The organism is Micromonospora sp. H61 (assembly GCF_018070325.1).
Classification (GTDB): Bacteria; Actinomycetota; Actinomycetes; order Mycobacteriales; family Micromonosporaceae; genus Micromonospora; species Micromonospora salmantinae.
Genome location: NZ_JAGPXY010000012.1, coordinates 57,672 through 115,342 on the forward strand (window position 1 = coordinate 57,672; position 57,671 = coordinate 115,342).

Annotated in this window: 51 protein-coding genes and 1 pseudogene (2 of these 52 cut by a window edge); 26 read left to right on the forward strand and 26 right to left on the reverse strand. The window is 71.6% G+C overall.

Translation table 11 applies throughout. From position 1 onward, the window contains the following. A protein-coding gene (locus KBX08_RS08920; protein ID WP_210782290.1) for an ATP-binding protein crosses the window boundary here: on the forward strand, positions 1–1,362 show its 3' portion. It extends 72 nt beyond the left edge of the window; 1,362 of the gene's 1,434 nt are visible here — the last part of the coding sequence; its start codon lies off the left edge, out of view; it ends in the stop codon at positions 1,360–1,362. 107 nt (positions 1,363–1,469) lie between these two features. Here the strand turns inward: KBX08_RS08920 and KBX08_RS08925 are convergent, their stop codons facing one another. The 6 genes from KBX08_RS08925 to KBX08_RS08950 form a co-directional block, all read right to left on the reverse strand. Then, positions 1,470–1,985 carry an NUDIX domain-containing protein gene (locus KBX08_RS08925; protein ID WP_210782292.1) on the reverse strand — a complete coding sequence of 172 codons (516 nt, stop codon included), beginning with the start codon at positions 1,983–1,985 and terminating at the stop codon, positions 1,470–1,472. 110 nt (positions 1,986–2,095) lie between these two features. Continuing rightward, a complete protein-coding gene (locus tag KBX08_RS08930) occupies positions 2,096–2,737 on the reverse strand; it encodes an SRPBCC family protein (RefSeq protein ID WP_210782294.1) in 642 nt (213 codons plus the stop codon). After that, a complete protein-coding gene (locus KBX08_RS08935) occupies positions 2,737–3,102 on the reverse strand; it encodes a helix-turn-helix transcriptional regulator (protein WP_210782296.1) in 366 nt (121 codons plus the stop codon). The genes KBX08_RS08930 and KBX08_RS08935 overlap by 1 nt, the downstream gene beginning before the upstream one ends. Positions 3,103–3,130: 28 nt before the next feature. Continuing rightward, entirely contained in the window at positions 3,131–5,221 is a 2,091-nt protein-coding gene (locus KBX08_RS08940; RefSeq protein WP_210782298.1) for a xanthine dehydrogenase family protein molybdopterin-binding subunit, read from the reverse strand. Continuing rightward, on the reverse strand, positions 5,218–6,201 hold the full coding sequence (locus KBX08_RS08945; RefSeq protein ID WP_210782300.1) for a xanthine dehydrogenase family protein subunit M: 984 nt from the start codon (positions 6,199–6,201) through the stop codon (positions 5,218–5,220). The genes KBX08_RS08940 and KBX08_RS08945 overlap by 4 nt, the downstream gene beginning before the upstream one ends. Beyond that, on the reverse strand, positions 6,198–6,695 hold the full coding sequence (locus KBX08_RS08950; RefSeq protein WP_210782386.1) for a 2Fe-2S iron-sulfur cluster-binding protein: 498 nt from the start codon (positions 6,693–6,695) through the stop codon (positions 6,198–6,200). The genes KBX08_RS08945 and KBX08_RS08950 overlap by 4 nt, the downstream gene beginning before the upstream one ends. Positions 6,696–6,821: 126 nt before the next feature. Between KBX08_RS08950 and KBX08_RS08955 the strand changes: the two genes are divergently transcribed. Beyond that, positions 6,822–7,430: a nucleotidyltransferase family protein gene (locus KBX08_RS08955; protein ID WP_307850487.1), complete on the forward strand. Its 609-nt coding sequence runs from the start codon at positions 6,822–6,824 to the stop codon at positions 7,428–7,430. Here the strand turns inward: KBX08_RS08955 and KBX08_RS08960 are convergent. From KBX08_RS08960 to KBX08_RS08980, 5 genes are all read right to left on the reverse strand, one after another. Beyond that, complete coding sequence (locus tag KBX08_RS08960) at positions 7,390–8,058, reverse strand: TMEM175 family protein (RefSeq protein WP_210782302.1); 669 nt, start codon at positions 8,056–8,058, stop codon at positions 7,390–7,392. The genes KBX08_RS08955 and KBX08_RS08960 overlap by 41 nt on opposite strands. 109 nt (positions 8,059–8,167) lie before the next feature. Beyond that, positions 8,168–9,544 carry a GH1 family beta-glucosidase gene (locus tag KBX08_RS08965; protein ID WP_210782304.1) on the reverse strand — a complete coding sequence of 459 codons (1,377 nt, stop codon included), beginning with the start codon at positions 9,542–9,544 and terminating at the stop codon, positions 8,168–8,170. A 29-nt stretch (positions 9,545–9,573) separates the two neighbouring features. Further along, entirely contained in the window at positions 9,574–10,413 is an 840-nt protein-coding gene (locus KBX08_RS08970; RefSeq protein ID WP_210782306.1) for a carbohydrate ABC transporter permease, read from the reverse strand. Then, the gene (locus tag KBX08_RS08975; protein ID WP_210782308.1) at positions 10,406–11,398 is read right to left on the reverse strand and encodes a carbohydrate ABC transporter permease; all 993 of its coding nucleotides are present in this window, start codon (positions 11,396–11,398) and stop codon (positions 10,406–10,408) included. The genes KBX08_RS08970 and KBX08_RS08975 overlap by 8 nt, the downstream gene beginning before the upstream one ends. 70 nt (positions 11,399–11,468) lie before the next feature. Further along, positions 11,469–12,767, reverse strand: a complete 1,299-nt coding sequence (locus KBX08_RS08980) for a sugar ABC transporter substrate-binding protein (protein WP_210782310.1) — start codon at positions 12,765–12,767, stop codon at positions 11,469–11,471. Between the two features lie 235 nt (positions 12,768–13,002). Between KBX08_RS08980 and KBX08_RS08985 the strand changes: the two genes are divergently transcribed. Together KBX08_RS08985 and KBX08_RS08990 are read left to right on the forward strand one after the other, a co-directional pair. Beyond that, positions 13,003–14,202, forward strand: coding sequence for an ROK family transcriptional regulator (locus KBX08_RS08985; protein ID WP_210782312.1), 1,200 nt, complete (start codon positions 13,003–13,005; stop codon positions 14,200–14,202). A 229-nt stretch (positions 14,203–14,431) separates the two neighbouring features. Beyond that, positions 14,432–17,068 carry a discoidin domain-containing protein gene (locus tag KBX08_RS08990; protein ID WP_210782313.1) on the forward strand — a complete coding sequence of 879 codons (2,637 nt, stop codon included), beginning with the start codon at positions 14,432–14,434 and terminating at the stop codon, positions 17,066–17,068. 111 nt (positions 17,069–17,179) lie between these two features. Here KBX08_RS08990 and KBX08_RS08995 read toward each other — a convergent pair whose 3' ends face one another. Beyond that, a complete protein-coding gene (locus KBX08_RS08995; RefSeq protein WP_307850490.1) occupies positions 17,180–18,484 on the reverse strand; it encodes an FAD-dependent oxidoreductase in 1,305 nt (434 codons plus the stop codon). Positions 18,485–18,776: 292 nt separating this feature from the next. Here KBX08_RS08995 and KBX08_RS09000 point away from each other — a divergent pair, with 292 nt between their 5' ends. Further along, a complete protein-coding gene (locus KBX08_RS09000) occupies positions 18,777–19,133 on the forward strand; it encodes a YciI family protein (protein ID WP_210782317.1) in 357 nt (118 codons plus the stop codon). Positions 19,134–19,135: 2 nt separating this feature from the next. Beyond that, positions 19,136–20,356 carry an RNA polymerase sigma factor gene (locus KBX08_RS09005; RefSeq protein ID WP_210782319.1) on the forward strand — a complete coding sequence of 407 codons (1,221 nt, stop codon included), beginning with the start codon at positions 19,136–19,138 and terminating at the stop codon, positions 20,354–20,356. On the opposite strand, the gene KBX08_RS09010 is transcribed toward KBX08_RS09005, so the two are convergent. Next, on the reverse strand, positions 20,310–21,971 hold the full coding sequence (locus KBX08_RS09010) for a DUF885 domain-containing protein (RefSeq protein WP_210782321.1): 1,662 nt from the start codon (positions 21,969–21,971) through the stop codon (positions 20,310–20,312). The two genes, KBX08_RS09005 and KBX08_RS09010, sit on opposite strands and share 47 nt — an antisense overlap. A gap of 233 nt (positions 21,972–22,204) precedes the next feature. On the opposite strand from KBX08_RS09010, the gene KBX08_RS09015 reads away from it, so the two are divergent. Then, a complete protein-coding gene (locus KBX08_RS09015; protein WP_210782323.1) occupies positions 22,205–23,338 on the forward strand; it encodes a glutamate--cysteine ligase in 1,134 nt (377 codons plus the stop codon). 22 nt (positions 23,339–23,360) lie between these two features. On the opposite strand, the gene KBX08_RS09020 is transcribed toward KBX08_RS09015, so the two are convergent. Both KBX08_RS09020 and KBX08_RS09025 read right to left on the reverse strand, forming a co-directional pair. Then, the gene (locus tag KBX08_RS09020; RefSeq protein WP_210782325.1) at positions 23,361–25,145 is read right to left on the reverse strand and encodes an N-acetylglutaminylglutamine amidotransferase; all 1,785 of its coding nucleotides are present in this window, start codon (positions 25,143–25,145) and stop codon (positions 23,361–23,363) included. 97 nt (positions 25,146–25,242) lie between these two features. Further along, positions 25,243–25,674, reverse strand: a complete 432-nt coding sequence (locus tag KBX08_RS09025) for a MarR family winged helix-turn-helix transcriptional regulator (protein ID WP_210782327.1) — start codon at positions 25,672–25,674, stop codon at positions 25,243–25,245. An 83-nt stretch (positions 25,675–25,757) separates the two neighbouring features. On the opposite strand from KBX08_RS09025, the gene KBX08_RS09030 reads away from it, so the two are divergent. Then, on the forward strand, positions 25,758–27,551 hold the full coding sequence (locus KBX08_RS09030) for an ABC transporter ATP-binding protein (RefSeq protein ID WP_210782329.1): 1,794 nt from the start codon (positions 25,758–25,760) through the stop codon (positions 27,549–27,551). A gap of 44 nt (positions 27,552–27,595) precedes the next feature. Here the strand turns inward: KBX08_RS09030 and KBX08_RS09035 are convergent, their stop codons facing one another. Continuing rightward, positions 27,596–28,561, reverse strand: coding sequence for a TetR family transcriptional regulator (locus KBX08_RS09035; RefSeq protein ID WP_210782331.1), 966 nt, complete (start codon positions 28,559–28,561; stop codon positions 27,596–27,598). 109 nt (positions 28,562–28,670) lie between these two features. On the opposite strand from KBX08_RS09035, the gene KBX08_RS09040 reads away from it, so the two are divergent. From KBX08_RS09040 to KBX08_RS09065, 6 genes are all read left to right on the forward strand, one after another. Next, positions 28,671–29,663 (forward strand): ABC transporter ATP-binding protein, encoded by a 993-nt coding sequence (locus tag KBX08_RS09040; RefSeq protein WP_210782333.1) that lies wholly within the window; start codon positions 28,671–28,673, stop codon positions 29,661–29,663. Continuing rightward, a complete protein-coding gene (locus KBX08_RS09045; protein ID WP_210782335.1) occupies positions 29,660–31,285 on the forward strand; it encodes an ABC transporter permease in 1,626 nt (541 codons plus the stop codon). The genes KBX08_RS09040 and KBX08_RS09045 overlap by 4 nt, the downstream gene beginning before the upstream one ends. A 114-nt stretch (positions 31,286–31,399) precedes the next feature. Then, positions 31,400–31,972 (forward strand): hypothetical protein, encoded by a 573-nt coding sequence (locus KBX08_RS09050; RefSeq protein WP_210782337.1) that lies wholly within the window; start codon positions 31,400–31,402, stop codon positions 31,970–31,972. 332 nt (positions 31,973–32,304) lie between these two features. Next, positions 32,305–32,856, forward strand: a complete 552-nt coding sequence (locus tag KBX08_RS09055) for a restriction endonuclease (RefSeq protein ID WP_210782339.1) — start codon at positions 32,305–32,307, stop codon at positions 32,854–32,856. A 57-nt stretch (positions 32,857–32,913) separates the two neighbouring features. Beyond that, positions 32,914–33,060, forward strand: a complete 147-nt coding sequence (locus tag KBX08_RS09060; protein WP_210782341.1) for a hypothetical protein — start codon at positions 32,914–32,916, stop codon at positions 33,058–33,060. Positions 33,061–33,086: 26 nt separating this feature from the next. Further along, positions 33,087–34,019, forward strand: coding sequence for an HNH endonuclease (locus KBX08_RS09065; protein ID WP_210782343.1), 933 nt, complete (start codon positions 33,087–33,089; stop codon positions 34,017–34,019). A 119-nt stretch (positions 34,020–34,138) separates the two neighbouring features. Here KBX08_RS09065 and KBX08_RS34865 read toward each other — a convergent pair whose 3' ends face one another. After that, a complete protein-coding gene (locus KBX08_RS34865) occupies positions 34,139–34,519 on the reverse strand; it encodes a hypothetical protein (RefSeq protein WP_374101933.1) in 381 nt (126 codons plus the stop codon). 212 nt (positions 34,520–34,731) lie between these two features. Between KBX08_RS34865 and KBX08_RS09080 the strand changes: the two genes are divergently transcribed. The 3 genes from KBX08_RS09080 to KBX08_RS09090 all read left to right on the forward strand — a co-directional run bounded on the left by KBX08_RS09080 (position 34,732) and on the right by KBX08_RS09090 (position 37,347). Next, positions 34,732–34,989 (forward strand): hypothetical protein, encoded by a 258-nt coding sequence (locus tag KBX08_RS09080; protein ID WP_210782345.1) that lies wholly within the window; start codon positions 34,732–34,734, stop codon positions 34,987–34,989. A gap of 470 nt (positions 34,990–35,459) precedes the next feature. After that, on the forward strand, positions 35,460–36,029 hold the full coding sequence (locus KBX08_RS09085) for a carboxymuconolactone decarboxylase family protein (RefSeq protein WP_247669102.1): 570 nt from the start codon (positions 35,460–35,462) through the stop codon (positions 36,027–36,029). Between the two features lie 358 nt (positions 36,030–36,387). Then, entirely contained in the window at positions 36,388–37,347 is a 960-nt protein-coding gene (locus tag KBX08_RS09090; RefSeq protein ID WP_210782347.1) for a hypothetical protein, read from the forward strand. A gap of 69 nt (positions 37,348–37,416) precedes the next feature. Here KBX08_RS09090 and KBX08_RS09095 read toward each other — a convergent pair whose 3' ends face one another. Next, positions 37,417–38,253, reverse strand: coding sequence for a hypothetical protein (locus KBX08_RS09095; RefSeq protein WP_210782349.1), 837 nt, complete (start codon positions 38,251–38,253; stop codon positions 37,417–37,419). Between the two features lie 214 nt (positions 38,254–38,467). Between KBX08_RS09095 and mptB the strand changes: the two genes are divergently transcribed. The 4 genes from mptB (at position 38,468) to KBX08_RS09115 (ending at position 42,045) form a co-directional block, all read left to right on the forward strand. After that, entirely contained in the window at positions 38,468–39,871 is a 1,404-nt protein-coding gene (gene mptB, locus KBX08_RS09100; RefSeq protein ID WP_210782351.1) for a polyprenol phosphomannose-dependent alpha 1,6 mannosyltransferase MptB, read from the forward strand. Next, positions 39,868–41,091, forward strand: coding sequence for a glycosyltransferase 87 family protein (locus tag KBX08_RS09105; protein WP_210782353.1), 1,224 nt, complete (start codon positions 39,868–39,870; stop codon positions 41,089–41,091). The genes mptB and KBX08_RS09105 overlap by 4 nt, the downstream gene beginning before the upstream one ends. Positions 41,092–41,132: 41 nt before the next feature. Next, positions 41,133–41,600 carry a ribonuclease domain-containing protein gene (locus tag KBX08_RS09110; protein WP_247669103.1) on the forward strand — a complete coding sequence of 156 codons (468 nt, stop codon included), beginning with the start codon at positions 41,133–41,135 and terminating at the stop codon, positions 41,598–41,600. A gap of 79 nt (positions 41,601–41,679) precedes the next feature. After that, positions 41,680–42,045 (forward strand): barstar family protein, encoded by a 366-nt coding sequence (locus tag KBX08_RS09115; RefSeq protein ID WP_210782355.1) that lies wholly within the window; start codon positions 41,680–41,682, stop codon positions 42,043–42,045. A 77-nt stretch (positions 42,046–42,122) separates the two neighbouring features. Here the strand turns inward: KBX08_RS09115 and KBX08_RS09120 are convergent, their stop codons facing one another. From KBX08_RS09120 to KBX08_RS09155, 8 genes are all read right to left on the reverse strand, one after another. Then, positions 42,123–43,616: an FAD-binding oxidoreductase gene (locus KBX08_RS09120; RefSeq protein WP_210782357.1), complete on the reverse strand. Its 1,494-nt coding sequence runs from the start codon at positions 43,614–43,616 to the stop codon at positions 42,123–42,125. Positions 43,617–43,766: 150 nt separating this feature from the next. After that, positions 43,767–44,492: an HD domain-containing protein gene (locus KBX08_RS09125; protein ID WP_210782359.1), complete on the reverse strand. Its 726-nt coding sequence runs from the start codon at positions 44,490–44,492 to the stop codon at positions 43,767–43,769. A gap of 82 nt (positions 44,493–44,574) precedes the next feature. Further along, positions 44,575–45,930: a polysaccharide lyase family 1 protein gene (locus KBX08_RS09130; RefSeq protein ID WP_210782360.1), complete on the reverse strand. Its 1,356-nt coding sequence runs from the start codon at positions 45,928–45,930 to the stop codon at positions 44,575–44,577. A gap of 52 nt (positions 45,931–45,982) precedes the next feature. Continuing rightward, a complete protein-coding gene (locus KBX08_RS09135) occupies positions 45,983–47,197 on the reverse strand; it encodes a Gfo/Idh/MocA family protein (RefSeq protein ID WP_238688790.1) in 1,215 nt (404 codons plus the stop codon). Beyond that, positions 47,187–48,680, reverse strand: coding sequence for a mannitol dehydrogenase family protein (locus KBX08_RS09140; protein WP_210782362.1), 1,494 nt, complete (start codon positions 48,678–48,680; stop codon positions 47,187–47,189). Before KBX08_RS09140 ends, KBX08_RS09135 begins: the two co-directional genes overlap by 11 nt. After that, positions 48,671–49,975 (reverse strand): enolase C-terminal domain-like protein, encoded by a 1,305-nt coding sequence (locus KBX08_RS09145; RefSeq protein ID WP_210782364.1) that lies wholly within the window; start codon positions 49,973–49,975, stop codon positions 48,671–48,673. The genes KBX08_RS09140 and KBX08_RS09145 overlap by 10 nt, the downstream gene beginning before the upstream one ends. After that, complete coding sequence (gene uxaC, locus KBX08_RS09150) at positions 49,972–51,405, reverse strand: glucuronate isomerase (RefSeq protein ID WP_210782366.1); 1,434 nt, start codon at positions 51,403–51,405, stop codon at positions 49,972–49,974. Before uxaC ends, KBX08_RS09145 begins: the two co-directional genes overlap by 4 nt. Before the next feature lie 25 nt (positions 51,406–51,430). Then, positions 51,431–52,759 (reverse strand): Gfo/Idh/MocA family protein, encoded by a 1,329-nt coding sequence (locus KBX08_RS09155; RefSeq protein WP_210782368.1) that lies wholly within the window; start codon positions 52,757–52,759, stop codon positions 51,431–51,433. 236 nt (positions 52,760–52,995) lie between these two features. On the opposite strand from KBX08_RS09155, the gene KBX08_RS09160 reads away from it, so the two are divergent. The 5 genes and pseudogenes from KBX08_RS09160 to KBX08_RS09180 form a co-directional block, all read left to right on the forward strand. Continuing rightward, a complete protein-coding gene (locus KBX08_RS09160) occupies positions 52,996–54,126 on the forward strand; it encodes a LacI family DNA-binding transcriptional regulator (RefSeq protein WP_112603211.1) in 1,131 nt (376 codons plus the stop codon). Between the two features lie 19 nt (positions 54,127–54,145). Beyond that, positions 54,146–55,495 carry an ABC transporter substrate-binding protein gene (locus tag KBX08_RS09165; protein WP_210782370.1) on the forward strand — a complete coding sequence of 450 codons (1,350 nt, stop codon included), beginning with the start codon at positions 54,146–54,148 and terminating at the stop codon, positions 55,493–55,495. 31 nt (positions 55,496–55,526) lie between these two features. Then, positions 55,527–56,510, forward strand: a complete 984-nt coding sequence (locus KBX08_RS09170) for a carbohydrate ABC transporter permease (protein ID WP_210782375.1) — start codon at positions 55,527–55,529, stop codon at positions 56,508–56,510. Then, positions 56,510–57,397 carry a carbohydrate ABC transporter permease gene (locus KBX08_RS09175; RefSeq protein ID WP_247669105.1) on the forward strand — a complete coding sequence of 296 codons (888 nt, stop codon included), beginning with the start codon at positions 56,510–56,512 and terminating at the stop codon, positions 57,395–57,397. The genes KBX08_RS09170 and KBX08_RS09175 overlap by 1 nt, the downstream gene beginning before the upstream one ends. Further along, a pseudogene (locus KBX08_RS09180) lies at positions 57,381–57,671 on the forward strand (hypothetical protein) (its annotated part continues 116 nt past the right edge of the window); the annotation flags it as partial. The gene KBX08_RS09175 and the pseudogene KBX08_RS09180, both read left to right, overlap by 17 nt.

Consider the following 57,671-nt stretch of genomic DNA (forward strand, 5'->3'; position numbering starts at 1 on the left):
GGGCAGCTCGACTGGCTGGCCGAGCACGGCCGGGTCGAGCAGCGCGCCGGCGGCACCCTCGTGTACGGCGAGGGTGAGCCCGCTACCTGCTTCTTCGTGCTGGTGCGCGGGGCGGTGGCGTTGAGTCGCCTGGTGCGCGGCGACGACGTCGAGGTCAGCCGAACCGACCAGCGCGGGGTGTACGGAGGGGCCACTCAGGCGTACCTGGGTGACCAGGTCGAGCAGAGCTACCGCAACAGCCTGCGGGCGGTGACCGACGCGGAGTTCTTCGTGCTGCCGGCGGAGGACTTCGCGTACGCCCTGCGGTCCTGGTTCCCGATGCCCATGCACCTGTTGGAGGGGCTGTTCTTCGGGATGCGGGACAGTCAGGCCATCGTCGGTGAGCGGGAGCGGTTGCTGGCCCTCGGTTCGCTCTCGGCGGGGTTGACCCACGAGCTGAACAATCCGGCCGCGGCGGCGGTGCGGGCCACGTCGGTTCTGCGGGACCGGGTCGCCGGGATGCGGCACAAGCTCGCCATGATCGCCGACGGGCGGCTCGACGGCAGCGCCCTGCACGGTCTGGTCGCCCTGCAGGAGGAGGCGGTCGCCCGGGTGGCCGGCGCGCCGAAGTTGACCCCGATGGCCACCGCCGACGCCGAGGACACCCTGACCGACTGGCTGCAGGACCATGGCGTCGGCGGGGCCTGGGACCTGGCGCCGATCCTGGTCGGCGGTGGGCTCGACGCGGCCTGGCTGGCGCAGGTCAAGGCCGCGGTCGGCGCCGCGGACCTGGAGGCGGCGGTGCGTTGGCTCACCTACACCGTCGACACCGAGCTGCTGATGCGCGAGATCGGCGACGCGGTCACCCGGATCTCCGGGCTCGTGGGCGCCGCCAAGCAGTACTCGCAGCTGGACCGCGCCCCGCACCGGGTGGTGGATGTGCACGACCTGCTCGACGCCACGCTGGTGATGTTCAAGGGCAAGATCCCCGCCGAGGTCAAGCTGGTCCGGGAGTACGACCGGGACCTCCCACCGGTCCCGGCGTACGCGGCCGAGCTGAACCAGGTGTGGACCAACCTGATCGACAACGCGTTGGGCGCGATGGGGGAGAAGGGTGTGCTGACCGTCCGCACCGGACGGGTCGGCAACCAACTGACGGTGGAGATCACCGACACCGGGCCGGGTATCCCGCCGGAGGTGCGTCCGCGGATCTTCGAGCCGTTCTTCACCACCAAGCCGGTCGGCGCGGGCACCGGTCTGGGGCTGGACATCTCGTACCGGATCGTGGTGCACAAACACCACGGCGACATCCGGGTCGAGACCGAGCCGGGACGAACCACCTTCCGGGTCCTCCTACCGATCACCGAGGGCGCACCGGACTGAAGTTCCGCGCGTCCGCCGCGCCGATCTTGCAGTTTCGGTCGTCGATATGCGTGATAAGCCGCTTGTGTCGGGACAGTAAGTGCAAGATCGCGAGGGTGGGGCGCGGGTCAGACCTGGTGGGTGGGGGTGAGGAAATCGGCCAGTACCTGGGTGTGGGTGGAGAACGCCAGCTCGACCGGGTCGGTGAGCACCAGCCACTCGGTCGCCTCCTCGGTCGGCGCCGAGGGTGGCAGGTCCTCGGCCGCCCGCTCGGGCAGCACTCCGAAGACCATCATCGTGCCGCCCGCTGGCGCCCCGTGCACCGCGAACAGGCGGGCGTCCTCGGCCGCCGCGATCAGGCCGGTCTCCTCCCGCAGCTCCCGTACGAGTGCGTCGGACCACTCCTCGCCGTACTCGATGAAGCCGCCGGGCAGCGCGAGCAGGCCGCGGGCCGGTTCGATGTCCCGGCGGACCACCACCACTCCCAGCCCCTCGGCGGTGCGGACCGGCAGCACCGCGACCGCCACCGGCAGCGGGTTGCGCCAGATGGTCTCGCCGCAGACCGTGCAGACTCGCGGCCATCCGGCGGCCGGCGGGTAGGCGGCGCCGCAGTAGGAGCAGTGCGAGTACGGCGTGCCGGTCATGCCGCAGCACGTTACTCCGATCCGCGCCCAGCCCGTCGCGCCGCCGCCTCGTCCCGCGCCCAGCCCGTCGCGCCGCCGCAAGCCTCCCGCGCCGCCGCCTCGTCCCGCGCTCAGGCGGCCGGGTCGCCGGTGTAGAAGGCGGTGGTGCGTTCGGCGGCGGCCTTCGCCTCGTCGGCGTCGGTGCCGGCGGCGATGCTCGCTTCGCACCACAGCTGGCTGCTCAACTCGATGGCCCGTCGTCCCTCGGCGGAGGCGGTCCACTCGGCGCCCTGTTCCGGGGTGATCCCGCTGCCGTCGCCGGCCAGGTGCGAGGCGAGGCCGAGCAGCCCGAGGTCCCAGCCGACACCGACCGCGCCCGGCCCGAACTGGGCCCACCGGTCCTGGTCGACGTGCGCGATGTGGTCCAGGTCGAGGCGGGCCCGCTCGTCGCCGACCGGGGTGACCCGCACCTCGATCCAGCTCACCTCGCCGCCCATTTCCCAGGTGGCGGTGAAGCGGTGCGGCGGTTCGCAGCTCTCGACGGTGCCGTGGGCGTTGCCCTGGAGTTGGTACGTGCCGCCCAGCCGCAGGTCGCCGGAGATCGGCAGGAACCAGCGCGGGATGCGCTCGGCGCTGGTGCAGGCGTCCCACAGATCCTCGGCCGTCGCCTGGTAGGTCTGGCTGATCGTGGTGACCCGCGCCTCACCGGCTTCCAGGGTGCGGCTGCCGACCTTCCGCTGGACGGCGTTGATCTGCTCGGTGGCGTCGAACATCAGGTGTTCCTCTCATCGGGTGGGTCGGCGGGCCCGCGCAGCCGACGCTCGCGTCGGCCCCGGGCCAGCTCGGTGGCGAGTGCCGCCAGGGGTGGGGCCCAGAATCGGCGGAAGTGCTCCAGCCAGCCGTCGACCTCGCGCAGTGGGCGTGGGTCGACGGCGTAGAGCCGCCGGGTGCCCTCCGGCCGCACGGTGGCGAAGCCGTTGTCGCGCAGCACCTTGAGGTGCTGGGACACGGCGGGCTGGGAGATGCCGAACTCCTCGCGGATGACCGCGCTGACCGCGCCGGCGGTCTGCTCGCCACCGGCGAGCAGTTCCAGGATGCGGCGCCGGACCGGATCGCCCAGCACGTCGAAGGCGTGCACGACGACAGTTGTATCACTGACGGCTTATTTAAGCCAAGTCTGATATTCCGATGAGCTTGTCCAGCCGGATCGGTAGCTCCCGGATCCGTACGCCCGTCGCGTGGTGCACAGCGTTGGCGACCGCCGCGGCGGCGCCGACGATGCCGATCTCGCCGATGCCCTTCACCCCGGCCGGGTTCAACTCGTCGTCGCGCTCGTCCAGCCAGTACGCCTCGATGGACTCCACATCCGCGCAGCCGGTGATGTGATAGGTGGCCAGGTCGTGGTTGACCCAGTCGCCGTACCGCTCGTCGAGCAGCCCCTCCTCGTGCAGCGCCATCGACAGCCCCATCGTCATGCCGCCGATGAGCTGGCTGCGCGCCGTCGTCGGGTTCACCACCCGCCCCGCCGCGAACACCCCGAGCATCCGGTTCAGCCGCACCTCGCCGGTGTCCGCGTCGACCCGCACCTCGACGAACTGCGCCCCGTACGCGTACCGGGGCAGCGCGGGCTGCCCTCCCACCTCCTCGGTGGTGTCCGCCTCGGCGGTGACCTCGCCGGTCGGCGGCCCGCCGTCGCGCAGCTTCTCGCGCAGCGCCTGCGCGGCCCGTATCACCGCCCAGCTCCAGCTGGCGGTCCCCATCGAGCCGCCGGCCAGCGCCGCCGTCGGCAGCGCGCTGTCCCCGATGCGGATCTCCACCCGCTCCGGCGGCACCCCGAGGGCATCGGCGGCCACCTGCCAGATCGCCGTCCGGGCGCCGGTGCCGATGTCGGTGGCGTTGATCTGGACCAGGAAGCTCCCGTCGGGCCGGGCGGTGGCCGTCGCCGTGGACGGTCGGGCCCGGGCCGGGTAGCTCGAACCGGCCACTCCGGTCCCGATCAGCCAGCGCCCGTCGCGTCCGGCCCGGGGCGACGGGTCACGGCCGGCCCAGCCGAACCGCTGGGCGCCCTCGCGCAGGCAGGCCACCAGGTTGCGGCTGGTGAACGGGCGTCCCTGGTCGGGGTCGACAGCGGTGTCGTTGCGGATGCGCAGCTCGACCGGGTCCAGGCCGACGGCGATGGCCAGCTCGTCCACCGCGGACTCCAGGGCGTACGCGCCGGGGCACTCGCCGGGGGCACGCATCCAGAACGGCGTGGGCACGTCGAGGCGGACCAGCCGGTGCGTGGTGCGGCGGTGCGGTGCGGCGTACATGCTGCGGGTGTAGACGGCGGTCTGCTCGGCGAACTCCCGGATGGTGGAGGTCTGGCTGATCGCGTCGTGGCAGATGGCGGTGAGCCGGCCGTCGGTGTCGGCGGCGAGGCGGACCCGCTGGATGGTGGGGGTGCGGTAGCCGACCGGCCCGAACAGTTGCTGGCGGGTCAGCGCCAGTTTGACCGGGCGGTCCATGTGCCGGGCGGCGAGGGCGGCCAGCACCACCGACGCCTTGGCGTACCCCTTGCTGCCGAAGCCGCCGCCGACGTGCTCGGCGACGACCCGGATCGACTCCGGCGGCAGCTCGAACAGCTCGGCGAGGGTGGCGCGCACCGGCGTGGCGCCCTGGGTGGAGTCGTGCACCAGGAGCCGCCCGTCGTGCCACTGCGCCGTGGTGGCGTGCGGTTCCATCGGGTTGTTGTGGTACGCCGGCGTCCGGTAGGTGACGTCCACCCGCACCGGGGCGGCCGCGTACCCGGCGTCGAAGTCGCCCTCGGCGGTGTCCGTCGGATAGCTGGGGTTGACCTGGTCCGGCTTGTAGAGGCCGGGATGGTCGTCGGTGAGCACTGTGCTGTGCGGGCCGGTGTCGTAGTCGATGCGGACCAGTCGGGCGCCCTCGCGGGCCGCCTCCAGGCTGGTTGCCACCACCACGGCGACGTACTGCCCCCGGTAGTGCACAGTCGGCTCCTGCAACAGCCGCAGCTCCGGCTGCGGGCCGGGTGCCATCCGGGGCGCGTTGCCGTGGTGCACCACGGCCAGCACACCGGGCGAGGCCAACGCCTCCGTCGTGTCGATCCGGGTGATCCGGCCCCGCACCACCGCTGACGGCACCGCCCAGCCGTAGGTGACCCCGTCCACCGGGTACTCCACCGCGTACCGGGCCGTGCCGGTGACCTTCGCCGCGCCCTCCAGCCGGGGGTACGCCCGTCCGACGGCCCCGGTGCTCACGACGACGCCAGTTCGGTGAGCGCCCGCACGGTGATGGCCCGGGTCAGTGGCACCTTGAAGCCGTTGTGCCGCAACGGGCGCGCCTCGGCCAGCTCCGCGTCGGCGGCCCGTGCCGCCAGCTCCGGGCTGAACGGACGACCGCGCAGCTCCTCCTCGGCCCGGTACGCCCGCCACGGCCGGTGCGCCACCGCCCCGTACGCCAGCCGCACGTCGCGGACCACGTCCCCGTCGAGGTTCAGCACCGCGGCCACCGAGCCGGCGGCGAAGGCGAACGAGGCCCGGTCGCGCACCTTGAGGTACGTCGAGCGGCGCGCGGCCGGTAGGGGCGGTAGCCGCACGGCGGTGATCAGCGCGCCCCGGGCCAGGGTGGTCTCCCGTTCCGGGTGGGTGCCGGGGGAGCGGTAGAGGTCGGCGATCCGGACGTCACGGGGGCCGTCGGCGTCATGCACCTCCACCACTGTGTCGAGGGCGGCCAGCGCGACGGCCAGGTCGGACGGGTGGGTGGCCACGCACTGCTCGGACCAGTCCAGCACCGCCAGGTCGCGGTTCTGGCCGTGTAGAGCGGCGCAACCGCTGCCCGGCTCTCGTTTGTTGCACGCCTTGCTCGTGTCCTGGAAGTAGACGCAGCGGGTGCGCTGCAACAGGTTGCCGCCGGTGGTGGCCATGTTGCGCAGTTGTCCGGAGGCGGCGGCGAGCAGGGCGCGGGCCAGCACCGGGTAGTCGCGGCGTACCACCGGGTGGGCCGCCAGGTCGCTGTTGCGGACTGTCGCGCCGATCCGCAGCCCACCGTCGGGCAGCTCCTCGACGGTGTCGAGTGGAAGCCGGGTCACGTCCACCAGCACGTCGGGGCGTTGCACCCCGAGCTTCATGAGGTCCACCAGGTTGGTTCCGCCGCCGAGGTAGGCGGCCTGCGGTTCGGCGGCCAGCACCGCGACCGCCTCGGCCACGTCGGCGGGCCGGTGGTAGCGGAACGCCTTCACGAGGACGCCGCCGTCTGGCGCACGGCCGCGACGATGTGCGGGTACGCGGCGCAGCGGCACAGGTTGCCGGCCATCCGCTCGCGGATCTCCGCGTCGGTCAGCTTCGCGGGCGTGTTCAGGTCGCCGGTGACCGCGCTGGGCCAACCTCGGGAGACCTCGTCGAGCATGCCGCGGGCGGAGCAGAGTTGCCCGGGGGTGCAGTAGCCGCACTGGAAAGCGTCGTGCGCGATGAAGGCGGCCTGCAACGGGGACAGCTCGTCCGGGCCGGCCAGCCCTTCGACGGTCACCACCGACCGGCCGTCCACGGTGACCGCGAAGACCAGGCAGCTCTTCACCCGCCGGCCGTCGAGCAGCACCGTGCAGGAGCCGCACTGGCCGTGGTCGCAGCCCTTCTTCGCCCCGGTCAGGTCGAGGTGCTCGCGCAGCGCGTCGAGCAGGGTGGTGCGGTTGTCCAGGGTCACCTCGCGGGACGCGCCGTTGACCTCGACCGTCACCCGGGACGAGTGGCGCTCGTCGATCGTCGTCGCGTTCTCTCCTCCGCCCTGCACCGGCCCAGACTAGCTTTGTCGGTATATCTCAGGGCGAATAACGCAAAGCCCCTCGTGCGGGAGGTGACGACGGTGACCGCCGGACTGCTGCTCGCCGCCGGCGCCGGGCGGCGCTACGGCCGGCCGAAGGCGCTGGTCGAGCTGGACGGCGAGCCGTTTGTGCGGCGCGCGATCCGGCTGCTCGGCGACGGCGGCTGCGCACCCGTGCACGTGGTGCTCGGCGCGGGCGCCGACGAGATGCCCGACCTGCCCGGCGCGGTGCCGGTCCGGCACGATCGCTGGTCCGACGGGCTGGGCTCGTCGCTGCTGCGGGGCCTGGCCTCGCTGCCGGCCGACGTACCGGCCGCCGTCGTGGTCCTCGTCGACCAGCCGCTGCTCAGCCCGATCGCGGTGCGCCGGGTGCGCACGGCGTACGCCGACGGCGCGGTCGTCGCTGTCGCCACCTACGCCGGCCGGGCCGGGCACCCGATCCTGCTGGCTCGACGCACCTGGCCGCTGCTGAGCGGGTACGCCGTCGGCGACCGCGGCGCCCGCGACCTGATGCGCGACCGGCCGGACCTGGTGGTCGAGGTGCCCTGTGACGACGTCGGGTCCCCGGCCGACGTGGACACCCCGGCCGACCTGCTCCGGCTCCGTTCGCTCAGCGGCGGCTCAGCCAGCGGGGGAGCCCTTCGCTGGTGACCGCGTGATAGGTGATCATGACGATGACACCGATCAGTCCCAGCAGCGGGCTGACGAACCAGCCGAGCAGCCCGCTGAGCCCGTACAGGATCAGGCCGGTGACCGGTCGCAGCCGCTGCGTACGCACGTACTCGGGGTCGACCCGACGCTCCAGCAGCGCCGGGTGGCGGTGCAGGTAGCCGAAGAACACCAGCCAGGGGGCCGACATCAGGGCCGCGGCCAGCGCGTACAGGGCGACGGCAGCGCGTTGGTCGTCGGTGTCGCCGTGGGTGAACGCGGACGCCAGCACCGCTGTGGGAAAGGGGATGATCACCGCGCCGAAGAGCACACCGAGGTTGATCCAGCTCAGCGTGAGCGTGGTGCCACGGATCAGCCGCAGCAGCGCGTGGTGGTTGAGCCAGAGCACCCCGATGTAGACGAAGGACACCACGAAGGCCAGATAGGAGGCGCCCTCGCCGAGCAGGCCGGTGAGCAGTTCGCCCTCGTGGTATTCGGGCACCCGCAGCTCGATGACCAGCAGCGTGATGACGATGGCGAAGACGCCGTCGCTGAAGGCCGTCATCCGGTCGGTGGCGGACACTCGCCCCTTGGGATCGGCCTGCTCGACCTCGTCGGGTGCTGCGGACATTGCCGCAGGCTAGCCACTCGGCAGCTCGGTTGGTGGCGGTTTCATCCGATCCGGACGGGAACGGCCGCCCGAGGTTGACACCCCGGGCGGCCGCTCGCACCGCCCCCGTTCAGGCCACCGGCGTCGCGGTGCCGGTGGTGCGGGCGAGCCGCTGGTGGGCACGGATCAGCTCGGCGTAGCGCAGACCGCTCGCCTTCACCGTCCGGCGCTGGGTGGCGTAGTCCACGTGCACCAGCCCGAAACGCTTGTCGTAGCCGTACGCCCACTCGAAGTTGTCCAGCAGTGACCAGACGAAGTAGCCGTCCAGGGGAACCCCTCGGGCCACCGCCGACGCGCACGCGGCCAGGTGCTGCTCCAGGTGGTCGGTGCGTTCCTTGTCCTCCACCGTGCCGTCCGGGGTGACCTCGTCCGGCCACGCCGAGCCACTCTCGGTGACGATGATCCGTCCCGGCCGGTACTCCTCGTGCACGTCGACGAGCAGCCGCTCCAGGCCCGCCGGGTACATCTCCCAGCCCATCGCGGTCTCCACCGAGCCGGGCACCGGCACCTGCCGGGCGTACGGGGCCGCGCCGGTCGGGTCGTCGACCACCAGCTGACGGAAGTAGTAGTTCACCCCGAGGAAGTCCGTCGGCGTGGCGATCACCGCCAGGTCGTCGCCGCGTACCGGCGGCTCGACCCCGTAGGTGGCGATCATGTCGGCCGGGTAGCCGCGCCCGTGGATCGGGTCCAGCCACCACCTGTTGACGTGCCCGTCGGCCCGGTGGGCCGCCGCGACGTCCTCGGGTCGGTCGGTCGCCGCCTCGATCGGGCTGAGGTTGACCACCAGGCCCACCGAGGCCGGCCGGGCGGCGTTGGCGCGGATCGCCTGGGTGGCCAGGCCGTGCCCGAGCAGCACGTGGTGCGAGGCGTGCACCGCCCGGGTGAGGTCCCGCTCGCCGGGGGCCATGGTGCCCTCCAGGTGCCCGATCCAGCACACGCAGAGCGGCTCGTTGACAGTGCACCAGTCGGCGACCCGGTCACCGAGGCGGGCGGCCACCACCGCCGCGTAGTCGGCGAACGCCTCGGCGGTGCTGCGCTCCGGCCAACCACCCCGGTCCTGAAGGACCTGCGGCAGGTCCCAGTGGTAGAGCGTGACGAACGGTCGGATCCCGTCGGTGAGCAACGTGTCGACGAGCCGATCGTAGAAGTCCAGCCCGGCGGCGTTGACCCGCCCGACGCCGTCGGGCATGACGCGGGGCCAGGCCACCGAGAAACGGTACGCGTCCACGCCGAGTCGGCGCGCCAGCGCCAGGTCCTCCGGCCACCGGTGGTAGTGGTCGCACGCCACCGCGCCGGTGTCGCCGTTGTCGACAGCGCCGGGGGTCGCCGAGAAGGTGTCCCAGATGGACGGCGCCCGGCCGTCGACGTCGACGGCCCCCTCGATCTGGTACGCCGCCGTGGCGACACCCCAGAGGAAGTCGGGTGGCAGCTTGGACAGGTCGGGCACGGGTCGGTTCTCCTCTGGGGTTGGATGACTCACTTGACCGCGCCGGCGGTGAGGCCGGCGACGAAGTAGCGCTGCAGGGCCAGGAACCCGACGACGACCGGGATGCTGACCACCAGCGAGGCGGCCATGATCTGGTTCCAGTAGACGTTGAACTGGGTGGAGTAGCCCTGCAGGCCGACGGCCAGGGTGCGGCTGCCCTCGTCGGTCATCACCGAGGCGAAGAGCACCTCACCCCACGCGGTCATGAACGCGTACACGGTGACCGCGACGACGCCGGGCACGGCGGCCGGCAGGATGACCTGGAACAGGGTGCGCAGCGGCCCTGCGCCGTCGACCTGCGCCGCCTCGTCCAGACCTCGGGGGATCGAGTCGAAGTAGCCGACCAGCATCCAGATCGAGAACGGCAGCGAGAAGGTCAGGTACGTGATGACCAGGCCGGTGCGGCTGGCGTACAGCTCGATGCCGGTGGCGTTGCCCAGGTTGACGTAGATGAGGAACAGCGGCAGCAGGAACAGGATGCCGGGGAACATCTGCGTGGACAGCACCGTCACCGAGAAGACGCCCCGACCGCGGAACCGGTACCGGCTGACCGCGAACGCGGCGAAGATCGCCACCGCCACCGAGCAGATCGCCGCGATGCTGGACACCACCAGGCTGTTCACCAGGTACCGGGCCAGCGGCACGGTGCTCCACATGTCGATGAACGGTTGCAGGGTGGGCCGGCTGGGCCACCAGGTGAAGCCGTTCTGCACGTCCTGCAACGGCTTCGCCGCCGAGGTGACCATGACGTAGAGCGGGATGACGACGAAGAGGGTGAGCAGGGTCAGCACGATGCGCCGGCCCCAGCGTTCACCGGCGGTCTCACGCATGATCGTCCCTCCGACGGTTGGTGATCAGCAGGTACGCGGCCGAGACGACCAGCAGGAACAGCAGCAGCGCCACCGACATCGCCGACCCGGAGCCGAAGTCCCAGGTCTTGAAGGAGCTGCGGTAGATGTGGATGGAGATCAGGTCGGCCTGCTCCGGCGCGGAACCGCCGAACAGCACGAACGGGGTGTTGAAGTCGTTGAACGTCCACAGGAACAGCACCAGCAGCAGCACCAGGTTGACCGGCCGCAACATCGGCAGGGTGACCGAGCGCAGCCGGCGCCAGAACCCGGCGCCGTCGATGGCGGCGGCCTCGTACAGCTCACCGGGCACGTTCTGCAGCCCGGCCATCAGGCACAGGAACGCGAACGGCCAGTTGCGCCAGACCGACACCACCAGCAGCGACCAGAAGCTGTTGTCGCCGATCAGCCAGAACGGCCGTTCGTTCATCAGCCCGAGCTGGTCCACGAGCACGTGGTTGACCAGGCCGGTGTCGCGTTGCAGCAGGAAGCTCCAGGTGATCACGGCGGCGTATACCGGCAGCGCGTACGGGGTGAGGAACAGCGCCCGCAGGATCGCCCGTCCACGGAACGGCCGTTGCAGGACGACCGCCGCCGAGATGCCGAGCAGCCAGGCGAACCCGACCGAGAGCAGGCTGTAGGCCAGGGTGATCCAGAACGAGTGCAGCAGTTCCTTGCCGGCGGCGCTGTTCAGGTCGAGCGTCGCCCGGTAGTTCTCCAGCCCGATGAAGGGCGCGGTGGACCAGTCGCGGATGTGGAACTGGGTCAGCTCCAGCAGGCTCATCCAAACCCCGACAACCATCGGGATCACGTGGATGGCGAGTTCCAGCACGACGGCCGGTGCGAGCAGCAGGTACGGCAGGAGCGAGCGGCGGGGGCCGCGGGGCCGGCGGGCCGGCTCCCGGGCCGGCGACCCGGCCCGGGGTTCGCGCTGGTCGGCGTCCGGCGCGGTGGTGCTGGTTGCCATCGGGGTCCTCTCGGAGGCGGTGGCCGTGGCCGGGCTCAGCGCCCGACCACGGCCACCGGTGACGCCTGGGTCAGCGCATCTTCTGCTGCGCGTCGGTCAGCTTGGCCTTCACCGACTCCTCGGTGACCGGCTTGCCGCTGGCCGCGTCGGCGAACAGCTCCTTCATCGCGGTGCCGACCAGGGTCTCGAAGGTGCTCTCGTCGGGCACCTGCGGCAGCGGGGCGGCGGTGGTGACCAGGGTCTCCTGGATGGTCTTCTGCTCGGGGGCGCTGAACGCCGGGTCGGAGGCCGCGGTCTTCACCGCCGGCAGCGAGCCGTACGTCTTGTTGAGGAGCGTCTGCTCCTCGTCACTGGTCATGAACTTGACGAAGCTCAGCGCGCCGTCCTTGTTCTTGGTGTGCTTGAAGACCGCCATGTTGATCCCGGCGACCATGCTGTTGACCTTCTTGCCGCCGGCCGGCGGGCTGGCCAGGAACGGCACCGGGGCCACCCCGTACGCGTCGGCGGGCATGTTCTGCGTCTTCAGGTTCGACCCGGCGGACTGCCACAGCAGCATGGCCGCCTTGCCGTTGGCGAAGTCGGAGACCGACTGGTTCTGCGCGTACTCGGCGTTGCTCGGGTTGGTGATCTTGTCGGCGGCCATGAAGTCGATGTACCGCTTGATCGCCGAGACGTTCTGCGGGGTGTCGAAGGTCGGCTTGCCGGCCGAGTCGAACCACTCGCCGCCGTACTGCTGGCTGAAGGTGAACGCGTGGTGGGCGTTCTCCGACGGGTTGGCGCCCTCGATCGCCAGGCCCCACTTGCCGCCGGTGCTCAGCTTCTTGCCGTACTCGGCGAGTTGCTCCCAGGTGGTCGGCGGCGCGGTGATGCCGGCGTCGGCGAACGACTTCTTGTTGTAGTACAGGCTGTACGCCATGCTGTAGAGCGGCACGGCGGCCGGCGGCTTGCCGGGGGCGCCGGCGGCGGCGAGCGCGGCGGGCACGATCCGGTCCTTGCCGCCGACGGCCTGCAGGGCGGCGTCGTCGAACTCGACCAGCGCGCCGGTGGCCTGCAACGACGCCGACCAGGTGTTGCCGATGTTGACCACGTCCGGGCCCTTGCCGGAGGCGGCGGCGGCCAGCAGGCGGTTGAGCAGATCCGACCAGGGGACCACCTCGACGGTGACCTTGATCCCGGTCTGCTTCTCGAACTTGTCCAACTCCGGCTGGAGGATGGTCTTGTCGGCCTCCAGGCTGGCGCCCTGGTTGCTGGCCCAGTAGGTGAGCGTCTTGGGCGATGCGGCGGAGTCGTCGCCGGAGCCTCCGCAGGCGGTCAGCGAGGCGGCCGCCAGTACGGCGGCGGTGAATATCCCGAGGTGTCGTCTCGACACGGGTCAGCCCTTCCGGTGCGTGGTGGGGGTCCGCCGACCTTCGTCACCGATAGGGGTCGGGCGACGGGGGCCGGCTGCGGACAGGGTTCGGGGGTGCGCCGTTGGGGTCCGTCGGCGTTTCCCGGGAGTTACATCACGGCTTAATTTATGTCGTCATTAAAGTTGCTGGCCGGTGGGTCGTCAAGCACGAGGCGGTTACAGTCGCCTCGAACGGCCGACGGGAACGAGGTGACGAGTGGAGCTGGCGCGTGCCACCAACCGCAGCGTGCGGTTGCGCAACCGGTCCGCCCTGCTGACCAAGCTCTTCCTGGACGGCCCGCTCACCCGGCAGGACCTGGTGCGCAGCACCGGGCTGAGCCAACCCGCGGTCAGCAACGTGGTGGCCGACATGATCGACGAAGGACTGGTCGCCGAGGTCGGCGCCGCCGAGTCCGACGGCGGCCGGCCCAGCATGCTGCTGCGGATCGCGCCGCGCTTCGCCTTCCTGATCGGCGTCGACGTCGGCGAGACCCGGGTCCGGGTGGAGCTGTTCGACTTCGCGATGGCCCTGCTGGCCAGCGTCGAGTACCCGCTCGACCCGGCCCGCACCGAGCCCGACCTGGTGGCCGGGCACGTGCTGGCCGGCATCGAAGCGGTCACCAGCCAGGCCGGGGTGGCCCCGCGCGACGTGCTCGGCGTCGGCGTCGGCGTCTCCGGCGTGGTCGAGCAGGGCGCCGAGGCGGTCGTGCACGCCCAGGCCCTCGGCTGGGACCGGGTGCCGCTGGAGCGTCTGATCGGCGCCGGCACCGACCTGCCGCTGCACATCGACAACGGCGCGAAGACCCTCGGCCAGGCCGAGATGTGGTTCGGCGCCGGCCGGGGCGCCCGGCACGCCGTCTTCGCGCTTGTCGGCTCGGGCGTGGGCGCGTCGGTGGTGACCAACGGCGCCACCTACCGGGGCGCGTCCAGCAGCGCGGGGGAGTGGGGGCACACCACTCTGGTGTACGGCGGCCGGGTCTGCCGGTGCGGCGCGCGCGGTTGCCTGGAGGCGTACGTGGGGGCGGAGGCGATCATCGACCGCTACCGGGAGGCGCGCCGGGGCCGACCGGTGCCGGGCGAGGACGAGGAGTCCCAGATCGCCGCGCTGGTCGCCGCCGCCGAGACCTCGGCCACCGCCCGACGCGTGCTGGAGGACACCGCCGGCTACCTCGGCGCCGGGGTGGCCAACCTGATCAACCTGTTCAACCCGGAGCGCGTGGTACTCGGCGGCTGGGCGGCGATGGCCCTCGGCGACCTGCTACCGGCTGTGCGGGAGGCCGCCGGCCGACAGGCGCTGCGCCAGCCGTACGAGCAGGCGTCGATCGAGCTGTGCCGGCTCGGGGTGGACGCGGTGGCGCTGGGCGCGGCAACCCTCCCCATCGCCCGCTTCCTCACCGAGGGTGGCGTCCGCCGCTGAGCGGTGACGACTGCAGCGCCGTCGGCAAATTACCCAAAAAGAATCCTCGGGATAAATAACGAAGTTATAGATCGATGTCTTGACGCCGTCGCAATCTCGCCGCAACACTCCTACGAGAGCGCTCTCCGACCCGCGACGCCGCATCGGCGGCACCACCCACGGCGCCACGGGGCGAGCCGATCCCATCCACGCGGCACCCCCTCGTAGCCCTCTATCGACAGGCGATGTCATGACATCTCGTGCAACATCCGTACGTCCGCGTCCTCGACGCGTCGTCCGGCACCTGCTGGTCGGGCTCACCGTGGCCCTGGTCGCGGCGCTCACCCCGACCGGCGCCACCACGCCCGCGCAGGCCGCGCCCACCCTGCTGTCCCAGGGCCGCCCCGCCACCGCCTCGTCCAGCGAGAACGCCGGCACCCCGGCCTCCGCAGCCGTCGACGGCAACACCGGCACCCGCTGGGCCAGCGCGTTCAGCGACCCGCAGTGGCTCCAGGTCGACCTGGGCGCCCGGGCCACCATCAGCCAGGTCAACCTGCTCTGGGAGGGTGCCTACGGCCGGGCCTTCCAGCTCCAGACTTCCGACGACGGTGCCACCTGGACGACGATCTACTCGACCACCACCGGCACCGGCGGCACCCAGAACCTCACCGTCACCGGCGCCGGCCGCTACGTACGGATGAACGGCACCGCCCGGGGCACCGGCTACGGCTACTCGCTCTGGGAGTTCCAGGTGTACGGCGAGACCGGCGGCACCACGCCGACCTGCGGCAGCACCAACGTCGCGCAGGGCAGCCCGGCGACCGCCTCGTCCAGCCAGGACGCCGGCCTCGCGGCATCCGCGGCGGTCGACGGCAACCCGGGCACCCGCTGGGCCAGCGCCGCCAGCGACCCCCAGTGGCTGCGCGTCGACCTCGGCAGCACCCGCACCATCTGCCGGGTGGTGCTCACCTGGGAGGCCGCGTACGCCCGGGCCTTCCAGCTCCAGACCTCGGCTGACGGGACCACCTGGACCACCATCTACTCCACCACCACGGCAACCGGCGGCACGCAGTCGCTCACCGTCACCGGCAGCGGACGCTACCTGCGGATGTACGGCACCGCCCGAGGCACCGCCTACGGCTACTCGCTGTGGGAGCTGGCGGTGAACACCACCGGCGGCGGAACCGGCGAGCCCCCGGTCGACACGACCGACCCGCGCAACCCGAACCTCGGGCCGAACACGTTCGTCTTCGACCCGAGCACGCCGACGTCGACCATCCAGAGTCGACTGAACACGCTCTTCACCCAGCAGGAGACCAACCAGTTCGGCCCGCAGCGCTACGCGGTGCTGTTCAAGCCCGGCAACTACACCGCCGACGTCAACCTCGGCTTCTTCACCCAGGTCGCCGGCCTCGGCATGAGCCCCGACGACGTCAACCTCAACGGCCACGTGCGTGCCGAGGCGTTCTGGTTCGGCGGCAACGCCACCCAGAACTTCTGGCGGGCCGCCGAGAACCTGTCGGTCACCCTGCCCGCCGGGCAGACAGTGGAGCGCTGGGCGGTGTCGCAGGCGGCGCCGTACCGGCGGATGCACCTGCGCGGCGCGCAGAACCAGATCCAGCTCTGGAATGGCGGCGACGGCTGGTCCAGCGGTGGCCTGATGGCCGACACCCGCATCGACGGCCTGGTCGTCTCCGGCTCGCAGCAGCAGTGGTACTCCCGCAACAGCGAGTTCGGCAACGGCTGGACCGGCTCGGTGTGGAACATGGTCTTCCAGGGCGTCAACGGCGCTCCCGCGCCAAGCTTCCCCAACCCGTCGCACACCGTCATCCCGCAGACCCCGCAGGTACGGGAGAAGCCGTTCCTCTACGTCGACGGCACCGGTGAGTACCGGGTCTTCGTGCCGGCGCTGCGCACCAACTCCACCGGAACCAGCTGGTACAACAAGACCCCGGCCGGCTCGTCCATCTCGCTGTCGCAGTTCTACGTGGTCCAGCCCGGCACCAGCGCCGCCACCATCAACGCGGCCCTCGCCCAGGGGCGGCACCTGCTCTTCACCCCTGGCGTGCACCGCGTCACCGAGCCGATCCAGGTCAACCGGGCCGACACTGTCGTCCTCGGTCTCGGCCTGGCCACCATCCAGGCCGACAACGGCGCGGTGGGCATGCGGGTGGCCGATGTGGACGGCGTGAAGGTGGCCGGCATCATGTTCGAGGCCGGCACGACGAACTCGCCGGTGCTGATGGAGGTCGGGCCGTCCGGCTCGTCCGCGAGCCACGCCACGAACCCGACCTCGCTGCACGACGTGTTCTTCCGCATCGGCGGGCCGCACGTCGGCAAGGCCACCAACACGCTGACTGTCAACAGCGACAACGTGATCGGCGACCACATGTGGCTGTGGCGGGCCGACCACGCCGCCAGCGGCGTACCGACCGGGTGGACGCTGAACACCGCCGACACCGGGCTCACCGTCAACGGCGACAACGTCACCATGTACGGCCTCTTCGTCGAGCACTACCAGAAGTACCAGACCATCTGGAACGGCAACGGCGGGCGGACGTACTTCTACCAGAACGAGCTGCCCTACGACCCACCGAACCAGGCGGCCTGGATGAACGGGTCGACCCGGGGCTACGCCGCGTACAAGGTGGCCGATTCGGTGACCAGCCACCAGGCGTTCGGGCTGGGCAGCTACAGCTACTTCAACGTCAATCCCGCGGTGGTCGAGGAACGGTCCTTCGAGGTTCCCAACAACCCGAACGTGCGCTTCACGAACATGGTCACCGTCTCGCTCGGTGGCGTCGGCACCATCAACCGGGTGATCAACAACGCCGGTGGCACCGCGAACGCGGCCAACCAGCAGGTGTACCTGACCACCTATCCCTGACCGGGGCGCCCGCGCCGGCCCGGACGTCTGACGGACCGGGTCGGCCGGGTCGCACCCAGGGCCGTGGCCGGCCCGGTCCCGCCGAGACCGGGCCGGCTGCGGTCGTGCCGCTCAGCCGGCCAGCACCTCGGCCGCCGCCCGCTCACCGGCGCGCACCGCTCCCTCCAGGTAGCCAGTCCAGCGGGTGGCCGTCTCGGTGCCCGCCCAGTACACCCGCCCCACCGGCGACCGCAGGTGCGGGCCGTAGGTCCGCCAGGTGCCCGGGGTGAGCGCACCGGAGAAACAGCCCCGGGTCCACTCGTCGGCCGACCAGTCGTACTCGACGAGATCCACGGGGTCCTCGGCACGCGGCCCGACCACGCTGGCGAACGCTTCCAGCAGGCACTGCCGACGTCGCGCGGGGGACATGCCACGCAGCGTGGCGGCGTCCGTGGAGTAGCTGAACCCGGTCAGCACCCCGATCGGTGAGGTCGGGGTGGAGTTGTCGACCGTCTCGGTGAGCGGACCGGCGCTGGTGGTGGCCACCCCGGAGCGCCCGTCGGCCCGCCAGAACGGCTCCGGGTAGACGGCGTGCACCTTCAGTGCCGAACCCATCGGCATGCGCTGGGTGAGCCCGTCACGCAGTGGAGGCAGCGGAGGGTCGTACCGGATCCGGCCGGCCAGCGCCGGGGCCAGCGCGACCACCACGGCGTCGCCGTCGACGCGCCCGGTGTCGGTCCACGCCGTCACGCCGTCGACGGTCTGTTCGATGGCTCGCACCGGCGCGGCCAGCGTCAGCGTGCCCGGTGGCAGGGCGGTGGCCATCCGCTCCGCCAGCGCAGCCGGCCCGCCCACGATCCGGTCCTGCTGCGCGCCACCGGCCATCCCCAGCAACGGCCCGGTCCCGCCGGCGCTGCGCAGGTAGAACAGCAGGTGCAACAGGGACAGCTCGTCGGCGCCGGTGGCCAGCAGCCCGCCGGCGAGCACCCGCCCCAGGTAGTCGGCGGTGTCGTCGTCCCCGGCCGTGACGGCGAGCCACCCGCCGAGGGTCGTCCGGTCCCACAGTGCGGCCTCCGGCGTCGCCCAGGGTGCGGCCGGGTCCAGTCGTGCGGCGTACTCGTCGAGCAGGCCGAGCACCCGGCCCACCTGCACCGGCGGCTCGGCCTGGCGCGCACCGGCCCAGAGCACCGTGGGCGCGCCGATCGATGCCGAGGCGAAGGTGGCCAGCCCGTGCTCGGCGACCAGCGCGTACATCCGATCCTGGGTCGGACCGATCCACTGCGCCCCCAGGTCGAGTTGCGTGAGCTCGGGCAGCCATCGGGTCAGCACCCGACCGCCCACCCGGCCACGGGCCTCCAACAATCGCACCTGGGCGCCGGCACGGGTGAGCGTCAGCGCGGCGGCGAGCCCGGAGAAGCCGGCGCCGACCACAATCACCCGCAAGCCGTCGACCACACCGGGGTCTACCCACAACCGTCGCGGGCATGGCTACCGGATCCGGGCGCGGCACTCGCGGACCGTATCCCTGCTCTTCATCCTTTGCTCTGCACCCGCCGATGCGACACCCGTGCCCGTGCACCCGTCGCGTCCGCGGGTGCAGAGCAAAGGACGCCAACAGCGGGCCGGGTCGGACGCCGACAATTTTCCGCCGGCCTGTCGATCCGGGCGGCCGCCGATCGTGTGGAGGATGAGAGGTCGGCGACGGGCCGGCCCCCCGCGAGGAGGAACGATGACGCTGTACCTGCTCAGCATCCACCAGCCGCAGGGTGAGCTGCCGCCGGAGCCGGAGTTCCTGGCCGGGGTGATGCGTCAGCTCGGCGAGCTTCGCGACGAGTTGGCGTCCACCGGGTCGTGGGTCTTCGGGCAGGGCCTGCACGGCCCGGAGACCGCCACCGTGCTGCGGCCCCGCGACGGCGAGGTGCTCACCACCGACGGACCGTTCGTGGAGGGCAAGGAGTACCTGGGCGGCATCACCATCATCGACGTGCCGGACCTGGACGCCGCCCTGCTGTGGGGCCGCCGCTACGCGCTGGCCACCACCCTGCCGATCGAGGTGCGCCCCTTCCAGGGTGGGGCCGGCGACTGACAGTGCCCGATGTGGAGACGGTGTTCCGCGCGGAGTACGGCCGCGCGGTCGCCGTCCTGGTTCGCCTTCTCGGCGACATCGACCTCGCCGAGGAGGCCGTCCAGGAGGCTTTCGTCGTCGCGGTGGCGCGCTGGCCGACGACCGGCCTGCCGCCCAGTCCGGCCGGCTGGATCATCACCACGGCCCGGAACCGGGCGATCGACCGGCTGCGCCGCGACGCGTCCCGGGCCGACCGGCACGCCCAGGCGGCCCTGCTGTACGCCGCCGACCCACCCGCCGAGGAGGGACCGGTGCACGACGACCGGCTACGGCTGATCTTCACCTGCTGCCATCCGGCGCTCGCCCCGAGCACCCGGGTCGCCCTCACCCTGCGGCTGCTCGGCGGACTGAGCGCCGCCGAGATCGCCCGAGCCTTCCTGGTGCCGGAGCCGACGATGGCGCAGCGGCTGGTCCGCGCCAAGTCGAAGATCCGCAACGCCGGGATCCCGTACCGGGTGCCCCGCGACGCCGACCTGCCCGACCGGCTGCACGGCGTCCTCGCGGTGCTGTACCTGATCTTCAACGAGGGGTACACGGCCAGCGCCGGCCCGCATCTGGTCCGGGCCGAGCTGTGCGTCGAGGCGATCCGGTTGACCAGGCTGCTGGTCGAGCTGATGCCGGACGAGCCCGAGGCGCTCGGCCTGCTGGCGTTGATGCTGCTCACCGAGTCCCGCCGCCCCGCGCGGACCAACGCCGAGGGTCAGCTGGTGGCGCTGCCGAGCCAGGACCGGGCCCGGTGGGACGCCGAGCTGATCACCGAGGGGCAGGCGCTGGTCCGCCGCTGCCTGCGCCGCGACCGGCCGGGCCCGTACCAGATCCAGGCCGCGATCGCCGCCGTGCACAGCGCCGCGCGGCGCGCCGCCGACACCGACTGGGCCCAGATCCTTCAGCTGTACGACCAGCTGACGGTCGTCGCCCCCAGCCCGGTGGTGGCGCTGAACCGGGCCGTCGCGCTCGCCGAGCTGTCCCGACCGGCGGTCGCGCTGACCGAGGTGGACCGCCTCGACCTGGTCGGCTACCACGTCTACCACGTGGTCCGCGCCGACCTGCTGGCTCGGCTCGGCCGCGGCGGGGAGGCCGTCGAGGCGTACCGGACGGCTGTCGCCCTGACGGACAACGCGGCTGAACGGGCCTTTCTCACCGGGCGCGCGACGGCCCTGAGCGCGCGTCTGCCACCGGGGTAGGCCGGGACTGGAGGCAAGCTGTCAACTGATCCAAGCCCAGCGAACCCAGCTCCAGGGCCTGGCGATGGAATGCGCGCCGGTCGCCGGGGAAGGACGAGCGGCCTGCCAGCCACACGCGCTCACCCGCCTTGTAGGCCAGCGCCTGCCCTGGCCGGCCCAGGTAACGCGCGAGCTCGGCGGATGCGTACGGCCCCTGATGGCAGCGGTCCTGCAACAGCTTCAGCGCCGCGTCCGCCGTCCACACGGCTCCATCGCCAGCTGGCATCGGCAGTCGCAGGTGCAGGCCGATGTCGAGCACGACCCGCGCGGCGCGCAGCAGCCGCATGTACAGGTACCCCAGTCGAGCACCCGGCTGTTCGTAGAGCCCGAGCTCGTCCATGAACCGCTCGGCGTACAGTGCCCAGCCCTCCTGGCTGCCGGAGAGGCCGCCGAGCAGGTTGAGCCTCTGCCCGAGGCCACCCCGGCACACCTCCGAGCCGAGGTGGAGGTGGTGGCCGGGAACACCCTCGTGATAGGCGGTGCTGTAGGCGTACCAGGTGGGGAAACTCGTCGCGTCCTCGGGGACTGACCACCAGACCCGGCCCGGCCGCGTCAGGTCCCGCGACGGCCCGGTGTAGGCGATGCCGGACGACGTGGTCAACCGCGACTCGACGCGCCGCAACGGGGCGGGGATGTCGAAGTACACGCCGTCCAGCCGCTCGGTGGCGGCCTCCAACAGTTCCTGCAACCACGCGGCGAACGACTCCCTGCTGTGCAGGGTGCCGGGTGCGTCGGGGCTGTTGAGCCGGGCAAGCGCCTCTGGCACGCTCCCGCCCAGAGCCTTCGCTTCCGCGATCAGTTCTGCCTCTATCGCTCTGAACTCGTCCCAGCCCCAGCCGTACAGCTCACGCACATCAGGCTGGGCCGCGAGGAAGGTGCGCACCCAGAGTTCGTACCGCTGCTCGCCGAACGTCTCCTCCTCGACGGCCTGTGGTGCCAGATCCGCTGTCAGCGTCCCAGCCAGTTTCTGGTACGCCTCTCTCGCGTCCGTCGCTGCGGCCTGCAACGACGCCCGCTGACACCCCTCGCCGTAGCGCTCCACCAGGGCGACATCGTCGTCGATCCAGTTGCGGCAGCGCTGCGCGACGAGCTCCACTTGACGCCGCGCCGGCAGATTGCCGCGCTCTGCGGCGAGTGAGAGGCTGCGGGCATACCCGTCCAGGGCGGCGGGGATCGCGGCTACGCGTGCGCCGACACGAGCCCAGGCCTCCTCGAAGGCAGCGCCCTCGGCGTCGGAGCCGGGAACCGCGGCCTCGACGGCCTGGCGGATGAGCTGGAGCGGACCGGTGGCGGCCACGTGCAGTTCGCGCAGGTCCTCCCCGGCATCGTGGAAGGCGATACGCGTGTGCAGCCGTTCGGCGAGGTGAGCGTGCAGCGGGCCGGTGGCCGCCAGTGCGTCGCCCAGGCTCTCGAGCTCGCCCAGGGCGCGGGCTGCGAGGTCGGCCCGGGCCTGGTGGCCCTCCGGGCTGTAGTCGGTGAGCCCGTCGACATCCTGCTCGCCAGCCTCGACGACCGCTGTGCAGGGGTCGAGGCTGGCCATGTCGCACAGGAGCCGATTGGCGAAGCCCTCGATCACGGGGCCATGCTAGGGCCTCGACCTAGCTGCCGTGGTACGAGCCGCATCGATCGCGGTGGCCCGGCTCGGTCGGGACGCCGAGGCCGTCGACGCGTACCGGACGGCCGTCGCCTTCACGGACAACGCCGCCCGAACAGGCCTTCCTCACCGCCCGCGCGGCGGTCCTCAGCGCGTGTTTGTCATCGGGGTAGGCCGGGAACCCGACGCACCGCCGCAGCAGGGATGGGGGGGCCATGGCGTACCGACCGACCGCCGTCGACACCGTGCCCGACCTGTCCACCCTCACGCTGGGCGTGGAGGAGGAGTACCTGCTGCTCGACCCGGACAGCGGCCGGAACCTGCCGGTCGCCGATGAGGTGCTCGCCGCGCTGCGCGGCCTCGCCCGGGACCAGAGCCGCCAGGAGTTCCGGCACAGCATGGTGGAGATGGTCACCCCGGTCTGCTCCGACCTCACCGAACTGCGCGCGCACCTGGTGGCGCTGCGCCGATCCGCCGCCGAGGCCGCCACGGCGGCCGGCGCCCGACTGGTGGCGGTCGGCGCCACCCCGGTGGCCGAACCCCACCGGACGGTCCCCGACGAACCGCGCTACCACGCGATGTCGCGCCGGTACGGTCCGGTGGCGCACGACCCGGCGGTGTGTGGCTGTCACGTGCACGTCGGGCTGCCCGACCGGGAACTGGCCGTGCAGGTCTGCAACCACCTGCGGGTGTGGCTGCCGGTGGTGCAGGCGATCACCACCAACTCGCCGCTGCACGACGGGTACGACACCGGGCACGCCAGTTGGCGCTCGATGCAGTTGGAACGCTGGCCCAGCATCGGACCGACGCCGTTCTTCGACTCCGTCGCCGACTACGACCGCACTGTCGGCGAGCTGATCGCCGCCGGCATCATGCTCGACGCGGCGATGGTCTACTGGTACGCCCGGCCGTCGTCGACCTACCCGACGGTGGAGGTGCGGGTCGGTGACGTCTGCACCGAGGTGGACGACGCGGTGCTGGTCGCCGCGCTGGTCCGGTCCCTCGTGGCCACCCTCGCCGACGACGTACGCGCCGGGGTGAGCGCCCCGAACGTCCGGGACTGCCTGGTCGCCGCGGCGCACTGGCGGGCCGCCCACGACGGTCTCGACGGCGAGCTGATCGACCTGCGTGCCGGCGGCACCCGCCCCGCGTGGGCACTCGTCGACGAGCTGATGGCGGTGATCGCCCCGGCCCTGCTGCGCCACGGCGACCTCGGGTACGTGTTGGCGCAGCTCGCCCGGCTGCGCCGCGACGGCACCGGCGCCACTCGGCAGCGGCGGGTGCTGGAGCGCGCCGGAGACCTGCACGTGGTCCTCGACGACCTGGTCGCCCGCACCGCCGCCGGCTGACGGCCCGTCACGGCCCAGCGGGTCAGCGGATGTCGTGGGTCTGGAGCCACAGCTCCAGCAGGCCGAGTTGCCACAGCTTGTTGCTGCCGGCCGCGGCCTCCGCCCGGTCCGGCTCGGCCAGCAGATGTGCCACGTACTCCGGGCGGAACAGCCCCCGCTCGCGCGCGGCCGGCGCCTGCAACGCTTCGGCCACCAGCTCGCGCACCGGGCCGTCCACGTTGCGCAGTGCCGGCACCGGGAAGTAGCCCTTGGGCCGGTCGATCACCTCGGCGGGCAGCACCTCACGGGCGACCTCCTTGAGCACGCCCTTGCCGCCCTGACTGACCTTGTGCTCCGGCGGGCAGTGCGCGGCCAGGGTGACCAGGTCCTGGTCGAGGAAGGGCGTACGCACCTCCAGACCCCACGCCATGCTCATGCTGTCCACCCGCTTGACCGGGTCGTCGGGGAGCATCAGGTGGGTGTCCAGGCGCAGCACGGCGTCCAGCGCGGTCTGCGCCCCGGGCGTGGCGAGGTGCCCGGTGAGCAGGTCCCGGCTGGCGTCGTGCTCCAGCGCGTACGCCGGGCCGACGATGCGGCGCAGCTCGTCGTGGTCGCGGTCGAAGAACGCGGCGGCGAACGTCTCGGCGGCGCCGTGCCGGGGCGCCTCGACGAGTGGCTGGTGGTAGCCGTAGCCGGCGAACACCTCGTCGGCGCCCTGACCCGACTGGGCCACCTTCACGTGCTGCGCCACCTGCTCGGAGAGCAGGTGGAAGGCGACCACGTCGTGGCTACCCATCGGCTCGGTCATCGCCAGCACGGCCCGTCGGACGGCGGGCACCAGGTCGTCGTCGGCCAGTCGGATCCGATGGTGGTCGGTGTCGTACGCGCGGGCCACCAGGTCGGAGTAGTGGAACTCGTCGCCGGACTCGCCGTCGCGGCTGTCGAAGCCGATGCTGAACGTCCGCAGGTGTTGCTGGCCGGCCTCGGCGAGCAGCGCCACGATGAGGCTGGAGTCCAGTCCGCCGGAGAGCAGCACCCCCACCGGCACGTCGGCGACCAGCCGTCGGCGTACCGCCGCGCGCAGCGCGTCGCCGATCGCGGCCCGCCAGTCGGCGGCGTCCATCCCTTCGTCGGCGGGCTCCCGCACGTAGTCGGGTCGCCAGTAGACCTCCTCGCGGCTGCTCCCGTCCGCCTCGATCACCCGCAGGGTGGCCGGCGGCAACTTGCGCACGCCACGCAGCACCGTCCGCGGCGCGGGCACGATAGAGTGCCAGGACAGGTAGTGGTGCAGCGCCACCGGGTCGATGCCGGTGTCGACGTCACCGGCCCGCAGCAGGGCGGGCAGGGTGGAAGCGAACCGCAGCCGTCCCGGTGTCTCGGCGAGGTAGAGCGGTTTGATGCCGAGTCGGTCGCGGGCCAGGATCAGCCGCCGCCGCACCCGGTCGACCAGCCCGATCGCGAACATGCCGACCAGGTGGTCGACGAAACGTTCACCCCAGTGGGCGTACGCCACCAGGATCACCTCGGTGTCGCTGGTGGAGTGGAAGGCGTACCCGGCGTGGCGCAACTCCTCGCGCAGTTCCGGGTAGTTGTAGATGCAGCCGTTGAAGACCAGCGCCAGGCCCAGGTCGTCGCGGACCATCGGCTGCCCGCCCGCGTCGGACAGGTCGATGATGGTCAGCCGGCGGTGCCCCAGGGTCACCCAACCGTCGGCGAACAGGCCCTCGTCGTCCGGGCCGCGTGAGCGCATCGCCTCGGTCATCCGGGTGACCGCCGCCGCGTCGGGCGAGCGGCCGTCGAACCGCGCCTCCCCGCTGATCCCGCACATCAGCCGGGCCTCCCGTCACCTCGCCCCGACCGGTGCCGGCCGGTCCCGCCGACCGGACGGGGCCGCTGGCTACCCGTGGGCGCGGGGAGCAAACCCGTCAGCCGCGCAGGGTACGGAGGATGCGGGCCAGCTCGGTGCGGTCGGTGTCGTCGAGGTGCCCGAAGAAGCGGTCGGCCTCGGCCCGGCGGGCGGCCCGGATGGCGGTGCTGACCCGGTCGCCCTCCTCGGTGAGCGCGACCAGGGTCGCCCGACGGTCGGCCGGGTCGGGTCGGCGTTCGACCAGCCCTCGCATCTGGAGGTCGTCGACGACCTCGGTCGCCGAGCGGGGCGCGATGCGCAGGTGCTCGGCGAGGGTGCCGGGGCGTACCTCACCGTGCCGGGCCAGCACGCCGAGGGCCCGGGACTGGCTGGGCGTGACGTCCCAGGGCGCCAGTGAGTCGCGGCTCTGCCGGCGCAGACGGGACGCCACGGCCCAGAACGTCTCCGCCAGGCTCTCGTCGTCGGCGCTCTCGACGGTGTGCTCGGTCACCGGAATACGGTAGCAGGATATGTGGTTGCTCCCTCATGATGAGGTAACCTCAGCAATATTGTCGACGAAAGGTAGTGCCCCCCTTGGAACCCACCCCGAAGGGCCGCGACCGCGGCCACCGCACCGTCAGCGCCGAGGAGAAGACGCAGGCCCGTCAGGTGTCGCTGCGCCGCATCGGTCGCCTGTTCACCCCCCACCGGCCGGCGCTGGCCGCCGTCACCGCGATCATCGTGGTCTCCTCGATCATCGCGATGGCCACCCCGTTCCTGCTGCGTGCCGTGATCGACCGGGCCCTGCCGCAGGGCGACGTGACGCTGCTGGTCTGGCTGGTCGTCGGCATGGTCGCCGTCGCGGCGGTGACCTCCGCCCTGGGCGTCATGCAGACCTGGATCTCCACCCAGGTCGGCCAGCGGGTCATGCACCGACTGCGCACCGACGTCTTCAGCCACCTCCAGCGCCAGTCGCTCGGCTTCTTCACCCGCACCCGCACCGGCGAGGTGCAGTCCCGGATCACCAACGACATCGGCGGCATGCAGGCGGTGGTCACCTCCACCGCCACCGCCGTCGCCGCCAACCTCACCACAGTGGTCGCCACGGTCGTCGCCATGGTCGCGCTCTCCTGGCAGCTCTCCCTGGTCTCGCTCGTGGTGCTGCCCCCGGCCATCTGGCTGACCCGTCGGGTCGCCCGGATGCGTCGCGAGATCACCGCCCAACGGCAACGCGAACTCGCCGACCTCAACGTCACAGTGGAGGAGGGGCTCTCGATCAGTGGCGTCCAGCTGGCCAAGACCCTCGGCACCGGCCCGGCGCTGATCGACCGGTTCACCGCCTCCTCGGCCCGCCTTGTCGACCTGGAGCTGCGCAGTGAGCTGGCCGGCCGCTGGCGGATGGCCTCGATGAGCATCATCTTCGCCGCCGTACCGGCGGTCATCTACCTCGCCGCCGGGCTGCCCGGCACCGCCGGCACGCTGAGCATCGGCACCCTTGTCGCCTTCACGGCCCTGCAGGGCGGCCTGTTCCGACCGCTGATGGGACTGCTCAACGTGGGTGTCTCGCTCACCGCCTCGCTGGCGCTCTTCGCCCGGATCTTCGAATACCTGGACCTACCGGTCGACGTGGCCGACCCCACCGAGCCGGTCCGCCTCGACCCCTCCCAGGTACGCGGCCACCTGCGCCTGGAGGACGTCACCTTCGGCTACCCGGGCAGCGACACCGCAGCCCTCGCCGGGATCACCCTCGACGTGCCCGCCGGCACCAGCCTCGCCCTGGTCGGCGAGACCGGCTCGGGCAAGAGCACCCTCGCCGGGCTGGTCAGCCGACTGCACGACCCGACCGCCGGCCGGATCACCGTCGACGGCGTCGACCTGCGCGACCTGCGCCTGGCCGACCTGGCCGCGATCGTCGGCGTGGTCAGCCAGGAGACGTACCTGCTGCACACCACCGTCCGGGCGAACCTGCGCTACGCCGGGCCCGAGGCCACCGACGCCGAGATCGAGGACGCCGCCCGCGCCGCCCAGATCCACGATCTCATCGCCGGGCTGCCCGACGGGTACGACACAGTGGTCGGCTCACGCGGGCACCGGTTCTCCGGCGGTGAGAAGCAGCGCCTCGCCATCGCCAGGACGCTGCTGCGCGACCCGCGCATCCTGGTCCTCGACGAGGCCACCAGCGCGCTGGACACCGAGACCGAACGCGCCGTACAGCGGGCCTTCGACGTGCTCGCCCAGGGGCGCACCACGATCACCATCGCGCACCGGCTCTCCACGGTCCGCGACGCCGATCAGATCGCGGTGCTCGACCACGGTCGGATCGTCGAGGCCGGCACCCACGCCAGCCTGCTGGACAGCAACGGCCGCTACGCGACGCTGGCTGCCTGAAACCCGGATCACAACCGTCTCGAAACAGTCTTAGAACTGTCTCGTTATGGTGCCGTCAGGTGGCGGTAAACGGTCGCCCGCGAAACCCCCAGCGCGGCGGCGATGGCGTCCACCGAGTGGGTGCCCGCCGCATGCATCCGCCGGGCCGCCTCGACCTGCTCCCGGCTCAGCGCAGGCGGCCGTCCCGGCCGCCGACGTCGGCTCGTCGCCCCCGCACCGTCGGCCACGCCCGGTGGCGTCGCCGAGCTAGCGCTTGCCGGGGCCGCGCCCCTCGCTGTCACACGCGTCGGGGCTTCGCCCGCTGGCGGCGGGACCGTCGTGCGCGGGGCGGCTGTGACGTCCGTGCGCGGCCCGGTCGTGGGGTCCGTGCGCGATCCGGCTGTGGGGTCCGTGCGCGGCCCGGCTGCGGGGTCCGCGTGCGGCGCGGTCGCGGGGTCGGCGCGCGGCCCGGCTGCGGGGTCCGTGGGCAGCGGGGCCAGCAGTCGGCGTGCGCCGTCGAGCATGTCGGCGCGCAGCACCTCGTCGGACACGTCGGTGAAGAAAACGACCGGATCGCTGCACGCGCCCACCGCCTGGACCGCGAGGACCCGCTCGCGACGCCCCGCGTTCGGTCCGGCGATGAGGTCGTTGGCCCGCATCGCGACCTCCATCAGGCGGTGGTACGTGTCGCCCCGGCCGATCAGCGCGATGTCGTGGAAGAGCATGCCGAGCGGCCGGCGGTGGGCGAGCATGGTGTCCAGCCAGCCCTCCAGCACCGTCCACCGGGCCCGCTCGGTGGGCTGTGTCTGCGCCGAGTCGAGCAGCGCCTCCAGATCCGCCACCAACGGCTCGACCAGGGCGGCGAGCAGATGCTCCTTGGCGGGGAAGTGGTACAGGATCGCGGTCTTGGTGAGGCGCAGCCGCTCGCCGATCTGGCGCAGCGAGGTGCGCTGGTAGCCGTGTTCGGCGAACAGGTCGAGCGCGGCGCGCAGGATCCGGGTGCGGGTGTCGTCCGCGGGATCGGCGGTCATGCCGGCCAGCCTAGCGACGTCCTGACCGGTGGGCACCATCACCATTGATTCGACTGACCGTTGGTCAGTACAGTGGTGGCGGTCGACGCAGCCAACGGCAGGAGGGGCCATGCCCGTCATCTCGATCGGCAACCTGGTCAAGACGTTCGGCGCCATCCGGGCACTCGACGGGTTGGACCTGCACGTCGAGCAGGGGGAGGTGCACGGCTTCCTCGGGCCCAACGGCTCCGGAAAGTCCACCACCATCCGGATCCTGCTCGGGCTGCTCCGCCGCGACTCCGGCGACGCCAAGGTGCTCGGCGCCGACCCGTGGCGCGACGCGGTCCGCCTGCACCGCCGGCTGGCGTACGTGCCTGGCGACGTCAGCCTCTGGCCCAACCTCACCGGCGGGGAAGCCATCGACCTGCTCGGTCAACTGCGCGGCGGCCTCGACCGGCGTCGCCGCGACGAGCTGCTGCACCGCTTCGACCTGGACCCGACCCGCCGCTGCCGCACCTACTCCAAGGGCAACCGGCAGAAGGTAGCCATCGTCGCCGCCTTCTCCTCCCCGGTGGAGCTGTACGTGCTCGACGAGCCGACCTCCGGCCTCGACCCCCTCATGGAGGCGGTGTTCCAGGACGAGGTCCGGCGGGTCAAGCAGGCCGGCGCCACAGTGCTGCTCTCCAGCCACGTGCTCGCCGAGGTCGAGGCGCTCTGCGACCGGGTCAGCATCATCCGCGAGGGCCGCACCGTCGAATCCGGCACCCTCACCCAGCTGCGCCACCTCACCCGCACGGCCGTGACCGTCGAGACCGCCCGCCCGGTCACCGGCCTGGACGCGCTGCCCGGCGTGCACGACGTACACGAGGTCGACGGCCGCACCCACCTGGAGGTCGAGCCGGCCCACCTCGACGAGCTGCTCGGCCAGCTCATCCGCTTCGGCGTCCGCGCGCTGACCAGCACACCACCCACCCTGGAGCAGCTCTTCCTCCGCCACTACGGCGACGACCCCGCCGCCACTGCTGGCACGGACGCTCCCGCCACCGCCGCATCGGGGGCTCCCGCCGCCGGCTCCTCGGACGCCGATGTGCAGGCGGACGCCCCGCAGGGCGGTGCCCGGTGAGCGCCCTCACCGGCACGACCCGGCTGGCCCGGCTCGTGCTGCGCCGCGACCGGATCCGCCTCACCATCTGGATCCTCGGCACGCCCCTGCTCGGCTACGCCCTCGCCGGCAGCGTCGCCGGTATCTACCCGGACCAGGAGACCCGGCTGGGCTACGCCACCACCTCGGCGTCCAGTCTGGTCGCCCGCGCCTTCAACGGCCCCATCCACGGCACCGACCTCGGCGCCGTGGTCGTCGCCGAGACGTACGTGACGCTGGCCCTGATCGTCGCGCTGCTGAGCACCTTCGCGGTGACCCGGCACACCCGCCAGAACGAGGAGACCGGCCGCGCCGAACTGCTCGGCGCCAACGTGGTCGGCCGGTACGCGCCGCTCACCGCCGCGCTGATCGTCATCGTCGCGGCGAACACAGTGGCCGCCGTGCTGCTCGCGGTCGCGCTGGTCGGCGCCGGTCTGCCGCTCGCCGGCTCCGTCGCGGCAGCGGCCGCGATCGGCGGCGTCGGGGTCGCCTTCACCGCTATCGCCGCGGTCACCGCCCAGCTCTCCGTCACCTCGCGCGGCGCCAACGCGCTCGCCGCCGCCACCCTCGGGCTGTCCTTCGTGCTGCGCGCCGCCGGAGACGTCCTCGGCGAACAGAGCGCCGACGGCACCCGCGTGCGCAGCGCCTGGCCGTCGTGGATCTCCCCGCTCGGCTGGGGCAACCAGGTCCGAGCCTTCGACGGTGAACGCTGGTGGGTGCTCGCCCTGCCCGTCGCGCTGCTGCTCGCCGGAGTGGCGCTGGCGTACACCCTCGCCGAGCGACGCGACCAGGGCGCCGGGCTGATCGCCCCCCGACGCGGCCCGGCCACCGGCGCGCCACGGCTGCTCAGCCCCACCGGGTTGGCCTGGCGGATGCAGCGCGGCACGCTACTCGGCTGGGCGGTCGGGGTGGCCGTGCTCGGCCTCTCCATGGGCGTCGCCGCCGACGAGTTCAACGACATGATCGACGCGAATCCGGCCGCCGCCGAGGCGATCAACGCGATGGGTGGCGGAGCCGACCTGATCAACGCGTACCTGGCCGCGATGCTCGGCCTCTTCGCCCTGACCATCGGCGCGTACGTCGTGCAGGCCCTGCTGCGCGTACGCGGCGACGAAGCCGACGGGGTGCTGGAGGCCGCCCTCGCCACGGCGGTCAGCCGTACCCGCTGGCTCGGCACCCAGGTGCTCGCCGCGACACTCGGCGCGGTCGCCCTGCTGCTCCTCGCCGGCGTCACCACCGGCCTCGGGTACGGCATCGTCACCGGAGACCCGCTCGGCCAGGCCGTCGAGCTGGGCGGCGCCGCGCTGCTGCGGCTACCCGCCCTGCTCGTGATCGCCGGCGTGGTGACCGCGATCTTCGGGCTGCTGCCCCGCTGGTCGGTCGTGCTGTCCTGGACGGCGTTGCTGGTCTTCCTGCTCCTCGGGCAGCTCGGCGCGGTGCTGGAGCTGCCACAGGCCGCGCTCAACGTCTCGCCGTACACCCATGTGCCGGCCGTGCCCGCTGTCGACCCGGCGGCGCTTCCCCTTGTGGTGCTGGCGGCGGTGGCCGCGGCCCTGCTCGCCGTCGGCGTGGCCGCCTTCCGCCACCGCGACGTCCCGTCCTGAGCCGTGTTCCTTGATCCCTGCTGACTGCCGCCGACAACCGGAACCGGGGGGCGGGCAGCTCGCGGGCGTGGGTCGGGGCGGACGGGATTGCCTGGGGCTGGCAGCCTCGATCGCGTGAGCGACCTTCTGACGCAGCTTCCGGCACTCCTCGGCGTCCTGGTTGGCACCGCGGGCACGATCCTCGCCACGTCCCTCGCCGACCGCGCCCGATGGCGTCGCAGCCAGAGCGTCCGCTGGGACGAGCGGCGGCTCGACGCGTACGTCGACTACGCGCACGCCCTCAAGGAGAGTCACGCGGTGGCGCTGCGACTCACGGCCGAGCACCGGCCGGGATCGCGAAGCCACCCCATCGACCGCGAGGAGGGGCTGGTCCGGCTGGCTGAGGCGGACGCTCGGCGCACCATCGTCTGGGAGAACCTGCTGCTGCTCGGCGACGAGCCGACTGTCGCCGCCGCCGCCAGCTGGCGGGACGCGATCTGGCAGGTCGAACGGCTCGCCCGGGGAATCGTCGAGTCGCCATCGGACGTGGCGGGCATGCTGACCCGGGTCGACGAGGCCCGCGACGGGTACTACCGGGCGGCCCGGCGCAGTCTCGGGGTACGCGGGGGGTCGGTGGAGCAGTCCGCGACGCTGCGGCAGGCGTTGGTCGACCGGTCCACCGCGACGCCGGAGGCGCCCGCCGTATAGGTGCGGCGGTGCCCGTGGGTCCGCTGCGGGCGCTCCCATGTGGGACGTCGGCTGATGCCGACTGACGGGTACCGGACACCATCGACGGCCGTGCAGGGGGTTTGTCGCACGCTACCGCGACACTGAGGCTTCCTCGACCGGGGAGGTGCCTCGTGCCGTATGTCAGGTCCCACACCAGGAAGGGTGGCGCGCGGGTTCGGGCGCACTACCGAAGGCGGCGCAGGGGCAGCGTTCGGCGCAGATCGACGGCCCGCCGCGTGGCCGGTGGCGGCAGATCTGCCAACGGCTGGGTTCTGGCGCTGTGTGCCGTCGTCGTTTTCCTGCTCCTCCGCATGGTCATCGACTTCGTGCAGCGGCACCCATACTGGTCCGCCCTCCTGGTGAGCCTCGTCGTAATGGCGGCGGCCGCGGTGGGTCTTGTCGTGTCGAAGCAGCGTGCCCGCGAGCGGGCCGACCAGGCCCAGCGGGACAGGCTGATCGCGGTGACCGACACGATGAGCGGACCCGAGTTCGAGCAGTGGTTCGCCCGGATCCTGGTCGCATCCGGGTTTCGGAACGTGACGGTGTGCGGTGGCTCCGGCGACCGGGGAGCGGACGTCCTGGCGGTCGCTTCCGACGGCCGACGCGTCGTGGTGCAGTGCAAGCGGCAGAGCCCTGACAACCGGGTCGGAAGTGCCGCGATCCAGCGGTTCGCCGGCACCTGCCGAGACATCCACGGTGGCGAGATCTGCATGCTCGTGACTAACAGCTTCTTCACTGCGGGCGACGGTATTCAGATAGCCCGACAGCTCAACATCACGCTCGTCGACCGGGATGCGCTGGAAATGTGGGCCTGGACGGGGAGACCAGCGCTGGGGTCCATCGCGGGAGGCGGATCGCACTGACGCAGAACGTCGGGGCAAAGGCTGGCGGGGCTTGACCGTGCTGACAGCCACGGCCTCGTGGGCACGCTTCTGATGCTGCTTGCAGCGCTCCTCGGCGTCCTGGTCGGCACGATCCTCGCCACCTCGCTCGCGCGATTGAATGTCTCTGAGGACAGCGGCCGCCGCGACGCGCGCACAGGTGACCGTTCAGGTGGTGGCGTTTAAATCCTCTTTGATCAACACTGTTCGTTGTGAAGGCCTTCGTGGGGGTGACTGACGAGAGGTGGTACCGCTTCCTTGCGGAGCGTCCCGCGCTGAACGAGGTCAACTTCTGGCGGCCCTCCGGCGGTACATTTCGGGCTCTCACTCCAGGCGAGCCCTTCCTGTTCAAGGCACACTTTCCGCTGAACCGGGTGGTGGGTGGCGGCTTCTTCAGCGGCTTCACGCAGCTACGGATCTCCGAGGCGTGGGAGCTCTTCGGCGAGGCCAATGGAGCTTCGAGTATCGACGAGATGCGCCGCAGTGTCGGGCGCTACCGCAAGCAGGCGATCGGTGCAGGGGAAGATCCGATCATCGGCTGCATCTTCGTCCGGGACGTGACCTTCTTCCCCGACGAATCGACCGTCGATCCACCGCCAGAGTTCGCGTCAAATATCGTGCAGGGCAAGACCTACAACCTGGCCGACGCCGGTTCGGCGTCGTACTTCGACCTGCTGATCCACCGTCTGATCGGGACGACGGCGGCGGTTGACCTGAGCGGGCCCTGGCATCGTCCCGGACCCGTCTACGGAGACCCGCGACTGGTGCCCCAACGGCTCGGGCAGCAGTCATTCAAGGCGGTGGTCCTGGGAGCCTACGGCCGACGTTGCGCGATCACCGGCAACAGGGTCCAGCCCGTGCTGCAGGCCGCGCACATCCGCCCGCTCCCGCTGGGGGGCGAGCATCGGCTGGACAACGGCCTGTTGCTCAAGTCCGACGTGCACATCCTCTTCGACCGTGGCTACCTGGGCGTCGATCCGAAGCACCGCCTACTGGTCAGTCCGCGGCTTCGCAGCGAGTTCGGCAACGGTGACCAGTTCTATGCGAAGGCGGGCGAACAGATCGCTTTGCCAGAACGACGCCGCGACCGGCCGCGTGCTGATTTCCTCGAATGGCACCTCGACACCGTCTACAAGGCGGCTTGATCCAGTACTGCCCGCGCTAAGCGAGGCTCGGGTTGATTCGGTTGCCCGGACGCCGCTAGGCCGGCTAGTTGGACGTAGACCTCACGTGTGGCTGTCGCGATGCCGCGGCGGTTGAGGACCTAGCCGGTCAACCAGACCCAGCCCTCGTGCGTCGGTCGGTCGCAGACTGAGACGACGCGGAAGGTCAGGGCATGATCCCTGGCGAACTGCACCGAGGCTCGGCCGTCGATGACGAGCAGGTCGCCGGGGGAGGGACGCGCGGTCACCAGTGGCCGAAATTGTGGTGGTGCTGCTGCGGTGGCGGGCACTTCCGCGTGCATCGTCTGCCAGTCACGCAGCGCCCGCTTGATCCGGTCGTACTCCCGGCTGAGCAGCCGTACCGTCTCGTTGAGCATGGCCAGTTCATCCGACACCCGGGCCTGGAATTCGCGTACCTCATTGGGGTCGGCGCCGCGCCGGCACGCGGCGAACTCGCGGGTCCGCACCTCGTGCGGCGTCAACCTGCCTGGGTAGCCGGCGGGGTAGGGCTGGCCACCTCACGGCGGATGCCCATTCGACGGAGATCGCTGGCGGATCGTCGCGGTAGCGCCGCCCGTTGTCGGGAGCCGAACCGTACGCGCCCATGCAAGCCTTTACTTTCACGAACTTCGATGTCCCGGTCTCGGCTCGACGCGGAGCCGCCATGCACCGTGGACGGTGATGAGGAGGCTCCATGCGCGGACGCAGATGGGCGACCCTGGTGACGGCGGTAGCGCTGGCACTGGGCGGATTGGTCGGGGTCAGCGCCACTCCGGCTGCGGCGGATCCGCCGGGCGGCACGCTGCGCAACGTCTACTCCGACGGTCAGTTCTGCAACAGCTATGGCAGTGAGGGTGTTCGGACCGGCCTGTGGAGCCGGTACTACTGCGAGTACCGCCAGTACGGCCCCAACGCCCCCGGCTTCTACTTCCTCTGGACCTTCAGCTCCTAGCGCACGCACCTGCTTGGACGGGTGCTCTCGGGCCCGATTGGCCGCCGCCGGATCGACCAGACCGGCGGCGGTCATCCGCTGCCCAGCTGATCCGTCGGTGCGGGCGCGAGACCGAGGCTTCGTCGACCGGGGAGGCGCCTCGTGCCGGATGCCAGGTCACACGCTAGGAACGGTGGCGCGTGGGTTCGGGCGCCACGGCATTTCTGCTCGTCGGCTCTCCTGGTGAACTGGATTGGCGGGCGGTCACCTGGCGGCACCTCGAGGGCTACCGGCAGTGGGCACAGCTCGGCCGTGCCGGTGGTTCGACAACCGAGGCTCCCAGCGGGTCCGCGGTCCGGTGTGGATCGGGTGTGAGGAAAACCCCTCACCTGACGATCGTCGAGTGTCGGGCCCCCGTGCACGGCCGTTTTCCTGACAGCGTCCGCAGTCCCAACGCCGTACCGTCCGGGTCAAGCATGGGGAGGAGCCGGATGAGTTTCCTGCAGCAGGCAGAGCAGTCGCCTGACACCGAGCGGATGTTCGACACGGACACGAAGGCGATGGGCTACCTGCCCAACTACACCAGGTTGTTCGCCCACAGCCCGGCTGTGTACCTGGCGTGGCAGCAGCTCAACGGTTCGGTGAAGACCGGGATGGAGCTGCGCCGCTACGAGTTGGCGACCCTCGCCGCAGCTCGGGCCCTGAAATCCTCCTACTGCGGCTTGGCGCATGGAAAGGTCCTACGCGACAAGTTCTTCGACGCGCCGACCGTCGCCGCCATCGCGTCGGACCACGGCAGCCCTGTTCTCTCCGCGCAGGAGGTCGCAGTCGTCAACTTCGCCGGAAAGGTCGCGGCCGATGCAAGCTCCGTCACCGAAGCCGACGTCGCGGGCCTGCGCGGTCACGGTCTCGATGACACGGAAATCTTCCGCGTGATCCTCGCCGTTGGCGCCCGATGTTTCTTCAGCACCGTCCTCAGCGCCGCCGGGGCTGAGCCCGATCCGCAGTACAACGAGAGCCTGGACGTGGATCTGCGGCAGGCGCTGAGCTTCGGCGGTTAGACCCAGGAAGAACGCACCGACCAGGCTGTCCCAGTGTCAGTCGGCATTCTGGACGTCAACGTCGAATCCTGGCTCAGGGGCGAAGACCGACTGCCGTGGCTGCTCCAGTACTGGTTCGACTCCTGTTCGGGCGTCGGTCGCGGCCCAACGACTCGGACAGGCGCTTGCCGGTCTCCAGGTGAGTGCCGCCTCGCCGAAACGACTCGCCGTCGCCGCTCTGGCCCGAGCCAGGCGAGGCACCACGGCTCCGCATACCACAATCGAAGGTGCCTCGGGCGGCGGTCCACAGGTGCATTCGCTGTCCACAGCGGCCGTCACGCGGGCAGTACTCGGCCGTACGCCGGGGCAGGGTGGGGCGGTGGACCCGAGGTTGCATGCTCTGCTCGTGTGCGGCAATGGGCTGGTCGCTCGACGGGACATACTGCGGGCGGTCCCGGCCTGGACGATCCAGACCGCCCGGCGGGCGAACCGGCTGATACAACTGCTGCCCGGGGTCTACGGCGACGCGGCGCTGATCCGTCGCGCCAACTCCGACCTGCCGACGCTGGCCCGGGTCGAGCGGGACGTCGCCCGACGCGCTGTGCTGGCGTACGTCGACGGGCGCGGGGCGCTGAGTCGCCTGACCGCCCTTGACGTGTGGGGACTGCGCCGCCAGTCACCAGAGGAGGCGGTCTATCTCGACGTGCCACAGGGCTCAGGCCTGCGTGATCGGCCGCATCTCCTGGTACGACGTCGCTCCGGCTTCGTGGTCGCGCCGCCGCAGGTGGTGATTCGGGGAGGATTGCCGGTCACCCGGCTGGACCGGACCCTGGTGGACTCTTGGCCGCTGTTGTCGCCGGTCGACCGATCAAGCCTGCTCATCCGTGCGGTCAACGATCGGATGACCACGCCGCGGCGTTTGGCCGCCGCCCTTGCCGAGGTACCCCGGATGCCCGACCGTGGGGCACTGAGGGGTTTGCTGGACCGGCTCGCCGCCGGGTGCCGCAGCCCGTTGGAGATCTGGGGCCACGATCACGTCTTCACCGGCCCGGGAATGCCGAGGTTCACCCGGCAGGCGCGGGTACGGGTCGGCGCCCGGACGATCTACCTCGACATGTTCGCCGAGGCGGAACGGGTCAACATCGAACTGGATGGCGCGACCAGCCACGGCGACCCGGCCGAAACGCGAGATCGACCTCCGCCGCGACGCCCTGCTCGCCACCATCGGCATCCTCGTCGTCCGCTTCACCCACCGTCGCCTCACCGCGGACGCGGTTCAGGTCCGCCAAGAGACTCTGGCCATTCTCGCCCACCGCACCACTTCATGATCATGTGCTGAGAAGTAGGTCCCACCGGCCCCCCGCACCTACTTTTCATCACTTGATCATGGGGGAGAGGGGCGGGGGAGCTACTCGGGGGTTGGCGGGACGGGGGTGGGGTGGGTCTGTTGTGGGGGGACTCTGGGCGTGGGTGCCGACTCTGGTGGGTGCTCGCTGTGGCGGTGGAGGAGTTCGGCGATCCATCGGGCGGCTTCTCGTTGCGCGGTGAGCATGTGGCCGCGGGCGTCGGCCAGCTCGTGGTCGTCCGCGTGGTCATTCAGGATCGTCGCCCACTGGCGGCTGAGCTCCTCGGCGTACCGGGCCTTTCGGATCTGCTCGTCGAACTGGAATTCCAACTTGACCAGGCGGTCGACGTGCGGCTGGAGCGCCGGCATGATCCGTTCGTCGAGTCGTACGGCGGCGTCGGGGCGGCAGGTGAGCGTGATGTCGCCCCGTTGGTAGTGCCACAGGGGATCCTCGGCGAGCGCCCGCTGCAACGCCACCTCCAGGTCTCCGGCCCGGTGCGGGGGCAGGTCCCGGGCGGCGTCGGCGGCCAGCCGGGTCAGCCGCTGGATCGCGTTCGGTTGGAAGTACTGCACGTACCAGCTCAGCACCTCGGACCGCAGACTCGCCGGTGACGACCAGGCGAACGTGGCGCGGATGTAGAACGAGTACACGTACCCGCGTGCGGGGACCGCGATCAGCCGGGGTGCGTCGCGTTGCTCGACGAGTGGACCGGGCGGCGACGGCGCGGCAGCGGAACCGACGGGCGCCTCGTCCTGGAGCGCGGCGACCAGCCGATCCCAGCTACGCGCCCACCACCGCCAGCCGCGCACACCGGCGTCGCGGGCGATGGTCAACCCTCGTACGCCCCGGTGTCGCCACTGGTCCGCGGGCCTCGGCCTCCCGTCGGGGGCGTCCGTCATGGCACCCCTCCACGGTCACGGATCCGCGTTTCACGCTAACAACCGGTGACCGATATGCCCGCCGCCACGCCGTCAGCGAGCAGACCGCATACCGACACGAACCAGACCATGGGTCGTCGACGGTGGGACGGCCGAGCCGGTCCGACATCGCGCCGTCGCCTGGTGATCGTCCGGGGGTCGTGTGGCGGTCAGCCGCGGACGACATCCTGCCCGGGTGCGCACACTGCCGACCGTCGTCGCGTACCGGCTGCTCGGAGGCGTCGGTGCCACAGTGTTGTCCGGTGCCGGCCTGGCCGCCGGGGCGCTCCCGGTCGGCGCGCAGGCCGCCTGGTGGAGCGCGTTGCGGCAGCTCGCGGGGCCGGGTCTGCTCTGCGGGTACGCCGGCCTGACCCTGCTCGTGGCCGCCTGGTGGTGGGCGGGCCGGCACCCGCACGCCCCCGACGAGGTCGTCGACCGACGTTCCGCCGCGCTCACCCTGCTCTGCTGGGCGGGGCCGTTGCTGGCGGCGCCGCCGCTGTTCAGCCGGGACGCGTACAGCTACCTGGCGCAGGGAGCGATGGTCCTCGCCGACGTCGACGTGTACCGGCACGGGGTGGCCCGGTTGGGCGGCGCGTTGGCCGGTGAGGTGCCGCAGATGTGGCAGCAGACCCCCGCGCCGTACGGGCCGGTGTTCCTCGCGGTGGCGGCGGTTGTCAGTGGCGTGACCGGCGGCAAGCTGGTGCTCGGCGTGCTCGGTCTGCGCCTGGTGGCGCTGGCCGGGGTGGCGCTGCTGGTGGCGTACCTGCCCCGGTTGGCCCGGCACTGCGGCGTCGATCCGGCCGCCGCGCTCTGGCTGGGCGTGCTCAACCCGCTCGTACCGTTGCACCTCATCGCTGGCGCGCACAACGAGGCGGTGATGCTGGGGCTGCTGGTGGCCGGGCTGAGCCTCGCCTTCGAGCATCGCTACGGCGCGGCCACCGTGCTGGTCACCCTCGCCGCGCTGGTCAAGGTGCCGGCGGTGGTCGGGCTGCTGGTGGTCGTGTCGCTCGCCGCGCGCCACCGTGGACTGCCGACCTCGGTGGCCCGCACCGCCGGGTTCGTGGTGGGCACCACCGCCGTGGTCACCTGGGCCACCGGCATCGGGTACGGGTGGGTCGGCGCGCTTGGCACCCCGATGTACCGGCACAGTTGGTCGATCTCCAGCGCGCTGGGTCGGGTGGCGTCACGCGCGGCCGGGCGGTTCGGTCTGCACCTGGGCGACGCCCCGATGCGGTTCTGCCTGGCGCTGGGCGTGGCCGCCGCACTCGCCGTGGCGGTCGGGGTGTGGTGGCATCGGCGACGGCTCGGGCCGGCGTACGCGCTGGGGTTGGTGTTGGTGGCGGCGGCGCTGCTCGGCCCGGCGACCCGGCCCTGGTACGCGCTGTGGGGTCTGGTGCTGCTCGCGGCGGCGGCGCACGGGCGGGCCCGGCCGGCGGCGGCGCTGGGCGCTGTGGTGCTCGCGTTCGTGGCGCTGCCCAGCGGCTTCGGACCGGATGTGGCGCAGGCGGTGCTGGCCGTCGCCGGGGTGCTGGTGGGGTTGCTCGCGGTCGGCTCGCTGCGCCTGCTGGTGCCACCCGCCCCTGTGGAGCTTGCCCGATGAACGCGGGTCGGCGGCGGGTGGTGACGGGTTTCGGCCTGGTCGCCGTGCTCGCGGTGGCGATCGCGGTGTTGCCCGGGCATCGGGGTTGGTTCGACGTCGGTGTCTACCACGGCGCGGTCGGGCACTGGGTGCGCGGCGGTGACCTGTACGAGTGGACCACCGGCAACGGGTACGGCTTCACCTACCCACCGTTCGCCGCGGTGAGCATGGCGCCGATGGCCGCGCTGGCCTGGTACCCGACGATCGTGGCGAACCTGCTGCTGACCGCGTTGGCCGTCGCGTTCCTGCTGCACCTGCTGGTGGACCCGTTGGCCCGGCGGCACGGCTGGACCCGTTGGTACGCGCTCGCGTTGGCCTGCTGTCTGCTGGCCGGGCTCAACCCGGTGCGGGACACGGTCAGCTTCGGACAGGTCAACCTGTCGCTGGTGGCGCTGGTCTACGTGGACCTGTGGTTGTTGGAGCGGGGCAGTCGGCTGGCCGGCGTGGGGGTGGGGTTGGCCGCCGCCGTCAAGCTCACCCCGGCGATCTTCATCGGGTACCTGCTGGTCACCGGGCGGTGGCGGGCCGCCGCCACGGCCAGCGGCACCCTCATCGGCGCCACGGTGCTCGCGGCGGTGCTCGCGCCGCAGGCCAGCCACACGTTCTTCGCCGAGGCGTTGTGGGACACGGACCGGGTCGGTGAGTTGGCGTACGTGTCGAACCAGTCGCTGCTCGGCCTGGTCGCCCGGCTCGATCCGGCGCACCCGGACCGGCGGGTGTGGCTGCTGCTCGTCGTTGCCGTGCTGGCGGTGTGGGCGGTACGGGCACGCCGGGCCGTGCGCGACGGCGACGAACGGGCCGGCTTCGCGCTGACCGGCGTCGCCGCGTGCCTGGTCAGCCCGGTCACCTGGGTGCACCACCTGGTGTGGCTGGTACCGGGGCTGGTGGTGCTCGCCGCGTCCGCGCTGCCGTGGCCGCCGGTCGACGCGACGGCCCGCCGTCGGGCGAGTGCCGGTGCCGCCGGCTACGTCGTGCTGTGCAGTGGGCTGGTCTGGGTCTTCGCCAACGGCTCGGACGGACCGTGGGGGTTCGTGGGTGCCAACGCGTACGTCTGGGTCAGCCTCGGCATGCTCGCGCTGCTCCCGATCGGGCGCGCCGAGACAGATGATCATCCGGGGTTAACCGAGCATTGTGGAGCAGTTGGGGTGCCGAAGGGTGTTGCCGCCGACCGGCAGCGGTGAGACTGGGTCCGGTCCGACAATCACGCGGATCGATGGATCGGATGGTCTGGAGGCAGCCTGTGTCCACCCTCGTGTCCCCGCTGGCCACGCTCGGCGCGATCCGCCGGCGTACCACCGCCCTCGCCCTGCTCCTCGCCATGGTCGCCGCCGCGCTGGTCGGCCCGTCCGTGGTCTCCCCTCGGTCGACCGACCCGGCCTTCGCGGCGGTCTACAGCTCCTGCACCATGAGCCGCTGCGCGGACGCCCGCACCGCCCGTTCGGGCTGGTCCGCCAAGGCGTTCCCGACCAGCCGAGGCTGGTACTCCTGGAGCGGCGGGAAGTCCAACTTCGCCGGCGGCCGGTTCTACAACTACGAGGGTCAACTGCCCGCCAACGCCACCTACTACGAGTACGACGTCTACCCGCGCACCCAGGGCGCCGCCCGGGACGCGTACCGGATCGTGGTGAACCGCAGCACCGGGGTCACCTGGTTCTCGCCCAACCACTACACCGACTTCTACCGGCTCTGACCGACCTGGGGGCCGGCCGGCCGCGGTCGGCCGGCCCCGCCGCGGGTCGTCGCCCCCGGACAGATTCAGGAGGAACGTGATGGTCGACGAGCACGCGGGTCGGGTGCCCGATTGGCTGATCGTCCGCCACGGCGGCGGCCTCGACGTGCCCGGCGCGGTGGTGCTGGCCGGAGCGATGACGCGGACCAGGGCCGACTTGTTCGCCGCGCTCGCCGCCGTACTGGCCCTGCCGGCGTACCTGGGGGACACCTGGGACTCCCTCTCCGACGTGCTCCGGGACCGGCTCGACGCCGGCCCGCTCACAGTGCTGATCACCGACGCCGGCCAACTGCTCGTCGATGAGCGCTCCGATCAGCGCGGTCTGCTGCTCGCCGTGCTCGGCGACCTCGCCACCAGCGCCCCGCACCCGTTGCGCATCGTCCTCGACGAGGCCGCGCCGTCCTGACCGGTGAATCGAACCCGCCGTCGGTGGCGGTGCCCGGCGGTGCGGGTCGGTGTCACCCGCACCGCCGGTCGTCCGGGTCAGTGCGTCGCGGGCGGGATGCTCTGCTCGTACTGGAAGACGTTGTGCGGGTCGTACTTGGCCTTGATCTTGCGCAGCCGGGGGAAGTTGCGCCCCCAGTAGGCCTTCTCCCACTCGGCCATGCCGATGTTCGGCACGTTGACGTAGGCGCCGTCCACGTAGGGCCGCAGCGCCTGGCTGAACTCGGCGATCCAGGTCTGGGCGATCGGGGTGATGGCATCGTCGCTGTCGGGCTCGCCGCGTTTGCCCCAGCCCGCGCCGGGCTCCGAGTAGAAGAGCGCGTCGCGGTGCGGGAACGCCGAGCCGCCAAAGGGCTCCTGCCGTTGCGCCCCCCGGCCGAAGGCCTGGGTGAAGAAGTTGCTGTCGGGCGAGGGCGCCTTCTCCATGAACTCGCGGACGATGCTGACCGCCTTCTCCGGAAACGGCTCGCGGGTGAACTGGGAGAAGAACTTCCATTTCGCCGGGTCGTCCTCGTTCGGGGTCTGGAAGCCGGCGTAGACGTCGCCCCAGTTGCCGGTCTGCACCGTGACAGTGGGGTTGCCGATCGACAGGATCGGCGCCAGCAGCTTCCTGGCCTCCGCCTCGGATCCGTCCGCCAGCACCGCGAAGAACAGGATCTCGGTCGGGTGGACCTCGAGCTGGCTGCCGAGACGCGGGTCGGTGAAGGGTGCGACGCGCTGCCAGGTGTCGAAGACCTCGTGCAGGTCGCCGAGACCGGGCCAGGTCACCTGCAGGTACGCGACGCTGGTGACCGGAGCGACCTTGTAGGTCAGGGAGGTGACGATCCCGAAGTTGCCGTTGCCCGCCCCGCGCAGCGCCCAGAGCAGGTCCGGGTAGTTCCACGGGTCCACCTCGAGCACCTTCGCCCCGTCGGCGCCCGCCGCCACGACGATCTCCGCGCCGATCAGGTTGTCGCAGGCCATCCCGAGGTAGCGGGTGAGGAAGCCCAAGCCGCCGCCGAGGGTGGCGCCGGAGAGGCCCACGGTCCCCTCCGTGCCCGTCGTCGCCGCGAGGTCGTGCTCCCCGAGGGCGGTCACCGCCTCCGACTGGGTGAGCCCCGCGCCGACCTTCGCCGTGCGGGTGGCGGTGTCGATGTGGACGTCCTTCAGCTCGCTGACGTCGATCACGATGCCGTTGTCGACGTTCGACCAGCCCTCCAGGTTGTGCCGGCCACTGCGTACCCGCAGCGCGACGTCGTGCTGCCGCGCCCAGGTGAGCGCGTTGACCACGTCCCGGGTCTCCTGAGCGAAGACGATGACCAGCGGGTAGTGCACGAACAGCTCGTCCCAGCCGAGGCTGGCCTCCGCGTAGTTGGGGCTCTGCGGGCGGACGATCCGGCCGGTCAGCTGTGCCGGCGGGAACTTCGTGTCGGAAGCCCACCCGGGACCGTCGGCCGCGACCGCCGAGCTGCCGGCGATCACGCTCGGGATAGCGACCGCTCCGGCGCCGACGGCGGTAGCCCTGAGCAGATCACGACGGGAAAGCTCGCGCATCGTCCAAATCCTCTCGATTGGTGACACGCCCGAAAGATGAACCGAGAGGGGCATTTCCTCTCATCTGGCGCAAACCAACCGTAATGCCCGAGGCTTCCTGACAGATCCGAGAACTTGTCACGGAACCCGGTCGGGTGATCCGGGACCGGGTCAGTTCGGGGCGGGCTGGTCCAGGATGGCGCTGAACCGCTCCTCGGCAAGGTCCAGCTGGCCGAAGATGTGCCGCTTCACCGCAGGCGACAACGGGGTGTCCGGCCGGCCGATCAGGTCCCGGAACAGCGGCACCAGCGGCCGGTACTTCCGGGCCGACGAGATCACCTTCGGCCCGACCGTGTGGATTACGCCCACCCCGTTGTCGGTGAAGTCCGACACTTTGATCACCCGGGCCCAGGGCTCCCGGTCCAGGCTGACCGCCAGATGCTCCCGGTACTGCGCGTTGCGGTCCCGGTCGGGGTCGTACACCGGATTGGTGACAGCGGCGACCAGGGTGGCCACCCGTTGCCCGAACCGCGCGGCGAGCGCGGCCAGCGCGGCCCCGGTCGGGTCGGCGCCCGGATCGCCGTCGGCCAGCTCGACCGGATGGTCCTCCACCGCGTCGTGCAGCAGTCCGGCGACGATCACGTCCACGTCCCGCACCTGGTAGTGGTGCATCAGCCTGATCGCCACCCGCAGCAGGTGGTTCAGGTACGGCTCACGGACGCGTCGATCGTCGCGGTGCAGTTCGGCGGCGAGGTCGAGCGCGGCGGTCAACCGCGCCCGGGCGGCGTCGTCGAACTGCTGGACCTCCAACCGGAAACGTTCCAGCAGGCCCGGTTCGCCGTGGATCTCGGTGATCGCGTGCATCGGCATGCTGCCCAGGTGCGGCGGGAAGTCCATGCGTCACTTATAGCCGATCTTCACCACATCGATGAGCCCGTACGTCGCCGACCCGACCGCGAGTCGCGGGCGCGCCGAGCCGTCAGACGGGCAGCCGGTCGGCGCCGGCGAGCAGGCCCACCAGGAGGGGGACCAACGGCGCCGGCAGCACGGGGTCGCGGCGCAGGGTCGGCGTCCAGCCCGCGTCCGCGGCCAGATCGGGGTCATGCGTCGCGTTGTACGCCCCCAGCAGGTCGACCGGTCGGGCCGCCCCGCCGCCCTGGCGGACCCAGGAGCCTCGCTCGGTCACCGCGGTGCCGCCCCAGTCGTAGAGCAGGTCCGCCGGCTCGACCGCCGCGTCCAGTGTGAAGAAGTTGCTCTGCGCGTGGATCGCCGACTGGACACCGACGCCGAGCGCGTACTGGAAGTCCTCCCCACCGAGTCGGTAGTGGTTGTTGTAGACGTCGACCTGACCGAAACGCACCCGGGGCAGCCGTTGCAGGACGCCGTCGAAAAGGTTGTGGTGCAGTGTGACATTCAGCCGGCCCACGTCCGGGCCGACGGTGTTGGACGAGCCGATCAACAACAGCTTGTCCCGACCCGTGAAGCGGTTCCAGGAGGCGGTGACCAGGCTGGCGGTGTGTGTGACGTCCAGCGACCCGTCGTGCACCTGGTACGGCCGACCGAAGTACACCGGTTGGGCGCTGTCCGGGTTGTCGCCGTCGGTGAAGGTGTTGTGGTCGACCCAGACGTTCTCGCTGCGGCGTACCGAGATCTGGTCGTACTGGCTGTTCCAGTTGCCGGCCTCACCGTCGGTCGGCGACCAGGCGGGGAAGCAGTCGCGGGCGTCGGCGAGGGTCAGATTGCGCACGATGACGTTCGACGCCCGGTCGATCATGAGGGTGAGCCCGGTCAGTCGAGCGCCGCGCAGCCCGACGATAGTGGTGTTCGGCCCGACGTTGATCTGGGTCTGCCGGGTCTGGTTGGCCACCGAGCGCACCCGAGCCTCCTCCAGCGGCCCGCTCGGTGGCACCCGTCCCCACACCGCCGGGTCGTACGCGGCCAGGTAGGCGTCCAACCGGTAGGCCGGGTCGGCCAGGTCGGCGCAGCTCAGCGGCGTGCCGCCGGGGCCTTCGAAGCCGTCGACGGCGCCCTCGACGTAGATGAGCTTCGGCGTGGCGTCGGCGGCGTTGCCGGCGTTGTCGCCGCCCAGCGCGGCGACCAGCTCCGCCCGGTCGTGGACCACCCGGGTCCGTTCGGGGGTGGCCGCCGAGCCGCCCGTGGTGCCGGGGCCGTCGGCCGCCCAACCGTCCCGCTCGGGCAGCGTCTGCCGGCCGAGGCGGTCGGCCAACCAGGAGAGCCGGTCGGCGGACGGGACGTCCGGGCGGGCAGCGGCGGCGGCCGGGGTGGCGCCGAGGAGAAGGGCGACCACTGTGGCGCCGCCGAGGATTCTGCGCATCGACTCACTCCATTCGTTTGTGGTGGAGGTCCGTCCCAGGTGGTGCCTGTCGCTATCCGGCCAGCTCGGCGCGGTACGCGCCGGACGCCCACGGCACCCCCAGTTCGCTCGGCAGCGCCCCCCGATCGGCGGCCCGGCGCAACACGTCGACGACGCCCCGCAGGTGGCGGACCCGCTCCCCGCCCTCGCCGAGGGTGGTCACCAGTTCGCCGTCGAGCAGCCGGGGCTCCGGCGCGGGCCGCAACGCGTCCAGCAGCGCCGTGAACGGCGCGGTACGGGCCAGCGGTGCGATCAGTGGCACGCCCACCGGGTCGACCCGGTGGGCGAGCAGGTTCTCCAGCAGCCCCAGCCGCCCCGGCACCCGGCGGGTCACCACGTCCCCGGGCAGGCGCAGCCGGTCGGTCGGGTACTCCAGCACCGCCTGCCCCGCCGTACCGGTCACCACCACCTCGCCCGCCACGAACTCCTCGGCGGCCAGGGTCACCGCCACCAGCACCGGCGGCCCGGCGCGGAACCGGACCCGCAGCACTGCGGTGTCCTCCACCTCGATCGGTCGGACCCGGTAGCGCTCCACCTCGATCGCCACCGGCCACGGTGTCGCCCCGGCGAGCGCCTCGGCGATCGCCAGGCACTGCATGACCGCGTGCGCGAGCGGGTTGACCAGCGCGCCGTCCAGCACCGGCCGGCCGTCCACACTCCGTCGACCGGCCCAGGGGGAGCGGGCGTAGTAGGCATCCGGCCGTTGCCAGGCGGCGATGGTGGAGATGCCGGTGACAGTGCCCAACCGGCCGGCGGCCAGCGCGTCGGTCAGCGCGGTGAGGGCCGCCGAACCGAGCGCCTGGAAGCCGACCTGGGCCACCCGACCGGCGGCGGTGAGGGCCCAGGTCAACTCCTCGTGCTCGGCCAACGACAGCACCGGCGGCTTCTCCAGCAGCAGGTCCGCGCCGGTGGCCAGGGCGTCGCGGGCGATCGCCAGGTGGGTGTGCGGCGGCGTGCAGATCACCACCACCTCCGGTCGGGTGGCGGCGAGCATCGCCCGGTGGTCGGTGAACACCGCCACCCCGGGCGGCACCGGTGCGGCCGGGTCGTCCTCCACCGGTCGGACGTCGACCAGGGCGACCAACCGCAGCCGACCGGCGGCGTGCAGGGGCGCGATCACCCGCCGGTGCCAGCGACCGTGCCCGTTCGCCCCGATCACCGCCACCCGTGGCGGTGGGGTTGCCCCGCTCACCGCCGACCGGTCCGGGTGGACCCGGTCACCGGGCACCGGCCAGGGTGGCCTCGACGCCGTGCCGCTCCAAGGCGGTCAGCCAGGCGATCACGTCGGCGCGGACCTCGTCGTCCTCGGCCACCTCCATCGGGATGACGTCGCGCAGCCCGAAGACCGCGTCGACAGCGCCCGCAGGGCTCTGCGCCCCGGCGTCCAGCGCGGCCCGGATCGGCCCGGCCAGTGGGTCCTGGAACGGCAACGGCCGGCCGTCGTCGGCGTACCCCAGCGCGAAGCGCAACCAGGACGCCACGACCAGCGCGCCCCAGCGCGCGGACCGCCCGGTCGCGCGCAGGTCGGCGATGGTGTGCAGGACGCGCTGCGGAAGCTTCTGGGAGCCGTCGATCGCCACCTGGAGGGTGCGGTGGTGGATCGCCGGGTTACCGAACCGGGCGAGGGCCTGCTCGCCGTAGTCGACCACCAGCACCCCGTCCGGTGGAGTGAAGCTGGCCGCCACGTCCTCGGCGATCAGCCGGCGCAGCACGTCACGCAGGTGCGGGATCTCCAACGCGTCGGCGATCGTCTCCCGACCGGCCAACGCTCCGAGGTACGCGATGGCGGAGTGCACCCCGTTGAGGGCACGCAGCTTCAACCGCTCCCACGGGCCGGCGTCGTCGGTGAGCACCGCCCCGGCGAACTCCCAGCCGGGCCGACCGCCGGGGAAGTCGTCCTCGATCACCCACTGCGCGTACGGCTCGGCGGCCACCGCGGCCAGGTCGGTCACGCCGAGCGCCAGCCGGGCCGCCTCGATCGTCTCCGGGGTGCTGGCCGGCACGATCCGGTCCACCATGGTGCCCGGGCAGGTGACGTTGCCGGCCACCCACTCGACCAGCCCGGCGGGCACCCCGCCGGCCCGACCGACCGCCTGGTCGAGCATGCCGCGCAGTCGTCGACCGTTGGCCGGCAGGTTGTCGCAGCTCACGAGGGCCACCGGCCCGGCGTCCGCGGCGGCCCGGGCGGCCAGCCCGCGCAGCAGCAGCCCCGGCACCGTGGTCGGCGCCGCGCCGCCGGCCAGGTCCGCGGCGAGCGCCGAGTCCGGGGACAGCCGGCCGGTGACCGGGTCGAGTTGGTACGCCTTCTCGGTGACGGTCAGGGTCACCACGCGGATCGCCGGGTCGGCGAGCAACGCCACCACGGCGTCCGGGTCGCTGGGCGCGTGCCGGACACCGCTGAGGGCGCCCACCACCCGGGTGGAGCTGCCGGCCGCGGAGAGGGCGCTGACGCTGAACAGGTTGTCCTGCGCGGCGATCGCCTCCACCACTGCGGTGCTGCGCGGCGCGACGGCCACGATGCCCCAGTCACCCCCGGCCGCGCCGACCGCCGCCTCGGTGAAGACGGCCTGGTGAGCGCGGTGGAACGCGCCCAACCCCAGGTGTACGACGCCGGTCGGCACGGTGCCCGGCCGGATCAGCGGGCGGGCGTCGGCGGGCAGCCGGCGCAGCATGCCCATGCCGAGCCGGGAGGCCCCGACGGTCACCGCCATGCCGGACCGTCCGGGAAGCGGAACTCGGCGATCGACGCGGACTTCATGGTGGCGCTGTAACCAGGCCGTTCGGGCAGCAGGTAGCGGCCACCGCGGGTCCGCACCGGGTCGACGAAGTGTTCGTGCAGATGGTCGACGTACTCGATCATCCGACCGTCCAGACCGGTGCCCACCCGCAGGTAGTCGAAGATCGCCAGGTGCTGGACGTACTCGCAGAGGCCCACGCCGCCGGCGTGCGGGCAGACCGGCACGCCGAACTTCGCCGCCAGCAGCAGCTCGGCCAGGACCTCGTTGACGCCGCCGACCCGGCAGGCGTCGACCTGCATCACCCCGATCGCCTCGGCCTGGAGCAACTGCTTGAAGATCACCCGGTTGGCGGCCACCTCACCGGTGGCCACCCGGCAGCGGCCGGCGGTCAACTCGGTCACCGCGCGGGCGATCCGGGCGTGCCCGAGGATGTCGTCGGCGTGGGTGGGCTCCTCGATCCAGTACGGGTCCACCTCGGCCAGCGCCTCCATCGCGGTGATCGCCTCGTCGACGTCCCAGACCTGGTTGGCGTCCATCATCAACAGCGCGTCCGGGCGGATCTCCTCCCGGATGATCCGGGCCCGCCGCAGATCGTCGGCGAGCGGGCCGCCGACCTTCATCTTCATCGCCCGCCAGCCGTCGGCGTACGCCTGCCGGGTCAGCGCCCGCACCTTGTCGTCGGGGTAGCCGAGCCACCCGACCGAGGTGGTGTACGAAGGAAAACCGTCACGTTCGAGCGTGGCCAACCGGTCGGCCAACCCGTCGCGTCCCTTGTCGAGGATGGCGGCTGCCTCGTCCGGGGTGAGCGCGTCGGTGATGTGCTTGAAGTCGACGCTGGCCACGAGGTCGTCGGTGGGCAGGTCGGCGAGGAAACGCCACATCGGCTTGCCGGCCAGGGTGGCCCGCAGGTCCCACACCGCGTTGACCAGCGCGCCGGTCGCCATGTGGATGACGCCCTTCTCCGGGCCCAGCCAGCGCAGCTGCACGTCGGCGCTGAGCGAGCGCCAGAACGCCACCGGCTCGGCCGTGATTTCCTCGATGGTGCGGCCCTGGACGTGGTGGGCCAGGGCACGCACCGCCGCGCAGGTGATCTCGTTGCCGCGACCGTTGGTGAAGGTGAACCCGGCGCCGGTCGGGCCGGCGTCGGTGCCCAGCTCCACGTACGTCGCCGAGTAGTCACCCCGGTTGATCGCGTCGGAGCCGTCGCCCCGGGCGGCGGTGGGGAACCGCACGTCGTGCACCTCGACGGAGGTGATGGTGACGGTCATTGAGCCTGTCCTCCGAAGTTGAAGACCCGCTTGGGCAGCCGGTACGCCAGGTCGACGATGGTCTCGGCGGCCTCGTCCATCGGTAGCCGGTGCTCGGCGACGAGCCGGGCCAGGAAGCCGGCGTCCACCCGGCGGGCCACGTCGTGGCGTACCGGAATGGAACAGAACGCCCGGGTGTCGTCGACGAACCCGGTGGTGTTGTAGAAGCCGGCGCTCTCGGTCACCGTCTCCCGGAACCGTCGCAGCACCTCCGGGGAGTCCAGGAACCACCAGGGCGCGCCGAGCAGCAACGCGGCGTACCCGCCCGCGAGGGGCGCCAACTCGCGGGTGAAGGTGTCCTCGTCGAGGGTGTAGAGCACCAGTCGCAGCCGGGGGTCGTTGCCGTAGCGTTCCAGCAGCGGGGCGAGCGCGTGCACGTACTCGGTGGCCTGCGGGATGTCGCCGCCGACGTCGCGGCCGTGCCGGGCGTGCAACCACCGGTTGTGGTTGCGCACCGCGCCGGGGTGCAGCTGCATGACCAGGCCGTCGTCGAGCGACATCCGGGCGAACTCCACGAGCATGTGCGCCCGGAACGCCTCCGCGTCGACGGCGTCGGCCTCGCCGCGCCGGCCTCGGTCGTACAGCCGCTCGGCCTCGGCCGGCGTCAGGTCCAGGGTGCGCGCGGTGGGGTGGCCGTGGTCGGAGGAGGTGGCGCCGGCGGCGATGAACGCGGCGCGCCGGGCCCGCAGCGCCGCCAGGTAGCCGGCGTACGTGCCGGTGTCCTCACCGGCCCGGTCGCCGAGACGGTCCACGTTTGCCGACCAGCCCTCGAACTCCATGTCCACCACGTCGTCCGGGCGGAACGTGGTGACCACCCGGCCGCCCGGCCCACCCCACCCGTCGGCGGCGAGCTTGGCGTGCTGCGCGAGGTCGTCCAACGGCGACTCGGTGGTGGCGAGGACCTCGATGTTGAACCGCTCGAACAGCGCCCGGGGCCGGAAGTCCGGCTCGGCGAGCCGGGCTGCGATCTCGTCGTAGAGGGCGTCGGCGGTGTTCGGGCGAAGCGGGGTGTGCACCCCGAACACGGTGCGGAAGGTCTGCTCCAGCCAGAGTCGCGACGGGGTGCCCCGGAACAGGTGCCAGTGCGCGGCGAAGCGTCGCCAGATCACCCGGCCGTCGGTCTCCACCGGGCTGCCGTCGCGGGTGGGCACCCCCAGATCCGACGGGGGTACGCCCTGACTGAGCAGCATCCGGGTCAGGTAGTGGTCGGGCACGATGAGCAACTGCGCCGGGTCCGGGAAGGGGCGGTCCTCGGCGAGCAGGGCCGGGTCGACGTGCCCGTGCGGCGAGATGATGGGCTGCTCCGCCGCCAGGGCGTACAGCTCCCGGGCCAGCGCGCGCAGGCCCGGCTCGGGCGGCAGGAGCAGGTCGGTGTGGTCGAACGTGGGCACGGAGTGGGGCTCCTCGTCTCCTGTGTCAGCGGGGGGTGAGCAGGTCGGCGACGCGGACGGGTTGGCCGGTCTCGAAGGACCGGTTGGCGGCCAGACCGGTGAGCAGTGCCAACGCGCCGTCGTCGGCGGTCGCGGCGCGGCCCAACGGGTCGGGTTGACCGCCGAGGAGCACCCCGGTCATCCGGGCGTCCGCGCCGCCGTGCCCGTGCCGACTACGACCCTCCACCGGGATCTGCCGGGGCGGGGCCCAGAACGGGCGCAGGGTAAGCGTCGCACCACCGCCCTCGGCCGGCGCCTCGGCGCCGTGCAGGGCGGCGCCCTTGACCGCGCCGGCGGTGCCCCGGTCGACGAAGTCGTTCTCTGCCACGTCCAGCTCCAGTCGGCCGCGGCTGCCGTTGACCATCACCCGGTAGCCCTCCCAGGGCGCGTACGCGGTGAGGTGGTAGGTCATGGTGGCGCCGGTGGAGTAGCGGGCCAGCACCGCCATGTCGTCCTCGATGCTCACCCCGGGGGCGAAGACGTTGCGGTCGCGCTGGTAGCCGTCCTCGGCCTCGGCGTCGAGGTACAGCTCGCGCAGCCGGGGGTGCGCGTCCAGCCGCAGTGCGAACGGGTCGTCGGCGGCGGCGGGGGAGCCGTGTGCCCGGTCGTAGTCGCGGGCGTAACCGTGCCGGTGACCGTCCTCGCCGTAGAAGAAGAGTCGGCCGGCGGCGTACACCTCGACGGGCGTGGCGGCCAGCCACCAGTTGACCAGGTCGAAGTGGTGGCTGGCCTTGTGCACCATCAGCCCGCCGGAGGTGGCCTTGTCGCGGTGCCAGCGGCGGAAGTAGTCGGCGCCGTGGCGGACGTCGAGCAACCACTCGAAGTGCACCGAGCCGATCTCGCCGACCGCGCCCTCGGCGAGCAGCCGGCGAACCTGTTCGTGCAGCGGGTTGTAGCGGTAGTTGAAGGCGACAGTCACCCGCCCACCGGTCTCGGTGACAGTGTCCAGGATCCGCCGGCAGCGGGCCACGTCCACTGTCATCGGTTTCTCGGTGACGACCTCCCGGCCGGCGCGCAGCGCGGCCACCACGTACTCGTCGTGGGTGACGTCCACGCTGGTGACCAGGACGACGTCGACGCGCTCGGAGTCCAGCATTGCCTTGAAGTCGCCGGCCGGGTACGTGGGCACCGGGCGGTGGCCCAACTCGCCCAGCCAGCGGTTGTGGGCGTCCATCCGGGCCTGGTTGACGTCGGCGAAGGCGACCAGCTCGGTGGTGTCGGCGTGGTCGAGCACCAGCGCCCGGACGAACATCTCGGCCCGCGCGCCGGTGCCCACGACGGCGTACCGGGCTCGCCCGGCGGCTCTCGGTGACATGCGGTCGCCTCCCGTGGTGCTGCAAAGGTTTGCAATGAAGTAATCACGATCGATCCGTTCGCGTCAACGACGACAGCGGGATCGGCGTCATTTGTCAGCGTTTGAGAGGCCACAGGTCACCAAGGGGAGTGTGGGTGCAACGAAGCCGTAATCATTGACCGTTGACACTGGCGCAACCGTTTGCATTAATGGGCCACACCTGCGTGACCGCCACCACATCGGACGAAGGGGCCGCCGTGCCAGTCACCATCCGGGACGTCGCCCGGGCGTCCGGTGTGCACATCTCCACCGTGTCGCGCACCTTCTCCGCTCCACACCTGGTCAACCCCGAGACCCGGGTCCGGGTGCTGGCCTGCGCGGAGGATCTGGGCTATCGGCCCAACCGCGCCGCCCGGGCCCTGATCACCGGGAGGACGCACAACATCGGGCTGATCATCGCGGATATCGCGAACCCGTTCTTCCCGCCGCTGATCAAGGCGGCGGAGAGTCAGGCCCGGCACCGCGACTACCACGTCTTCGTGGCCGACACCAACGAGGACCCGACCGCCGAGGAAGAGTTGGTCCACGCGCTGGCCAAGCAGGTGGACGGGGTGCTGCTGTGCAGCCCTCGGATGAGCAACAGCCTGATCGAGCAGCTCAGCCGCGAGGTGCCACTGGTCGTGGTGAACCGCCAGGTGACCGGCCTGCCCTGCGTGCTCATGGACGTCGGGCAGGGCGCCCGCTCGGCGATCGAGCACCTGGTCGGCCTGGGGCACCGCAGCATCGCCCTGCTCGGTGGCCCGCGCAGTTCGTGGACCAACCGGGAGATGCGCCGTGCCGCCGGGGCGGCCGCCCGAGCCGGTGGCGCGGAGTTGACCATGCTCGGCCCCAACGCGCCCACCGAGGTCGGCGGCTCCGCCGTCGCCGAGCAGGTGCGACGCAGTGGCGTGTCGGCAGTGCTCGCCTACAACGACCTGATGGCGATCGGCCTCATCGAAGGGCTGGACGCGCTCGGGGTCCGGGTGCCGCAGGAGGTGAGCGTCGTCGGGGTCGACGACATCACCCTGAGTCGGCTGACCCGCCCCAAACTGACGACGGTGGCCACACCCACCGGGGCCGCCGGCCGGACGGCCGTCGACATGCTGCTGCAACAGGACATCGAGTCACCGCGCGGTGCGCGGGGGTCCGGTGCCGGCACGGCGCTCGGCGTCCGTCGTACCACCGCACAGGTAATGCTCCAGACCGACCTGGTCATCCGCGACTCGACCGGCCCGGGCCCGTACGCCCGACCGGCACGTCCCCTGGCCGCACCACGTGGCCCGGGCCCGCATTGCCCTGCGGGCCCGGGCATCCCGACTGCTGCCACCGGTGACGCCGTCGCCTCCTAATGCCGAGGAGTGAGCGCACATGCACCCCGCAACGCCCCCCACCACTGACGCGCCCGTCGGGCGCGCCCACCGTACCCCTCTGCCCCGGCGGCGCCTGCTACGTGGCCTGCTCGCCGTGACAGTCGCCGCACCGCTGATGTTCGGCGCCGCCGCCTGCGGAGACGACGACGGCGGCGCCGCCGACCCGAACGCGCCGGTCAAGCTCTCCATCTTCTGGTGGGGCGGCGATGCCCGGGCCAAACTGACCGAGGACGCCCTGGCTCTCTACACCAAGAAGCATCCGAACGTGACGTTCGAGAAGACCTGGCAGGCCAACCAGGGCTACTTCGACAAGCTGGCCACCCTCACCGCCGGCGGCAACCCGCCGGACCTGTTCCAGATCGACGACAACTACCTCGCCGAGTACGCGGCCCGCAACACCACGCTCGACCTGACCTCGTACCAGGAGTCCGGGAAGCTGGACACCTCCAAGTTCCCCGAGAGCCTCTGGCAGTACGGCGTGGTCGACGGCAAGCTCGCCGGTCTGGCCGCCGGGGAGAACACCCAGGGCCTGGTCTACAACAAGACGCTGTTGACCACTAACAACCTGCCCGAGCCGACCACCGGAATGTCGTGGGAGGAGCACATCGCCTGGGCCGAGCAGGTCACCGCCAAGACCAAGGTGCCCGGCACGCAGGACCCGAGCGCCGACTACAAGGCGTTCTGGGTCTGGCTGCGCCAACAGGGCAAGGACCTCTACCAGGGCAAGGAGCTGGGCTTCGCCGCCGAGGACGTGACCAAGTGGTTCGACCTGTGGAAGGGCGCCCGGGACCGCAAGGCCACCCCGAGCGCCGACGTCATCCACGAGGGCAACTCCAGCGACGTCACCAAGCAGCTGGTGGTCACCGGCAAGTCGGCGACCTCCTGGGTCTGGGCCAACCAGATGCCGGACCTGAAGAAGAACACCAAGGACGAGCTGGGCGTGATCGCCTACCCCGGTGATCCGAGCGCGCAGTGGGCCCGTGCCTCGATGTACTGGTCGGTGTTCAAGGGCAGCAAGAACAAGGACGTCGCGGTCGACGTGATCAACTTCCTGAACAACGACCAGGAGGCGGTCAAGCTGCTCGGCACCGACCGCGGTCTGCCGTCCAACCTGGACCTGCGCCGCGTGGTCAGCGACGACACCACCGACCCCGCCATGAAGCAGTCCATCGCCGTCGAGGCGGAGCTGACCCAGAAGTTCGGCAAGTCACCGCAGGTGCCCATCAAGGGCCACAGCAAGGTGAAGTCCGAGCTGATCAAGGCCGCCGAGAACGCGCAGTACGGCCGGGCCACCCCCGCCGAGGCCGCCGCCCAGTTCATCGAGGCGTGCAAGTCCGCCATCGCCTGACCGCGCCGCGAGGCGAGGAGAGGAGCTGTTCGTGGCGTTGACCACGGCACCCGACCCGACCCGACGCGGCCCCGGATCCGACCGGGCCCACGCGCAGTGGCGTGGGCCCGGACGCTTCCGGCACAGCGAAGGTCTGGCGGGGTACGTCTTCCTGTCGCCGTGGCTCATCGGCCTGATGGGTGTCACGGCGATCCCCATGCTGCTGTCGCTCTATTTGAGCTTCACCAACTACGACATCCTCACCCCCTTCTCCGAGGTGGAGTGGGTGGGGCTGGCCAACTACGAACGGATGTTCACCGCCGACCCGTCGTACTGGCACGCGGTGCGGGTCACCCTGACCTTCGCGCTGATCGCCGTACCGCTGAAGCTGGCCGCGGCGCTCGGCGTGGCGCTGCTGCTCAACCGTGCCTGGCGCGGCGTCGGGCTGTTTCGCGGGCTGTTCTACCTGCCGTCCCTGCTCGGCGGCAGCGTCGCGCTGGCCATCGTCTGGGTCAACATGTTCAACCGCGACGGCGCGTTCAACTCGCTGCTGAGCCTCTTCGGCATCACCGGCAAACCGTGGGTCAACGACCCCGACTGGGCCCTCGAAACACTGATGGTGCTGGCCATCTGGCAGTTCGGCGCACCGATGGTGATCTTCCTGGCCGGGCTCAAGCAGGTGCCCACCGAGCTGTACGAGGCCGCGTCGGTCGACGGGGCCGGCCGTTTCCGCCAGTTCCGCAACGTCACCCTGCCGATGCTCTCCCCGGTCATCTTCTTCAACCTGGTGTTGGAGACCATCAACGGCTTCCAGGGCTTCACCGCCGCGTTCGTGCTCAGCAACGGCACCGGCGGCCCGGTCGACTCCACCCTCATGTACACGCTGAACCTCTACATCACCGGCTTCACCGACCTCAACATGGGCTACGCCTCGGCGATGGCCTGGGTGTTCCTGCTCGCCATCGCGGTCATCACCGCGATCTTCTTCAGCACCGGACGGTTCTGGGTGCACTACTCCGACGGCGAGGACCGGTGATGGTGACGGTGACCCCGACGACCGCAGCGCCGCCGAACGCGCGTCGACGACCCGGCGGACGGCCCGTGCTGCGGCTGCTGATCCTGGTGGCGATCGTCGCCGTGGTGCTCTACCCGCTGATCTGGATGGTGGGCACCTCGCTGAAGTCCCAGGAGGAGATCGTCAACAACGTCGGGCTGCTGCCCGAGCGTTTCACCCCGGGCAACTACACCGCCGGGTGGTCCAACTTCGACGTCAGCTTCGGCCGGTTCTTCCTCAACAGCGCCATGGTCAGCCTGCTCACCGTCATCGGCAACGGGCTCTCCTGCCTGCTGGCCGCGTACGCCTTCGCCCGGCTGCGGTTCCGGCTGCGCGGCATGTGGTTCGCCGTCATGATCGGCACGCTGCTGCTGCCCCAGCACGTGCTGATCGTTCCGCAGTACATCCTGTTCCGCACGCTCGGGCTGGTCGGCGGTGACTGGCCGTACCTGCCGCTGCTCATTCCGCAGTTCCTGGCCACCGAGGCGTTCTTCGTCTTCCTCATGGTGCAGTTCATGCGGGGCGTCCCCCGGGAGCTGGACGAGGCGGCCCGCATCGACGGCGCCGGTCCGTTCGGCATCTTCCGGCACATCATCCTGCCGCTGAGCCGCCCGGCGCTGGTCACCACGGCGATCTTCTCGTTCATCTGGACCTGGAACGACTTCTTCCGCCAGTTGGTCTTCCTGTCCCAACTGGAGGACTACACAGTTCCGGTCGCGCTGACGCTGTTCATCGACTCGACCAGCCAGAGCGCGGTCGGCCCGATGTTCGCCATGTCGGTGCTGTCGCTGCTGCCGGTCTTCCTGTTCTTCGTCGCGTTCCAGCGGATGCTCGTCGAGGGGATCAACACCAGTGGCATCAAGGGCTGAACCTCCGGACCCCGGCGGGCGGCGGGACTGGCGCGACGTCGCTCGCGACGCCGCCGACCTGGCACTGCTGGGCATCCTGCTGACCCTCGCGGCGGTGCCCCTGCTCACCGCCGCCGCGGCGGCGGGCACGGCCAGCGCGGCGGTGCACGACTGGACGCGTACCGGCAGTTGGCCGTCGGCGCGCACGACAGTGCGCCGGTTCGGCCGCGCGGTGCTGCCCGGTGTGCCGGTCAGCCTGCTCGCGCTCGCCGGCGCCGCGCTGCTCGCCGCCGAG

Excerpts from the sequence above, each read along its gene's own strand:
- KBX08_RS09155 (WP_210782368.1), bottom strand. The coding sequence starts at position 52,759 with ATGTCACCGAGAGCCGCCGGGCGAGCCCGGTACGCCGTCGTGGGCACC.
- KBX08_RS09125 (WP_210782359.1), bottom strand. The coding sequence starts at position 44,492 with ATGGACTTCCCGCCGCACCTGGGCAGCATGCCGATGCACGCGATCACC.
- KBX08_RS08990 (WP_210782313.1), top strand. The coding sequence starts at position 14,432 with ATGACATCTCGTGCAACATCCGTACGTCCGCGTCCTCGACGCGTCGTC.
- KBX08_RS09120 (WP_210782357.1), bottom strand. The coding sequence starts at position 43,616 with ATGCGCGAGCTTTCCCGTCGTGATCTGCTCAGGGCTACCGCCGTCGGC.
- KBX08_RS09165 (WP_210782370.1), top strand. The coding sequence starts at position 54,146 with ATGCACCCCGCAACGCCCCCCACCACTGACGCGCCCGTCGGGCGCGCC.
- KBX08_RS09130 (WP_210782360.1), bottom strand. The coding sequence starts at position 45,930 with ATGCGCAGAATCCTCGGCGGCGCCACAGTGGTCGCCCTTCTCCTCGGC.
- KBX08_RS08975 (WP_210782308.1), bottom strand. The coding sequence starts at position 11,398 with ATGGCAACCAGCACCACCGCGCCGGACGCCGACCAGCGCGAACCCCGG.
- KBX08_RS08930 (WP_210782294.1), bottom strand. The coding sequence starts at position 2,737 with ATGTTCGACGCCACCGAGCAGATCAACGCCGTCCAGCGGAAGGTCGGC.
- KBX08_RS09105 (WP_210782353.1), top strand. The coding sequence starts at position 39,868 with ATGAACGCGGGTCGGCGGCGGGTGGTGACGGGTTTCGGCCTGGTCGCC.
- KBX08_RS09040 (WP_210782333.1), top strand. The coding sequence starts at position 28,671 with ATGCCCGTCATCTCGATCGGCAACCTGGTCAAGACGTTCGGCGCCATC.
- KBX08_RS09140 (WP_210782362.1), bottom strand. The coding sequence starts at position 48,680 with ATGGCGGTGACCGTCGGGGCCTCCCGGCTCGGCATGGGCATGCTGCGC.
- KBX08_RS09015 (WP_210782323.1), top strand. The coding sequence starts at position 22,205 with ATGGCGTACCGACCGACCGCCGTCGACACCGTGCCCGACCTGTCCACC.
- KBX08_RS09115 (WP_210782355.1), top strand. The coding sequence starts at position 41,680 with ATGGTCGACGAGCACGCGGGTCGGGTGCCCGATTGGCTGATCGTCCGC.
- KBX08_RS09035 (WP_210782331.1), bottom strand. The coding sequence starts at position 28,561 with ATGACCGCCGATCCCGCGGACGACACCCGCACCCGGATCCTGCGCGCC.
- KBX08_RS09000 (WP_210782317.1), top strand. The coding sequence starts at position 18,777 with ATGACGCTGTACCTGCTCAGCATCCACCAGCCGCAGGGTGAGCTGCCG.
- KBX08_RS08960 (WP_210782302.1), bottom strand. The coding sequence starts at position 8,058 with ATGTCCGCAGCACCCGACGAGGTCGAGCAGGCCGATCCCAAGGGGCGA.
- KBX08_RS09055 (WP_210782339.1), top strand. The coding sequence starts at position 32,305 with ATGGTCATCGACTTCGTGCAGCGGCACCCATACTGGTCCGCCCTCCTG.
- KBX08_RS09020 (WP_210782325.1), bottom strand. The coding sequence starts at position 25,145 with ATGTGCGGGATCAGCGGGGAGGCGCGGTTCGACGGCCGCTCGCCCGAC.
- KBX08_RS09080 (WP_210782345.1), top strand. The coding sequence starts at position 34,732 with ATGCGCGGACGCAGATGGGCGACCCTGGTGACGGCGGTAGCGCTGGCA.
- KBX08_RS09085 (WP_247669102.1), top strand. The coding sequence starts at position 35,460 with ATGAGTTTCCTGCAGCAGGCAGAGCAGTCGCCTGACACCGAGCGGATG.
- KBX08_RS09095 (WP_210782349.1), bottom strand. The coding sequence starts at position 38,253 with ATGACGGACGCCCCCGACGGGAGGCCGAGGCCCGCGGACCAGTGGCGA.
- KBX08_RS09175 (WP_247669105.1), top strand. The coding sequence starts at position 56,510 with ATGGTGACGGTGACCCCGACGACCGCAGCGCCGCCGAACGCGCGTCGA.
- KBX08_RS09145 (WP_210782364.1), bottom strand. The coding sequence starts at position 49,975 with ATGACCGTCACCATCACCTCCGTCGAGGTGCACGACGTGCGGTTCCCC.
- KBX08_RS08970 (WP_210782306.1), bottom strand. The coding sequence starts at position 10,413 with ATGCGTGAGACCGCCGGTGAACGCTGGGGCCGGCGCATCGTGCTGACC.
- KBX08_RS08925 (WP_210782292.1), bottom strand. The coding sequence starts at position 1,985 with ATGACCGGCACGCCGTACTCGCACTGCTCCTACTGCGGCGCCGCCTAC.
- KBX08_RS09110 (WP_247669103.1), top strand. The coding sequence starts at position 41,133 with ATGGTCTGGAGGCAGCCTGTGTCCACCCTCGTGTCCCCGCTGGCCACG.